Origin of the sequence: Clostridium sp. OM05-5BH (assembly GCF_003481505.1) — a bacterium.
Classification (GTDB): Bacteria; Bacillota; Clostridia; order Lachnospirales; family Lachnospiraceae; genus Otoolea; species Otoolea fessa.
This window is the reverse complement of sequence record NZ_QULJ01000007.1, coordinates 57,672-115,342: the sequence shown is the minus strand read 5'-3', so window position 1 is coordinate 115,342 and position 57,671 is coordinate 57,672. Positions and strand designations below refer to the sequence as shown.

General features: G+C 50.0%; 45 protein-coding genes (2 of these 45 cut by a window edge). 16 read left to right on the top strand and 29 right to left on the bottom strand.

Translation table 11 applies throughout. The features are described 5' to 3' along the window. Both DXB70_RS10235 and DXB70_RS10230 read right to left on the bottom strand, forming a co-directional pair. Positions 1-897: the 5' portion of a TRAP transporter substrate-binding protein gene (locus DXB70_RS10235; RefSeq protein ID WP_118673244.1), read on the bottom strand. The gene continues 183 nt to the left of window position 1, outside the view; only the first 897 of its 1,080 coding nucleotides appear in the window; the start codon lies at positions 895-897; the stop codon falls past the left edge of the window. A gap of 43 nt (positions 898-940) precedes the next feature. Continuing rightward, on the bottom strand, positions 941-1,804 hold the full coding sequence (locus DXB70_RS10230) for a DUF6282 family protein (protein ID WP_118652678.1): 864 nt from the start codon (positions 1,802-1,804) through the stop codon (positions 941-943). A 350-nt stretch (positions 1,805-2,154) separates the two neighbouring features. Between DXB70_RS10230 and asnS the strand changes: the two genes are divergently transcribed. From asnS to DXB70_RS10215, 3 genes are all read left to right on the top strand, one after another. Continuing rightward, a complete protein-coding gene (asnS, locus tag DXB70_RS10225; RefSeq protein ID WP_107001706.1) occupies positions 2,155-3,546 on the top strand; it encodes an asparagine--tRNA ligase in 1,392 nt (463 codons plus the stop codon). A 127-nt stretch (positions 3,547-3,673) separates the two neighbouring features. After that, a complete protein-coding gene (locus tag DXB70_RS10220; RefSeq protein WP_118466991.1) occupies positions 3,674-4,744 on the top strand; it encodes a DNA repair exonuclease in 1,071 nt (356 codons plus the stop codon). A 5-nt stretch (positions 4,745-4,749) separates the two neighbouring features. Beyond that, the gene (locus DXB70_RS10215; protein WP_118673243.1) at positions 4,750-6,609 is read left to right on the top strand and encodes an AAA family ATPase; all 1,860 of its coding nucleotides are present in this window, start codon (positions 4,750-4,752) and stop codon (positions 6,607-6,609) included. 122 nt (positions 6,610-6,731) lie between these two features. On the opposite strand, the gene DXB70_RS10210 is transcribed toward DXB70_RS10215, so the two are convergent. The 5 genes from DXB70_RS10210 to DXB70_RS10190 form a co-directional block, all read right to left on the bottom strand. Beyond that, on the bottom strand, positions 6,732-7,913 hold the full coding sequence (locus tag DXB70_RS10210) for a ribose-phosphate pyrophosphokinase (protein ID WP_022359580.1): 1,182 nt from the start codon (positions 7,911-7,913) through the stop codon (positions 6,732-6,734). Positions 7,914-8,022: 109 nt separating this feature from the next. Continuing rightward, entirely contained in the window at positions 8,023-9,015 is a 993-nt protein-coding gene (locus tag DXB70_RS10205) for an ATP-binding protein (protein ID WP_118482233.1), read from the bottom strand. Beyond that, entirely contained in the window at positions 9,002-10,066 is a 1,065-nt protein-coding gene (locus DXB70_RS10200) for a DnaD domain protein (protein ID WP_117796649.1), read from the bottom strand. The genes DXB70_RS10205 and DXB70_RS10200 overlap by 14 nt, the downstream gene beginning before the upstream one ends. A 539-nt stretch (positions 10,067-10,605) precedes the next feature. Beyond that, positions 10,606-11,997 (bottom strand): UDP-N-acetylmuramate--L-alanine ligase, encoded by a 1,392-nt coding sequence (murC, locus tag DXB70_RS10195; RefSeq protein WP_118466999.1) that lies wholly within the window; start codon positions 11,995-11,997, stop codon positions 10,606-10,608. A 225-nt stretch (positions 11,998-12,222) separates the two neighbouring features. Then, positions 12,223-12,732 carry a QueT transporter family protein gene (locus tag DXB70_RS10190; protein WP_022359584.1) on the bottom strand — a complete coding sequence of 170 codons (510 nt, stop codon included), beginning with the start codon at positions 12,730-12,732 and terminating at the stop codon, positions 12,223-12,225. Positions 12,733-13,150: 418 nt separating this feature from the next. Between DXB70_RS10190 and sstT the strand changes: the two genes are divergently transcribed. Then, positions 13,151-14,374 (top strand): serine/threonine transporter SstT, encoded by a 1,224-nt coding sequence (sstT, locus tag DXB70_RS10185; protein ID WP_118293763.1) that lies wholly within the window; start codon positions 13,151-13,153, stop codon positions 14,372-14,374. A 132-nt stretch (positions 14,375-14,506) separates the two neighbouring features. On the opposite strand, the gene DXB70_RS10180 is transcribed toward sstT, so the two are convergent. Both DXB70_RS10180 and DXB70_RS10175 read right to left on the bottom strand, forming a co-directional pair. Further along, complete coding sequence (locus tag DXB70_RS10180; protein ID WP_118673242.1) at positions 14,507-15,271, bottom strand: type III pantothenate kinase; 765 nt, start codon at positions 15,269-15,271, stop codon at positions 14,507-14,509. A 6-nt stretch (positions 15,272-15,277) separates the two neighbouring features. Next, positions 15,278-15,901: an ECF transporter S component gene (locus DXB70_RS10175; protein ID WP_022359587.1), complete on the bottom strand. Its 624-nt coding sequence runs from the start codon at positions 15,899-15,901 to the stop codon at positions 15,278-15,280. Between the two features lie 602 nt (positions 15,902-16,503). On the opposite strand from DXB70_RS10175, the gene coaBC reads away from it, so the two are divergent. Then, positions 16,504-17,697 (top strand): bifunctional phosphopantothenoylcysteine decarboxylase/phosphopantothenate--cysteine ligase CoaBC, encoded by a 1,194-nt coding sequence (coaBC, locus tag DXB70_RS10170; RefSeq protein ID WP_118673241.1) that lies wholly within the window; start codon positions 16,504-16,506, stop codon positions 17,695-17,697. A gap of 109 nt (positions 17,698-17,806) precedes the next feature. Here coaBC and DXB70_RS10165 read toward each other — a convergent pair whose 3' ends face one another. From DXB70_RS10165 to DXB70_RS10155, 3 genes are all read right to left on the bottom strand, one after another. After that, positions 17,807-18,082: a hypothetical protein gene (locus tag DXB70_RS10165; protein ID WP_107001717.1), complete on the bottom strand. Its 276-nt coding sequence runs from the start codon at positions 18,080-18,082 to the stop codon at positions 17,807-17,809. Between the two features lie 59 nt (positions 18,083-18,141). Further along, on the bottom strand, positions 18,142-18,411 hold the full coding sequence (locus DXB70_RS10160) for a hypothetical protein (protein WP_118492978.1): 270 nt from the start codon (positions 18,409-18,411) through the stop codon (positions 18,142-18,144). A 408-nt stretch (positions 18,412-18,819) separates the two neighbouring features. Beyond that, positions 18,820-19,971 carry a M20/M25/M40 family metallo-hydrolase gene (locus tag DXB70_RS10155; RefSeq protein ID WP_118673240.1) on the bottom strand — a complete coding sequence of 384 codons (1,152 nt, stop codon included), beginning with the start codon at positions 19,969-19,971 and terminating at the stop codon, positions 18,820-18,822. A 333-nt stretch (positions 19,972-20,304) separates the two neighbouring features. Here DXB70_RS10155 and bsh point away from each other — a divergent pair, with 333 nt between their 5' ends. The 8 genes from bsh to DXB70_RS10115 all read left to right on the top strand — a co-directional run bounded on the left by bsh (position 20,305) and on the right by DXB70_RS10115 (position 29,983). Beyond that, positions 20,305-21,279 carry a choloylglycine hydrolase gene (gene bsh, locus DXB70_RS10150; RefSeq protein ID WP_118673239.1) on the top strand — a complete coding sequence of 325 codons (975 nt, stop codon included), beginning with the start codon at positions 20,305-20,307 and terminating at the stop codon, positions 21,277-21,279. 194 nt (positions 21,280-21,473) lie between these two features. Beyond that, positions 21,474-21,914, top strand: coding sequence for a peptidylprolyl isomerase (locus DXB70_RS10145; protein ID WP_118673238.1), 441 nt, complete (start codon positions 21,474-21,476; stop codon positions 21,912-21,914). A gap of 153 nt (positions 21,915-22,067) precedes the next feature. Next, a complete protein-coding gene (locus DXB70_RS10140; RefSeq protein ID WP_118469461.1) occupies positions 22,068-22,520 on the top strand; it encodes a MarR family transcriptional regulator in 453 nt (150 codons plus the stop codon). After that, positions 22,510-23,868 carry an MATE family efflux transporter gene (locus DXB70_RS10135; RefSeq protein ID WP_118673237.1) on the top strand — a complete coding sequence of 453 codons (1,359 nt, stop codon included), beginning with the start codon at positions 22,510-22,512 and terminating at the stop codon, positions 23,866-23,868. Before DXB70_RS10140 ends, DXB70_RS10135 begins: the two co-directional genes overlap by 11 nt. Before the next feature lie 294 nt (positions 23,869-24,162). After that, entirely contained in the window at positions 24,163-24,681 is a 519-nt protein-coding gene (locus tag DXB70_RS10130; protein ID WP_022360671.1) for an Hsp20 family protein, read from the top strand. Between the two features lie 158 nt (positions 24,682-24,839). After that, the gene (locus DXB70_RS10125) at positions 24,840-26,027 is read left to right on the top strand and encodes a J domain-containing protein (protein ID WP_118673236.1); all 1,188 of its coding nucleotides are present in this window, start codon (positions 24,840-24,842) and stop codon (positions 26,025-26,027) included. A 366-nt stretch (positions 26,028-26,393) separates the two neighbouring features. Continuing rightward, complete coding sequence (locus tag DXB70_RS10120) at positions 26,394-28,235, top strand: NAD(P)-binding protein (protein ID WP_118673235.1); 1,842 nt, start codon at positions 26,394-26,396, stop codon at positions 28,233-28,235. Further along, entirely contained in the window at positions 28,229-29,983 is a 1,755-nt protein-coding gene (locus tag DXB70_RS10115; RefSeq protein ID WP_118673234.1) for a [FeFe] hydrogenase, group A, read from the top strand. The genes DXB70_RS10120 and DXB70_RS10115 overlap by 7 nt, the downstream gene beginning before the upstream one ends. Positions 29,984-30,099: 116 nt before the next feature. Here the strand turns inward: DXB70_RS10115 and DXB70_RS10110 are convergent, their stop codons facing one another. The 5 genes from DXB70_RS10110 to DXB70_RS10090 form a co-directional block, all read right to left on the bottom strand. Then, the gene (locus DXB70_RS10110) at positions 30,100-31,062 is read right to left on the bottom strand and encodes a carbohydrate kinase (RefSeq protein ID WP_181357259.1); all 963 of its coding nucleotides are present in this window, start codon (positions 31,060-31,062) and stop codon (positions 30,100-30,102) included. A gap of 97 nt (positions 31,063-31,159) precedes the next feature. Continuing rightward, the gene (locus DXB70_RS10105; RefSeq protein WP_118673233.1) at positions 31,160-32,635 is read right to left on the bottom strand and encodes a glycoside hydrolase family 32 protein; all 1,476 of its coding nucleotides are present in this window, start codon (positions 32,633-32,635) and stop codon (positions 31,160-31,162) included. 36 nt (positions 32,636-32,671) lie between these two features. Beyond that, positions 32,672-33,658 carry an ABC transporter permease gene (locus DXB70_RS10100; RefSeq protein WP_118673232.1) on the bottom strand — a complete coding sequence of 329 codons (987 nt, stop codon included), beginning with the start codon at positions 33,656-33,658 and terminating at the stop codon, positions 32,672-32,674. Continuing rightward, positions 33,658-35,166 carry a sugar ABC transporter ATP-binding protein gene (locus DXB70_RS10095; RefSeq protein WP_107001727.1) on the bottom strand — a complete coding sequence of 503 codons (1,509 nt, stop codon included), beginning with the start codon at positions 35,164-35,166 and terminating at the stop codon, positions 33,658-33,660. Before DXB70_RS10095 ends, DXB70_RS10100 begins: the two co-directional genes overlap by 1 nt. Positions 35,167-35,265: 99 nt before the next feature. Next, a complete protein-coding gene (locus DXB70_RS10090; protein ID WP_107001728.1) occupies positions 35,266-36,294 on the bottom strand; it encodes a sugar ABC transporter substrate-binding protein in 1,029 nt (342 codons plus the stop codon). 376 nt (positions 36,295-36,670) lie between these two features. Between DXB70_RS10090 and DXB70_RS10085 the strand changes: the two genes are divergently transcribed. Both DXB70_RS10085 and DXB70_RS10080 read left to right on the top strand, forming a co-directional pair. After that, positions 36,671-38,671, top strand: a complete 2,001-nt coding sequence (locus tag DXB70_RS10085) for a LacI family DNA-binding transcriptional regulator (protein ID WP_118673231.1) — start codon at positions 36,671-36,673, stop codon at positions 38,669-38,671. A 274-nt stretch (positions 38,672-38,945) separates the two neighbouring features. Then, complete coding sequence (locus tag DXB70_RS10080; protein ID WP_118673230.1) at positions 38,946-40,619, top strand: AAA family ATPase; 1,674 nt, start codon at positions 38,946-38,948, stop codon at positions 40,617-40,619. 229 nt (positions 40,620-40,848) lie between these two features. Here DXB70_RS10080 and DXB70_RS10075 read toward each other — a convergent pair whose 3' ends face one another. The 3 genes from DXB70_RS10075 to DXB70_RS10065 form a co-directional block, all read right to left on the bottom strand. Beyond that, positions 40,849-41,847 (bottom strand): isocitrate/isopropylmalate dehydrogenase family protein, encoded by a 999-nt coding sequence (locus tag DXB70_RS10075; RefSeq protein ID WP_118673229.1) that lies wholly within the window; start codon positions 41,845-41,847, stop codon positions 40,849-40,851. A gap of 145 nt (positions 41,848-41,992) precedes the next feature. Continuing rightward, on the bottom strand, positions 41,993-43,306 hold the full coding sequence (locus DXB70_RS10070; protein WP_117796622.1) for an SLC13 family permease: 1,314 nt from the start codon (positions 43,304-43,306) through the stop codon (positions 41,993-41,995). A gap of 13 nt (positions 43,307-43,319) precedes the next feature. Further along, positions 43,320-44,183: a DUF6282 family protein gene (locus tag DXB70_RS10065; RefSeq protein WP_117796621.1), complete on the bottom strand. Its 864-nt coding sequence runs from the start codon at positions 44,181-44,183 to the stop codon at positions 43,320-43,322. Between the two features lie 211 nt (positions 44,184-44,394). On the opposite strand from DXB70_RS10065, the gene DXB70_RS10060 reads away from it, so the two are divergent. Continuing rightward, positions 44,395-45,315 carry a LysR family transcriptional regulator gene (locus DXB70_RS10060; protein ID WP_117796620.1) on the top strand — a complete coding sequence of 307 codons (921 nt, stop codon included), beginning with the start codon at positions 44,395-44,397 and terminating at the stop codon, positions 45,313-45,315. Positions 45,316-45,404: 89 nt separating this feature from the next. Here the strand turns inward: DXB70_RS10060 and DXB70_RS10055 are convergent, their stop codons facing one another. The 9 genes from DXB70_RS10055 to DXB70_RS10015 all read right to left on the bottom strand — a co-directional run. Continuing rightward, on the bottom strand, positions 45,405-46,718 hold the full coding sequence (locus DXB70_RS10055) for a M18 family aminopeptidase (RefSeq protein WP_347559614.1): 1,314 nt from the start codon (positions 46,716-46,718) through the stop codon (positions 45,405-45,407). Further along, positions 46,715-48,142 carry an amino acid permease gene (locus DXB70_RS10050; RefSeq protein WP_107001735.1) on the bottom strand — a complete coding sequence of 476 codons (1,428 nt, stop codon included), beginning with the start codon at positions 48,140-48,142 and terminating at the stop codon, positions 46,715-46,717. Before DXB70_RS10050 ends, DXB70_RS10055 begins: the two co-directional genes overlap by 4 nt. A 316-nt stretch (positions 48,143-48,458) precedes the next feature. Continuing rightward, positions 48,459-49,667, bottom strand: coding sequence for a TolC family protein (locus tag DXB70_RS10045; RefSeq protein WP_118673228.1), 1,209 nt, complete (start codon positions 49,665-49,667; stop codon positions 48,459-48,461). A 121-nt stretch (positions 49,668-49,788) separates the two neighbouring features. Further along, positions 49,789-51,030: a TolC family protein gene (locus DXB70_RS10040; protein ID WP_182448447.1), complete on the bottom strand. Its 1,242-nt coding sequence runs from the start codon at positions 51,028-51,030 to the stop codon at positions 49,789-49,791. Positions 51,031-51,032: 2 nt separating this feature from the next. Next, positions 51,033-51,692: a TetR/AcrR family transcriptional regulator gene (locus DXB70_RS10035; RefSeq protein ID WP_118673226.1), complete on the bottom strand. Its 660-nt coding sequence runs from the start codon at positions 51,690-51,692 to the stop codon at positions 51,033-51,035. Between the two features lie 88 nt (positions 51,693-51,780). Next, a complete protein-coding gene (locus DXB70_RS10030) occupies positions 51,781-54,831 on the bottom strand; it encodes an efflux RND transporter permease subunit (RefSeq protein WP_117796616.1) in 3,051 nt (1,016 codons plus the stop codon). After that, positions 54,828-55,949 (bottom strand): efflux RND transporter periplasmic adaptor subunit, encoded by a 1,122-nt coding sequence (locus tag DXB70_RS10025; RefSeq protein ID WP_227589701.1) that lies wholly within the window; start codon positions 55,947-55,949, stop codon positions 54,828-54,830. Before DXB70_RS10025 ends, DXB70_RS10030 begins: the two co-directional genes overlap by 4 nt. Before the next feature lie 359 nt (positions 55,950-56,308). Next, a complete protein-coding gene (locus tag DXB70_RS10020) occupies positions 56,309-56,860 on the bottom strand; it encodes a TetR/AcrR family transcriptional regulator (RefSeq protein ID WP_182448446.1) in 552 nt (183 codons plus the stop codon). 155 nt (positions 56,861-57,015) lie between these two features. Then, a protein-coding gene (locus DXB70_RS10015; protein ID WP_118673224.1) for a potassium/proton antiporter crosses the window boundary here: on the bottom strand, positions 57,016-57,671 show its 3' portion. It continues 1,024 nt past the right edge of the window; the window shows 656 of its 1,680 coding nt (coding positions 1,025-1,680); its start codon lies beyond the right edge, outside the window; the stop codon is at positions 57,016-57,018.

The window sequence follows — 57,671 nt, the reverse complement described above, 5'->3', positions numbered from 1 at the left end:
GTTATTTTCACGTGTTTCTTTGGCTGCTTCCTGTGCTGCTTCTTTTAAAATCGCCTGATCTTCCTCAGATAAGGACTCATATACGCTGGTAGAAATACATACCGGAAGTGGAGAATAGAACAGGTTTACATTATCAATGTATTTGCAGATATCCGGAAAACCGTTGGTATATAATACACTTAACGGTGCGTCACAGCCATCTACGGTACCCTGCTGCAGAGCGGTTAAAAGCTCGCCCCATGCCATCGGGGTTGCATTTACACCCAGCGCCTTATAAGCAGACAGGTAAATCTTTGTCTCCATGCAGCGGATCTTCAGTCCATTCAAATCGGACGGTGCTTTGATTTCTTTGTCCTTTGTACACAACTGACGGAATCCGCCCTCAGAAAATGCAAGACATGTAACGCCTGTTCCGTCCATATTGTCGATCAGGGACTGACCGAAATCGCCGTCTACGATCTCACGTGCCTGTGCCAGATCGCTAAAAATGAACGGAAGATCCAGTGCGCCGTTTGCCGGTACATAAGAAGAAACATATGCATTCGTCATGACTGCCATGTCGCATGTTCCGGTCTGCATGCCTTCCCACATCTCCGGCTCGGAACCAAGCTGACTGCTCGCATACAGGTTGACTGCAATTCTACCCTCGGATTTCTCTTCCACGATCTCTTTGAACTTGGTTGCAGTAAAGTGATACGGATCATCCGCGTTTGCTGCGGTCGTATAACCGATGCTGAGTGTTGTCTCGGCATTCGGGTTAGCGGTGTTCTCGGCTGCCGCCTGTGTTCCTGCCGCCGCTGCCTGTGTGGTGCCACCTGCCTGTCCGCCGCCGCACGCTGTCATGCTGAACGCTGTCACTGCTGCTAATGCCCCTGCCAATACTCTGTCTTTCCTCATAATGTAAAATCCTCCTTCTAAAAAAATGTGCATTTATATAAATTTATCTGCATACCATTTCTTCCGGTACCTTCTGGACCATGTCCCGTATCTGTGCTTCCGCAATCCCACAGGTCAGCATCACGGCGATAAACCGTTTCAATTCCGAAACGGGTGTCGGTGCCCCTTTCTGCCCGCGGTCCGTTGCCAGATATACGTGTCCGCTTCCGACGGTCCGAATCGTCTCTGCCATCTCTTCCGGCATCACACTTTTCTGTGCCAGATTGAACCAGTTCTTCTCAATCACAACCCCCAGCTTCGCCAGTTCCGCCTGATCGTCTCTTCCTATTCTCGTCCTTGGAAACTCTGGATGTGTCAAAATCATATTGACCCCCCGTTTCCGTCCTTCCCTGCATAAAATCAGGGATTCCTCCGGGCTGATATGTCCTGTTGCCAGAAATGCGTCTTTTTCCTTGATAGCATCCATGATGTCGTAGACGCATTCTTTTAATGTTCCATCCTGTTCCAGAATGGTAATACCCCTGCGGTCGAAGAAATCTCCCTCCATGTTTCCGAATACTAGGCTGTTTTTCGCATCCCGGGTCGGCATCCATACAATTTTTGCCCCCGCCCGCAATGCATTTTTCACCGCGTATACATTCAAGCCGCCCGCCGGGCAGTTGAGGCAGAGCCCGCCATACGCTTTCGCCTTACAGCCGCTGTAGCGGTTGATCAGTTCTGCCCGCAAAGCCGTTGATTCATAATGACTTTTCAGCATCACTCCCGCCATTCCTGCCGCGTCTGCCTCCCGGATCAACTGGAATCCATCCAATTCTCTCGGAAAAACAGAGGGCGATGAATGTACATGTAAATCGTACGCACCTTTCAGAAGCTCTTCCGCTTTTTTATTTGCGTCAAGTTCAGTCATAATTCTTCTGTCTACACCCTTTCCGTTTGATAGACTCTTTGAAAGTATTCCGCGGTTTTCTTTCTTTATCCCCATTCTAACACCGGGCATTTGTCTCTGTAAAACAAGTATTCACAGAGTTGACACAATACCCAGCTTGTTTTCTGCCCTTTCCTTCTGTTTTTGCATTTGTTTCTGTTAATTTTTAAAGCTGTCACTTTTTATACGGGCAGGTTTCTTCCCCCGCAAATTTCCCTCCGTCCCTTGAATCTACAAGGAAAATACAGTATAATGAAAGCTAAACACGGTCTGCACACTGCAGGGCAGTCCGCATGAGAAAGTTTATTTTGCAAAATAAGGAGTTTACTGAGATGAATTTAACCACTGTAAGAGAAATTTACCGTTCCAGAGAGACGTATCTGGACAAAGAAGTTCAGATCGGCGGCTGGGTACGAAGCGTGCGCGGTTCCAAGAACTTTGGCTTCATCGTTGTGAGTGATGGCAGCTACTTTGAGACGCTTCAGGTTGTTTACCATGATACAATGCCGAACTTTGCAGAGATCTCCAAGTTAAACGTAGGCGCATCCATTATCGTAAAAGGTACCCTGGTTGCGACCCCGGAGGCAAAGCAGCCGTTCGAGATTCAGGCGACCGAGGTAGCCGTTGAGGGACCGTCCGCTTCGGATTATCCGCTTCAGAAGAAACGCCACAGCCTTGAGTATCTGCGTACCATCTCCCACCTGCGTCCGAGAACCAACACCTTCCAGGCTGTGTTCCGTGTACGTTCCCTGGCAGCTTACGCGATCCATCAGTATTTCCAGGAGCGCGATTTCGTGTATGTCCACACTCCACTGATTACCGCAAGTGACTGCGAGGGCGCCGGTGAGATGTTCCAGGTTACCACGATGGATCTGAACAATGTTCCGAAAAAGGACGACGGCACGGTTGACTACTCCCAGGATTTCTTCGGAAAACCAACTAACTTAACTGTCAGCGGTCAGTTAAACGGCGAGACCTACGCGATGGCATTCCGCAATATCTACACCTTCGGACCGACTTTCCGTGCAGAGAACTCCAACACGACCCGTCATGCAGCTGAGTTCTGGATGATTGAGCCGGAGATGGCATTTGCGGATCTGAACGACAACATGGAAGTTGCCGAGGATATGTTAAAATATGTCATCCGCTACGTCTTAGAGCACGCACCGGAAGAGATGAATTTCTTCAACCAGTTCATCGACAAGGGACTCCTTGACCGCTTAAACCACGTATTAAATTCCGAATTCGGTCATGTAACCTACACAGAGGCTGTCCGCATCCTCGAAGAGCACAACGACGAATTCGACTACAAGGTATTCTGGGGCTGTGACTTACAGACCGAGCATGAGCGCTACTTAACCGAGAAGATCTTCCAGAAACCGGTCTTCGTTACCGATTATCCGAAGGAGATCAAGGCATTCTACATGAAGATGAACGAGGACGGCAAGACCGTTGCAGCGATGGACTGTCTCGTACCGGGCATCGGCGAGATCATCGGCGGCAGCCAGCGTGAGGACAGCTTAGAGAAGTTAGAGGCGCGTATGGACGAGCTTGGACTTAAAAAGGAGGACTACGATTTCTATCTGGATCTGCGTAAATACGGTTCCGCAAGACACTCCGGATTTGGTCTTGGATTCGAGCGCTGCGTGATGTACTTAACCGGCGTTTCCAACATCCGCGATGTCATCCCGTTCCCGAGAACCGTAAACAACTGTGAACTGTAAACAATAAGCAACTATGGGGCTGTCGCAAATACTGGAATCTGCTTTCTGCTATTTGCAGCAGTCCCTTTTCTATTATTATTTCAATATGTACATACGGAGTGACAGACTCCTGAAAGGGGGAGAGAATGTGAAATTTATCCATACCGGCGATATCCACTGGGGCATGTCCCCGGACAGCGACAAGCCGTGGAGCCGGGAGCGCAGCCGCGATATCCGCGATACGTTTACCGCCATCATCGCCAAGGCAAAAGAACTGCGCGTGGACTGCCTGTTCATCGCGGGGGATCTGTTCCACCGCCAGCCGCTGCTGCGCGACCTGAAAGAGGTCAATTACCTGTTTTCCACGATCCCGCAAACACAGGTTGTCATCATCGCGGGCAATCACGACCGGATCCGCAAAAATTCAGCTGTTTTAAGCTTTTCCTGGGCTTCCAACGTGACGTTTCTGGAAAGTGAGGATGTCTCATCCGTCTATTTTGAGGATATCAACACCGAGGTGACCGGCTTTTCTTACTATACTGCGGAGATCCCGGAGCCGCGCCTTGATGCTCTTGAAGCGCCGGAGGATGGAAAAATCCACATTCTGCTGGGGCACGGTGGCGACGCGAACCACGTCCCGATCGACCGGGCGGCGCTGGCTTCCTCCGGATTTTCGTATATCGCACTGGGGCACATCCACAGGCCAGAGATCCTACTGGACAAAAAGATGGCATACTGCGGTTCCCCGGAGCCGCTTGATAAGACCGAGACCGGCAGGCACGGCATCCTTTACGGCGAGATCGACCCGGAAATCGGTCAGGTAACGACACTGGACTTTATTCCGATGGCGAAGCTCCGCTACATCCCACTCATCGTCCGCGTCACGCCGGATACGACCAACACGGAGCTGTACTTAAAAATCGCCCATGAGATCGAACAGCGCGGCAATGACAATATTTTCCGCTTCAAGGTGCAGGGCATGCGCGATCCCGATATTTCCTTCGATCTGGACGCCTTAAAGCTGCGTTTCCGCATCGCGGATATCATCGATGAGACGGAACCGCAATACGATTTTTCCGCCCTGTTTGCCGAGCATCCAAGCGATATGATCGGCTTTTACATCCAGGCACTGAAAAAACCGGACATGAGTCCGGTGGAGAAAAAGGCGCTGTTTTACGGCATCCACGCCCTGCTTCTCACCACCGATGAAAGGAGTTAGCTTCCATGCGTTTTCTTGATCTTTATATCAGTGGGTTTGGAAAATTTCATGACACAGCCGTCTCCTTTGAGGATGGGTTAAACGTCATTTACGGTAAAAATGAAGCCGGCAAATCCACGATCCACACCTTTATCCGCGGCATGCTCTTCGGCATCGAGCGTCAGAGGGGGCGCGCCGCCAGAAACGACATCTACAGCAAATATGAGCCGTGGGAAAACAGCGGTACCTACGAGGGGCAGCTCCGGCTTGAATCCGACGACGGCACCATTTACCGGATCGAGCGCTCGTTCCAGAAAAATAAGAAGGAATTTACCGTCATCAACGAGACGACCGGACGCGAGGAACCGGACGGCCGCGCCGTTTTGCAGGAAATTTTGGGCGGCATGAGTGAAACCATGTACAACAACACCATCAGCATCAGCCAGTTAAAGAGTGCGACCGATGAAGGCATGGTTTCAGAACTGAAAAACTATATTGCTAACATGAATACCTCTGGCAATATGGCGCTCAATATCACTAAGGCGACCGCCTATCTGAAAAATCAGCGCAAACAATTTGAATCTCAGTTAAGCCCGGAGGCTTCGGTCAACTATACCTCCCTTCTTAGCGAGATCCGCGCGCTGGAACGCGAGCTTTCTTCGCCAAAATATGAGAATCAGTTACAGGAATACTCAAGGCTGCGTGACTCGGTCCGAAATGAACTGGAACATCAGAAAATAGAAAAAGAAGATTTATCCGACCGGCTACAGAAGAGCCGTCAGGTACTGGATGAGTTTTCCTTTACGGACGAGGCGTCCATCGAGGCGTACCGCAATCAGGCTGAAACACTCTACCAGGACTATCAGCATGCACAGGTGTCTTCCTCCAGCAAGGGATCCCGGTTTTTCCAGGTGTTTTTCTTTGTCGCAGCGGCGATCTGCGCTATCTGCGCGGCATACTGCGGATATCTGGCGTTCTTCCCGCTTCCGTCTCCGTGGCTGGGAGCTGGTCCCACCGCCCTCATCTTTGGCGTCGCCGCTCTTGTGCTTCTCATGCTGGGAATCTGCGTCACACGGCACCGGAGCCGCCGCAGGCAGGAGGCGGAGAAAAGTGCCTCTGTTTTATCGGAGATTTTGCGCCGCCACTTGGGCGAATCCGAGATTTCGGATGAATCCATGAAGCTTTTGTCCCAGCGGCTGGACCGCTTCATCACGCTCTGCCACGCCGTTACAAACTCGGAGGATTCACTGGTAAAACGTTCCGAACAGATCTCGGCGCTGATGGCAAAGCAGAATGACTGCAGCCTTGTCATCGAGGAACAACAGCGCGTCCAGTGGGCGTTAGAGAAAAAGCTGGAGCACCTATCCGCCTGCAAAGACCGGGCAGCGGCGCTCAAACACATTTTAAATGAAAATGAGCGCATCCATCAGGAGATCGCCTCCGTGGATCTGGCGCTTGATACCTTAAAAGAGCTTTCCACGACCATCCGGGATTCTTTCGGCCTGTACTTAAATAAGACTGCGTCCGACCTGATCGCCGGAATTACCGGCGGAATTTATTCCAGCATCAGCATCGATGAGAACTTGAATGCGTTTTTAAATACCCGCCGGAAGCTGATCCCGCTTGAACAGGTCAGCAGCGGCACCGCCGACCAGATCTATCTGGCGCTGCGCCTCGCCGCCGCCCACTTTATCCAGGGCGATGCAGACCGGCTGCCGCTCATCTTTGACGACAGCTTCGTCCTCTACGACGACGAGCGCCTGAGAACCGTCCTCAAATGGCTGCCAACCGCCTATTCCGGGCAGATTCTTGTATTTACTTGTCATGAGAGGGAGATGCGGGTGCTGAAGGCGGAAGGAGCTGCGGTGCATGAAGTGCGGTTGTAGGACTCCTTTCATACATAACCGTGACATTGCCTGTTTCCTATGACATTAAAAAGAACGCCATTTTCTGACATGTATTGGTCCGGAAATGACGTTCTTTTTGTTTCTATTTTAAAGGTCTATTTTTAGTCCCGTATTCCCGCCCGATACTTCGCCAGCAGCTTATTGATACGTCCAGTCGGATTTAACAGCTCGCTTAAGGAGGCATCGTGGTTCAGGTTATCGATGATGAGCGCGATGTATTTGCTCATATCGACGCTGATATAGTACGGTCTGGAGAGAAGCTCCGGTGTCTGGTATACCAGGTTGGTGGTCAGGACGCGGTCGATCAGACCGTTCTCATAGTACTCGTCAAACTTCTGCAGTCCGTTGGTAAACAGACCGAAGGTCGCGCATACGAATACCTTTCTCGCCTTGCGGCTCTTTAATTCCTTCGCTACATCTAACATGCTCTCGCCAGAGGAGATCATATCATCGATGATCAGGACATCCTTGCCCTCTACGCTGGATCCCAAGAACTCATGGGCAACGATCGGGTTGCGTCCGTTGACGATCCTGGTGTAATCGCGGCGTTTGTAGAACATACCCATGTCGAGTCCCAGCACGTTGGAGAAGAAGACAGCGCGGGACATACCGCCCTCATCCGGGCTGATGACCATCATGTGATCGCTGTCGATCTCCAGCTCTTTCTCATTTTTCAGCAGATATTTGATAAACTGGTAAATCGGCTGAACGGTCTCAAAACCCTTGAGCGGAATCGCGTTCTGGACACGCGGATCGTGTGCGTCAAAGGTAATGATATTCTCAACGCCCATATCTACCAGCTCTTCCAGTGCCAGCGCGCAGTCTAAGGACTCACGGCCGGAGCGCTTATGCTGGCGGCTCTCATACAGGAACGGCATGATTACGTTGATACGGCGTGCCTTTCCGCCTGCTGCCGCAATGACACGTTTCAGATCCTGATAATGATCATCCGGGGACATATGGTTTACCATGCCGCACAGAGAATATGTCTGGCTGTAGTTGCAGACATCCACGATCAGATACAGATCATCGCCGCGCACCGACGCCTTGATCTCGCCCTTTGCCTCGCCGGAACCAAATCTCGGTGTGTTTGCCCCGATGATGTAGGAGTCTCTCTGATAACCTGAAAATGCGATCGACGTCTTGTGCTCGCTCTCGCGCTCATTTCTCCAGTCCACCAGATATTTGTCTACCTTGCCTACCAGTTCCTCACATCCCTTTAATGGAATCAGTCCCAGCGGACCTACCGGTATCGTCTCAATGATTTTCTCTTCGTACAGCATTTTCCATTTTCCTCCAGCCTGTTTACTCTCTGTTAATTCGCTTTTTTTGCATATGTTAGCGCATTCTAACGTCTCTTTTATATCATTATGTCCCTTATAAGTCAACCCATTACCGGTTTTCCAGCTTTTTTCGTATCCGGATATCCTCGCCGTAGAGCGGAATGATCTGATACTGGCTTATGATCCGTGACATGACGCGGTCGGTAAACTCGTCGCGCATCTCATTGACCGGCAGATTGGTGGAAATGATCGTGCCTTTCTTCCGGTTTAAGCGCTCGTTGACCACATAGAAGAGCTGGGAAGTCGTAAACGTATTCACCAGTTCCGTCCCCAGATCGTCGATGATCAGCAGATCGCACTCTAATAAATACTGGGAGCGGTCGCGATCCTCATCGGTCGCATCATTTGCGAAGCGGTCCCTTGAAAATATCTCATACATCTCCACCGCCGGGAGATACACGACGCTGAAACAGCGCTCAATCAGCTCCTTCGCGATGCAGTTGCTTAAAAACGTCTTTCCAAGCCCCGTTTTTCCGGTAAATAAGATATTTCCCTTTTCTTCTTTAAATCCGTCCACATAGCGGTGGCAGAACGCCGTCACCTGCTCCATATACGCGCGGGCAGTCTTGCCGCTACGCGGATCGATCTTCGTGTCATCAAAATAATCATAGGAAAAATGAGAAAAATTCTCCCGCTCCAGCACTTCCCGGATATTCGACTGGGCGTATAACAGATCGATCTCCCGCTGACGGAAACAGTGGCATTTTATGCCGTCTTTGTACCCGGTATCCTTACAGTCCGGACAATTATACTGCATCTCCAGATAGTCCGCCGGATAGCCGTAGGCGCTCATCAGCACCTGGCGCTGCTCTTTCAGGTCTGCGATTGTCCCTCGCAAACGTTTCACCGCGTCCGCATCGCCCGCCAGAAGCTCTTTCGCGCTCTTGACCGCCGCGGCGGCGATCGCGTCGTTCATCTCCCGGACCGCCGGTATTTTCTCATAGACCTCGTCAACCCGCGCGTCCAGCTCATGTTTCTTCTGAAGCTGTGTCCGGTTATAAACACGCATGATCGATTCATACTGCGAATTACTGAGTGCCATCGTCCCCTCCTGTCTTCTGCGCTCCGTTTATCATGCTCCATACCATCTCGTCGTAATCATATCCGTGTTCCTCTAGATTGTGGAACCGGTTGGAAGAACGGCTGCTGCCTGCAGACGCCTGCCGGCGCTTCGCCCCGCCTTCTTCCTTCCGTTTTTTATCTAGCTCTGACACATCCCGGAAGCTCTTGACGCCGGCATTTTTCCAATCCCGCAGGATCTTGTCTGCATAGTCAAACGACGGTTTATGTATCTGCCGGATCGTGCGGCTGCACGCCTCGACGATCAGCTCGCGCGTGAAACCGTACTCCCAGAACCATTTTTCGATAAATTCACTCTCGACCTCCGCCGGACTCCGGTCCGAAAGCCCCATCGCCCGCATAACCGCGAATGAACCCTTCGTGTAGCCCCTGCCGCTCGCTTTCGCCTGTTCCACATCCTTGATGCCGCGCTTATGCCAGCCGAGCGCCACCTTTTCCATATAGCGCAGGCTGGTGTGGTGGTTCTGCACGCAGTACTCAATCAGGTATTCCAGCAATTCCCCGGAAAATCCCAGATTCGAATAGAGATTTCCAAGAATCTGGCAGTCTGTCGGTGTGAGCAGCTTGTTTAAATACTGCTGGGCAATATAAATGAGCTGCTTAAACGACTCATCCGAGGTCAGACGTGACATATCGCAGGCTGCGGCTTCCCGGGCGGCAGTTTTGGCAGATGGCGCAAAAGAACCAGCACTTGCCTGGGATTCCGTTGAAGCAAAAACCGGTGAAATTTGCTGTCCCGGCGTCTCCTGAAACGATCGCTGTGCCTCTTCACCGACTTCCGTTCCCAGCACCCCGGCTCTCTGCCAGTATGCCAGCGCGCGCTGCACGTCCGCCTCCGTGTGGTTGAGCGCGTCCGCGATCTGTCCGATCGAGACTTCCTCCTGCTGGTGGCGGAGCAGGTACAGATATACCTTCACATATTCTCCACTGGCTCCCGCCATATATGTATCAATAAATACGTCCGGAACCGGCGTCGCGCCCACCGCCAGCCGGTTTTTGAATCCTATTCCCATCGTCTAATTTCCCTCTTAGCCATTCTGTGTCCTCACATTTCCTGTTACCATTTATCTATCAGCAGCCTGCGGCTGTGTAAACCATTCAAACTGCTGTATTTTACTTTTATTTTGAAATATTCTCTATTTGTTCCATCCAAATCTTCCTGTTTTCTTACTTTTCCACCGTTTTGATTTTGTTTCCGGACTTTTCCACAATTTTGCTCCGGACAAGACAGTTTTCATCCATTTATCACAGGTTCACTGCGTCTGTTCCTATCATAACATACCTTTTTTTAAAAAGAAATACTCCTAATTATGGTTCGCGGCCGACACTTTTAGACCAATTTTTCCACTATTTTGATTGTGGATAATGTGGAAAAAGCCTTCAAAAATCCTCAAAAAATAACCCTTCCTCCGACAAAATCCTTATTTTATCAACATTTTCGGCATTTCCCCATTTCCGCATTTAGGCGCAAAAAATCCACATAGTTCCTTTACATAATATGTTGAAAACTATGTGGATAATGTGGATAACTATATGTACACTCGGAGTGCATCTATTTCGCAAGGAGGTTTTCCCCTACATTTACAACGTCTCCGGCGCCCATGGTTATCAACAGGTCGCCCTGTGTACAATGTTCCATGACAAATTTTTCTATTTCATCGAACGTCGGCAGATACCATGCTTCTTTTCCTTTTTCTTTTAGAAGTTTCACGATATCCTCTGAGCTGATGCCGAGCGTGTCCGTCTCGCGCGCCGCGTAGATATCCGCCAGAATGACTTTATCTGCCAGTGAGAGCGCCTCGGCAAACTGCGGCAGAAATGCCTTCGTCCGCGTGTAGGTGTGCGGCTGGAAAATGCACCAGAGTGTCTTGTGTGGATAGTTCTGCGCCGTCTTTAAGGTAGCCTCGATCTCATGCGGATGATGCGCATAGTCGTCGATGATGGTAAATCCATTTACCTCACCCTTCTTTTCGAACCGGCGGTTGGTTCCGGTAAAATGTGCCAGTCCCACGCGGATGGCGTCCATGGAGATGCCATTTTCCAAGGAAACAGCGATGGCTGCCAGCGCATTGTATACATTGTGCTCACCTGCCACACCGAGCGTCAGGCGCTCTTTCTTCTCACCGCCGATATAAAGATCGAAGGACGGATGCGCGTAATCGTCATACTGGATATCACCGGCACTGTAATCGTTGCCGCGGCTGTGACCAAAAGTAATAACCTTGCCTTTTGCCGCTTCTATGATCTCCTGATAGTTCTCGATATCGCCGTTGATGACAATCGCGCCCTGAGCCGGTACGCGCTCGGCAAACAGCTTGAAGGAATGACGGATATCCGCCAGATCCTTGAAGAAATCGAGATGGTCTTCTTCTATATTAAGAATGACCGCCATCGTCGGGTAGAAGGATAGGAAGCTGTTGGTATACTCACACGCCTCCGTCACGAAAAATTCCGGTCCGCCGACGCGGATGTTGCCGCCGATCGCCGGAAGGATGCCGCCGACCGAGATCGTCGGGTCATTTTTCGCCTGCAAGAAAATCTCCGTCACCATCGAAGTGGTTGTCGTTTTGCCGTGTGTTCCGGCAATCGCGATCGCATTTTTATAGTTCCGCATCATCTCGCCCAAGAGTTCCGCACGGGTCAGCATCGGGATGCCGCGCCGTTTTACTTCCTGAAATTCCGGGTTATCCGGGTGAATCGCCGCCGTGTAGACTACCACATCGATGCCATCCTGGATATTCTCCGCTTTCTGTCCGATATATACCTTCGCGCCGCGCGCCTCCAGGTTATCGGTCAGCTCCGAACGGTGTGCGTCCGAGCCGGACACAGTGAATCCCTCGTCCATCAAAATCTCTGCCAGTCCGCTCATGCTGATACCGCCGATTCCGATGAAATGGACGGATTCTGGTTTATTAAAATCAATCTGATATACATTCTCACTCATATTTGTGCATTCCTTCCCCGCCGCAGGCGGTTTTTGTTTTCGCAGACGCCATAGAAAAACGATATGGAACCGCGAGGCATTGTGTTTTCACGTCCTTTTAATTTAACTTCTTTTACATGAAATTGTCAATATAAGGCAAAAAAAAATAAAAGATACACGCCAGCCATCGCACTGCGATCCGTCTGTAACATGCATCTTTTATATCATTTAAGTTATGTCTTTTTCTTAGCGTCCCGTTGCCAGACACTTGCCGAACAGCATGGTTTTATAACGGTTTAACGCCGCCAGAAGAATGCTTCCCAGCACACCGATTGCCAGCACCTCGCCGATCCCGACGGTCAGCATCATGAACGGAATCAGATCCTCAGAGCCGTATGCAAAGCGGAGCACCCACGGTACAATGATCGTGTTGGCCAGAATCGGCGGTACACATACTAAAACCTTACTCTTGCGGAGCGCATAGGAGCCGACTGCCCCGATCAGGGTTGCCAGGCTTCCGAATACGATATCCAGTCCGGCTGCCCCGCAGAACAGATTGGATAAAAAGCATCCGACAAAGAGTCCCGGAATCGCTGCCGGGGTAAAGAACGGCAGGATACAGAGTGCTTCCGAAATACGGAACTGCACCGGTCCGAAGCTGATCGGCTGGAATGCCATCGTCAGCGCTACGTAGATGGCCGCGATCGCCGCGCCATACGCCAGAAAATACGTGTTTTTCAGGTTGTTTTCTTTCATATTCAATTCTCCTTTAGTTTTGTTTTACGAGTGGAAGGTCACGAACACTCGATTCATTTTACGCCGGAAATCGGCGGCAGCCCTGTAAGACCTTGTTTTTGCGGGCTTTGCAACGGGTATGAGTATAACATAGAGCAGATAGAAATACAAGTTTTCTTTTCGCTTATCGCCACTGTTACTGTTCACACATGCGTGAACAGTAACGGACAAAAATCATTTTTTCTATCTCTCTACCACTTTGCCATAAAAAAGCACTTTCCCTTTCTTTCTATCTCCTGTATAATAGAATCTACGTGATTTTGTGCCGGATGCTGCACAGACAGTTGAATCATTCGGGAGATATTGCATTTGCACATTTGAATCAGCTCCCCGACACTCGTCAACCCCATTTCATCATCACAAAGGAAGTATGTATTTTATGAAAGCACTCTATGAACGCTGGACAGCCATCAGCCTGCCTAAACGAATTCTGGGCGGCATGATCATCGGTGCCGTTTTAGGAATGGTGATTCCGCAGGCAGTCGGAATCTCAATCCTTGGAAATCTATTTGTCAACGCATTAAAGGGCATCGCGCCCCTGCTCGTATTTTTCCTTGTTATCAGTTCCCTCTGCCAGGCAAAGCAGAGCCACGGCGGCATCATCCGCACCGTTATCTGCCTTTACCTGTTCAACACACTGCTCGGCGCTGTGATCGCGGTCGTCGCAAGTAAACTGTTCCCGATCACCCTGACACTTGCACAGGCTGCAGAAGAAACCTCTGCCCCGCAGGGAATCGCAGAAGTCCTGCAGACACTTTTATTAAATGTCGTAAAGAACCCGATCACCTCCATCGCAGAGGCAAACTACATCGGTATCCTGGCGTGGGCGGTTCTCTTCGGCGTGGCGATGCGCGGCGCCAGCGAACGGACGAAAGAAATTATTGACAATTTTGCGGCGGCACTGTCCAAGGTTGTTACCTGGATCATCAACTTTGCCCCGTTCGGTATTCTCGGACTTGTGTTTGACACTGTATCCACCAACGGTTTACAGGTATTTACCGAATACGGACGGCTTCTCGCCGTGCTGGTTGGCTCGATGCTGTTTATCTACTTCGTAACCAACCCGATTCTCGTATACTGGTGCATCCGCCAAAACCCGTTCCCGCTGATTTTCAAGTGTCTGAAACGAAGCGCGGTCACCGCCTTCTTTACCCGGAGCTCGGCGGCAAATATCCCGATCAACATGGAAGTCTGCGAGGAAATGGGACTGGACAAAAATACCTACTCCGTTACCATCCCGCTCGGTGCGACCATCAATATGAACGGTGCGGCTGTTACCATCACCGTCATGACGCTGGCGGCAGCCAATACGCTGGGAATTCCGGTGGATATTCCGACCGCCATCATTTTAAGCGTCCTGTCGGCACTTTCCGCCTGCGGCGCATCCGGTGTTGCCGGTGGTTCCCTGCTCTTAATTCCGCTTGCCTGCTCCTTGTTTGGCATCTCCAGCGATGTCGCCATGCAGGTCATCGGTGTCGGATTTATCATCGGCGTGGTGCAGGATTCCGTCGAAACCGCCCTCAACTCCTCCTGCGATCTGCTGCTCTCAGCGGCAGCCCAGTTCCGTGAGTGGAGAAAAGAAGGCCGGGAGATTACCTATTAATTTAAATACTTAAACGCAAAAATCCCTGGTGCTGTATACACCGGGGATTTTCTTTTGCGATTCGATTATCCTATACAGTAAAAAGCGGTTAGACTCTCTCCAACCGCTTTTTTCATATCAGAATCACAGACCTTATTTATTCTTCTCGTAAATAATCCAAAGCCCCCGTAGCAGCAGCTCATCATCCAGCTCGATGTGGTGACGGCACAGCGGAATAATCCGCTTCGCCAGCCCGCCCGTCGCTACGATAGTTGCCTCCTGTCCAAGCTCTTCCTGGATCCGGTCTACCATACCGTCGATGCAGGACGCATTGCCATAGAGAGCGCCGCTCTGCATACATTCAACCGTATTCTTGCCGATCAGGCGCTTTGGCGGGTCAAGGCTGATGCGCGGAAGCTGGGCGGTCCGGCTGGTCAGGGAATTCATCGATACGCCTATTCCCGGCAGAATCATGCCGCCGATGTACTGCTTGTTCTCATTCACCACGCAGATGGTGGTTGCCGTTCCCATATCGATCAGAATGAGCGGCACCGGATACCGGTTAATTCCCGCGACGGCGCCGACGATCAGATCGGTACCGACGGAGGATGGATTGTCCATCAGCACTTCCAGACCGATATTCATATCCACATTGACAACCAGAGCTTCCTGCCCCGTCACCTTGCGGATCGCCTCCCGCATCAAGGATGTAACCGGCGGTACTACCGAACCGATGATCGCGCCGGTGATCTCACTTACCTTGATTTCCCGCAGCTCCAGCACCATTTTCAGGGAAATCGCATAGTCAAGCTCTGTTTTCCCGCTGTCTGTCGCCATCCGCTCGGTAAAGAGGATTTCCCCATCCTCAATACAACCGAGAACCACATTCGTATTTCCGATATCCAATGCCAAAATCATACTGTCTTACCCCCTGCTTTTTTCCAGAGCCGGTACAAATTTTGCCCGGTAAAGCGCTGCACCGACTGCACCGGTGAGGATTGTGGACGATACCATCTCGCATACTGCATTGATTCCTACGAAACCGCATACGAACAGGATGATATTTTTTCCGCCGATCAGCCCCTGCATATATTCGGTATTGCCAAACAGAACGACTAAAGCCGTCATAAAGAAAACTGTATTTAAAAACGCGGAACAGAATCCGGTTACCAGACTTGCCATGTACGCATCGGTTCTGCGGCGTACAAACTGGAAAATGTAGCCTAACAGAAGACCATCCAGCATACGCGGAACGAATCTCTGTACAAATGCCAAAAACGGATTAATGCTGAAAAGCATCGCGCCCATCGCACTGCTGCCGCCGATGCCGATGCACTGTAAAAAGCTGGTCATGCCGAAGACTGCACCGATCGCTGCGCCGCCTGCCGGTCCCAGTGTGATCGCCGCGATCGCAACCGGAATCACATTAAATGTAATCGCCAGCGGCCCAATATTCAGATATCCGAGGGGAGTGTACGCCATCAGCAGAAGAATGCCGGTCATAAGACCTAAGATGACAAGTTTAGATGTGTTGTTTGTTGTGTTCATGAAATTTTCCTCCTTGTTATTATTCCCGTTCGAAAAACCTGCTGCACCTTTTGTTCACCAGACTGCCGCTTACCTGCGCCAATATCATGTGCATAAAATCCTTACAAATTCCGTTCTTTCCGGCGATACCATCCAGAAAAGCCGCGAGCCAGGGCATTTTAATCCCCCGTCTCTTCCGGTATGATTCTCCATCTCAGATACAGATCCGTATGCAGATATGCACATTCCGGCAGAAGTTTCTTTCTTCTGCCGCTTTCCGCAGATTTGCTGCCAGCACGTTCGGTGCCTGTTTTCTATGGGATACAATACAACTGCTGCCGCCTGTCCCTGTTCACATCCAGTGAAAACCAGGTCAGCCAGCAGACACCTCCACACTATATCACATCACTTTTCAACATACAACCAACAATTCTACCAGAATATGTGCTGTTTTTTATTGTCTTTTCACAAAATACATGTTTCTTTCCTCTCCTGTTATGTGCGCTTACCAAAGAACCCAGCAGGGCACGGAAGCCAAAAAGGGTTTACAATTTTTCCTCCAGATGCTATGCTGTTCGAAAATGATCCAGAAAACCAGAGTGCAAACCGAAAGGATATGTATTATGTTAACCGGAAAAACAATTATTTTGGGAGTAACCGGCGGAATCGCCGCATACAAGGCAGCAAACCTTGCCAGCCTTTTAAAGAAACAGCACGCCGATGTGCATGTCATCATGACAAAAAATGCGATGGAGTTTATCACACCGCTGACGTTTGAAACCCTGACGGTCAATAAGTGCCTGACGGACACCTTTGACCGGAATTTTAAATTTGAAGTAGAGCACGTGGAACTGGCAAAGAAAGCCGACCTCGCGATCATCGCCCCGGCGACTGCCAATGTCTGCGCCAAGCTGGCACACGGACTTGCCGACGATATGCTGACGACCACGCTCTTAGCCTGCCAGTGCCCGCGCATCATTGCTCCGGCGATGAACACACGGATGTATGAGAATCCTATTACCCAAGATAATCTCCGCCTGTTAGAACATTACGGCTTTACCATCATCGAACCAGCAAGCGGTCTGCTCGCCTGCGGCGATTCCGGAAAGGGCAAATTCCCGGATGAGGGGCTGATCCTGGAATATATTCTCCGCGGGATCGCCTACCCGAAGGATCTCGCTGGAAAGAAGATCCTTGTGACCGCCGGTCCGACCCAGGAAGCGGTCGATCCGGTGCGCTACCTCACGAACCATTCGACTGGAAAAATGGGCTATGCGCTGGCACGGATGGCGATGCTGCGCGGTGCTGACGTGACACTCGTCACCGGCCAAACCTCGCTGACTCCACCTCCGTTTGTCAATACTGTCCACATTAAGAGCGCGCACGACCTCTTCGAGGCAGTTACCTCCCGGAGCGAGGAACAGGACATCATCATCAAGGCGGCAGCCGTCGCTGACTACCGTCCGGCAGTCGTTTCTGATGAAAAGGTCAAGAAATCCGACGGCGATTTGAGTCTGGCGCTGGAGCGCACCGAGGACACTTTAAGCTACCTCGGCGCACACAAACGTCCGGGACAGCTGCTCTGCGGCTTCGCGATGGAGACCTCCCAGCTCGAGGAACGCGCACGCGGCAAGCTGGAACGCAAAAATCTGGATCTGATCGCTGCCAACAACTTAAAGGTAGCCGGCGCAGGCTTCGGAACTGATACCAATGTCATCACACTCATCGATAAGCAGCAGACCCGCCATCTGGAGCAGATGAGTAAGGAAGCGGCGGCGATGGAGATATTGACGGTTTTACGCGATATGATGAAATAGATTTTGATTGAAATAGATAGAGAAAGAGGAAGCAACCGAGGTTGATGGACGGATGCCTCCTCTTTCATTGAATATGGAATATATCATAAGCGTTATTTTTAGAATGTGGCTATTTAAAACGAATCCGCCATACTCCTATGATCAAGATAATTTCAGAAAGCAATCGCAATACTTTCGTGATTCGATAAGCTGTATCCTCTTTTATCTCTGGACTCTCCTGCAAGTATTTGCATTCAATAAAAGCCCTTGCCGCAATTTCTCCAAAAACTGCCAGCGCTAAAAATAAAGAAAAGCCTGCCATGCCTTTTGCATAACTGTACAATGACAGTAAGAATAAAATAGAGACGCCTATATTGTATAATGTCAGCCAGAATTTTTTCTTCATATTGATCACCTCTCGATTCAATCCAAGTGTAACAGAGTCTTTTATTAAGCAAAAATGTTCTAATGACGAGGCCATACTCCTACCACCAAAATAAGACCACAAAGATATCCGAGTGTTTTTGCGATCCGATAGGTTTTATCCTTTTTGATTTCCGGATTCTCTCGTAAAAATTTCCATTCAAATTTTGCCTCTATAATACTTGCTGCCAATACCGGTATCGCTAAACATAAGGTCACCGTTGTCAAGCCTTGAAGAGACGTGTACAGTAACAATAAAAGTACCACCGAACCGCCTAAATGGTATAATATCAGCCAGAATTTTTTCTTCATATCGATCACCTCTCGATTCACTATCCTGACAGGGCTGAAATCTCACAAAACAGCAACCTCTCTTTATTTTTGCAAAACCAGACATGTCTCTTATTTATTCTAATAATATCAGATTTATGTTCCAAAATATATAGACATTTTCTTGCTTTTCTTACAAAATAGTTACAAAAATAACTCTACCAAAATGGAAAGGTACTTTTATAAATGAGAATATCCGCCCTCTTTTAATATCTGCTCTCGAATATCCCTTGCCTTTGGATATCCTTCTTCCATAAGCTGGATGGACATTTCATTCAGCGCTTGTCGATGTTATTTTCATTCCAAATCACCCTATTTTTGGTTCGAACGGCTATATAATTGTTTTGGTGAAATAATAAAGCCGTTCGGCTATGTCAACATTTTTCAGTTTTACTCTATACTCGCTTCTTGCCCCTGCGTAATCAGTTCCGCGATCAATCTCGCCCCATTCACAATATCCCCCACCTTCGCATACTCCCGCACGGAATGAACATCGTACATACCGCAGGAAAGCACCGCGCATGGGATTCCGTGCTGCATCATCGTGTTTCCGTCGCTGCCGCCGAAGGTGCTGCCGAATTTCGGCTCGATTCTCAGGGTGCGGCAGGCCTCGGCAAAATGAACTGCCACCGGCGAGTCCGGTTCCAGATGGAAGGCTTTGACATGGAGGCGGTGTGTGAAGGAAAGCTCTGCCCCCGCCTCTTTGACGGCGGTTTCAAAGACATGGCGGACATCTTCCAGGGTCTCTATCGCCTTTTCATGGCTGTAGCTGCGGATCTCGCCCCGGCAGGTGCAGAGTTCCGGCACTGCATTCACGACCGAGCCGCCCGAAATCAGCCCCACATTCAGGGTTGTCTCCTCATCCACATGTCCCAGCCGTAACGCGGCGATCGCGCGGGCCGCAGTCTGGATCGCATGAATGCCTTTCTCCGGCTCAAATCCAGCGTGCGCTGCGCGCCCCTTGACTGCCGCCTCAAAGGAAAGGATCGTCGGTGCCTGCAGGATCGCTGTCCCGACTGGTCCAGTTACATCCAAAACGTAAGATTCCTTCGCTTTCATCTGGCTGAAATCGAACTCCGAGCTTCCTCTTGTAAACGGCTCTTCCGCCGCCGCAAAGAGGATCTCGATATCCCGGTGCGGGATTTCTGCCTCCTGCACGGCACGGATGCCTTCTAAGATGGCGATTACCCCGGTCAGATCGTCCGCGCCAAGCACGGTGGTTCCATCCGAAGTGATGGTTCCGTCCTCATGAAAAACCGGCTTCTTTCCGATTCCCGGCGCGACCGTGTCCATATGCCCGGACAGCAGGATCGGCGTGCCAGACATCCCGCCCTTTAACGTTCCAAACAGATTTCCCGCATTGCCTCCTATTTTCTCGGCTGTGTCATCTTCCTTTGCCTGGATTCCCAGCTCTGCGAGCTTTTCCTTCAAGCGATCCGCCATCTCGCGTTCCCCGAAACTTTCTGAGTCGATCCGCGCCAGCTCATCAAATTCAGCGCGGATGCGGGCTTCGTTTATCTGGATTCTATCTGGATCAGCCATGGGTGAGTCCTCCTGTAAAAAAAATTATTTGCCTATCATTTCTATTTGTTTATGCCCCTTATTATATACCCAGACAATACATTTGTGAAGCAGATTGATTTTACCTTTCACTTTAAGTCCTAAAATGATCTGACCAATCTCTTTCTATTTCCATATCCGCTTTTCCTCTATATTTTTCTCAAAAATTTGATATACTAAATATACTAAAAACAGCAAGATTCATTTCCACTTTTACAATGATGCAGTTGAGTATAAAGCATACAACAAATAAATAGAACATTGATAAACACCATCTGACCCACACACTTTGAAACAGAAAAAGGAGAAATGACCATGTGTACAGCAGCAACTTACAAAACCACCGATTTCTATTTCGGCAGAACTTTAGATTATGAATTTTCTTACGGGGACGAAGTAACCGTCACACCTCGCAACTATCCACTTACTTTCCGCCACGCAAGCGCGGTTTCGACCCACTATGCCATCATCGGCATGGCACATGTGGCGGGGGATTATCCGCTTTATTATGATGCTTTTAATGAGAAGGGGCTTTGCATGGCGGGACTGAATTTCGTCGGCAATGCCTCCTACCAGAAGCCGCAGGAGGATCATGACAACATCGCACAGTTTGAGTTCATCCCCTGGATTCTCAGCCAGTGCGCGTCCGTGAAAGAGGCCCGCATCCGCCTCGCCCAGATGGTACTGACCGACACTCCATTCAACGAGCAGTTTGCCCCGGCGCAGCTTCACTGGATTCTTGCCGATAAAAATGAATGCATCGTCATCGAGCCGATGGCGGACGGACTGCATATCTACGACAATCCGGTGGGTGTCCTGACAAACAATCCGCCGTTCCCGCAGCAGCTGTTCTCCCTCAACAATTACATGAACCTGTCCCCGAAGCAGCCGCAGAATACATTTTCTGCCGATCTGCCGCTTACAACCTACAGCCGCGGCATGGGTGCCCTCGGACTTCCGGGAGACCTCTCCTCCGCCTCCCGGTTTGCACGGGTCGCTTTTACAAAATCAAATGCCCGCTCCGGCGCATCCGAACTAGAAAGTGTCAGCCAGTTTTTCCATATCCTAGGTTCGGTTGACCAGCAGCGCGGATGCTGCGAGGTCTCCGATGGAAAATATGAAATCACACTCTACACCTCCTGCTGCAATGCGGATAAGGGGATTTACTACTACACGATGTATGAAAACCATCAGATCACGGCAGTGGATATGAATCGGGAGAACCTGGACGGGGAGACGCTTTCGCGGTTTCCGCTGGTGCAGGGGGAGCAGATTCGATGGGAGAACTGATCTTCTCTGCTTCCAACTTGCCCCATCCTCGTTGCAAAAAAACGACAATATCGGTACCGGAGAGACAACTTTTCTCTTTCCATTCGCCTTGTTTTCTAGTATACTGATAAATATGCATCTGAAATCACTGGAAATTGTCCGTTTGAGGAAGATTGTCCATTACCGCATATCAATATCATTTGGAGGATTTTAAAATGTCTGAAATCACAGGACGCAACGTCGGCAAAACCTGCCGCACACATTACAGAGGTACTTTTAACGATGGCACACAGTTCGATTCTTCCTACGATCGTGGCGAACCCCTTGAGTTTGTCTGCGGTGCCGGTCAGATGATCAAAGGCTTCGATGCCGCTGTCGCTGATATGGAAGTAGGCGAGATGAAAGAGATTCACCTGATGCCGGAGGAAGCTTACGGCATGCCGGATCCGAACGCCATTCTGGAACTGGAGATCGCTAAACTGCCAGGTTCCGAGGAACTGGAAGTTGGACAGCAGGTATACTTAACCAACCAGATGGGACAGCCGTTCCCGGTCAAGGTTATCGCAAAGAATGAGGTAAATATCACGTTTGATGCCAATCATGAGATGGCTGGTAAGGAGCTTAACTTTAAGATTGAGCTGGTTGAAGTAAAATAACCGTAACACAACTGCCCTTACATTATAACAACACGCGCCGTCAGCGCCCATCCCGGGAGCTGGCGGTATTTTTTTCTTGACAACTTCTCATTTCCCCATATAATTATCTATGATAATTATCACAAGCAACTATTTGATAAGGAGACTTTCTATATGACCATCGAAACAATCAAGCGGATGTTGGACGCCTGTTATCAGGGCAAGCGGATCCGGGATATGCTTCCGCCGCTGCCGAAGGGAGTCACTTCCTCCTATATTCAATATCTGGATGTCATCCAGTCGCTGGAACGAAACGGCATCCACGTGAAAATATCGGACATCAGCGATGCGCTGAACCTGCCGCGCCCCGGCGTGACCCGGACCGTCAAGGAGATGGAGACGGGTGGTTATCTGCAAAAGAAAACCTCGCCGGACGACAGACGCATCACCTACATTTCCATCACCGAAGCGGGCAGGGCACTCTCACAGACGTATGACGCCGAATACTTCAGCGCGCTCGCCCCATCTTTAGATACCATCTCTGAGGAAGATGCCCGCCAGATGGTTCAGACGATGGAGACATTTTATCAGATTATGTGCAAACGGAGGGATTCCCATGAACAATGATAAAGCTGATTTTACACAAGGCAGTATTCTGAAAAAACTGATTGCCTTCATGATTCCGGTACTCGGCGCACTGATTCTGCAGGCGGCATACGGCGCGGTCGATCTGCTGGTGGTTGGACGGTTCGGTTCGACCTCCGGTCTTTCCGCCGTTTCGACGGGCAGCCAGGTCTTAAACCTCGTCACCTTCGTCGTAATTCAGTTCGCTATGGGTATCACCGTTTTGATCGCCCGCTATCTCGGTGAAAAGAAACCGCAGCAGATCGGCGCAGTTGTCGGCGGAGCTTCGATTGTATTTACGATCATTTCCGCCGTTTTATTCGTCGTCATGGTCTTTTTTGCCCGCCCGATCGCCATTCTCATGCAGGCGCCCGAGGAGGCGGTGGATCTGACCGCCAGCTACATCCGCATCTGCGGAGGCGGCATTTTCTTCATCGTCGCCTACAACCTGCTGTCCGCCATCTTCCGCGGGCTCGGTGACAGCCAGTCGCCGCTTCTCTTTGTCCTGGTTGCCTGCATCGTCAATGTGATCGGCGACCTCGCACTGGTAGCTGGTCTTCATATGGACGCCGCCGGCGCCGCCATCGCGACCGTCTCCGCGCAGGCGCTCAGCGTCGTATTTGCTATTCTTCTTTTAATTAAGAAAAAACTGCCATTTACGATCACCCGGCATGATTTCCGGTTCAACACCCAGTGCCCGAAATTTCTTTCCATCGGGCTGCCGCTCGCGCTCCAGGAATTTTTAACCCAGCTTTCCTTCTTAGCCCTGTGCGCGTTCGTCAACCGCCTGGGACTGGAGGCATCCTCCGGTTACGGTGTAGCCTGCAAGATCGTCAATTTCGCCATGCTCGTCCCGAGCGCCCTGATGCAGTCGATGGCTTCCTTCGTCTCCCAAAACGTAGGGGCAGGGAAAGTCAAGCGTGCCAAGCACACCCTTTTTACGGGAATCGGCGTCGGTCTGTGCGTCGGCTGTATCGTCTTTACCCTGGTTCTCCTAAAGGGCGATATCCTGTCCGGCTTCTTCTCGACGGATGCGGCGGTCATCCAGAACAGCTATGATTACCTGAAAGGATTCGCGCTTGAGTCCATCGTGACCGCGGTTCTGTTCAGCATGATCGGATATTTCAACGGAAATAACCAGACACTCTGGGTTATGACACAGGGACTCATCCAGACACTTCTGGTGCGTCTCCCGCTAGCGTATTTCATGAGTATCCAGCCGGACGCCAGCCTGACCAAGATCGGTCTCGCAGCCCCCGTTTCTACGATCGTCGGCATCGTACTAAATATCGGATATTATATCTACTGGACCCGGAAACAGCAGCACCCGCCAGTGGAAGAAATCATATAAAAACATAGGAACTGCTCCGTAACAGGCAGGCACTTTCAGAGCGAAGGTGTCTGCCTGTTATCATTACGGTACTTTCGGTTCCAAAAGTGCCTACCCGTGAATAATTGCGTTGTTCACAAAAACTTCACAGATAATTAGCACTCAACTCTTGACAGTGCTAATTATGTGTGTTATATTACAGCTAGAACAAAGGAAAGGACAAGGAAATGAATGAGTTCCCCTTTTCCTCCCAATGTTTTTACATAGATGATAACTACAAAGACATTTACAGATAACTAAAAGGAGAGATGACTTATGTATATGCCGAGTATTTTTAATAATAGTGTATTTGATAACTTTGATAACTGGATGGATTTTTCCTTCCCGAGCTTTAACCAGAGACTGTATGGCGCTTCCTCTTCCCAGCTGATGAAGACGGATGTCAAGGAAACCGATAAGGATTATGAAGTTTCCATCGACCTGCCGGGATTTAAGAAAGACGAACTTCAGATTGAGCTGAAAGATGGCTATCTGACCGTCAGCGGTTCGAAAGAAGTTACATCGAAAGATATGCCGGAGGAGAATCAGAAAGATGCAACGACCGCAGAAGCAGATGCTTCCAAGAAGGACGCTAAAGCCGAGCAGAAAACCGTTAAATATATCCGCCAGGAACGCTACAGCGGCAATGTAAGCAGAAGCTTCTACGTCGGCGAGAACTTGGAGGAAAAGGATATCCATGCCAAATTTGAAAATGGCACTCTGACCCTGACCTTCCCGAAAGAGCTGGAAAAGAAAGCGGTTGAAGAGAAGCATTTCGTTTCCATCGAAGGTTAATAATCAGATAGGCAGCTGCGGCTCACACATTGTGTTGCCAGCAGCCAGATAGCTTCAGGAGCTGTCGCAGGGATGCGGCAGCTTCTATCATACCCAATCTTTTATCATAACCTAAATAATTGAAACTTAAATCATTGCATCTACGGAGGTGATAATCGATGGCAGAGAAAAGAGACTATTATGACATACTGGGGATAAAGCGGGACGCCAGTGCGGAGACGATCAAAAAGGCATTCCGGAAACTTGCCAAAAAGTATCACCCGGATTCCAATGCCGGTAATCCCCAGGCAGAGCAGATGTTTAAGGATGTCAACGAAGCCTATTCGATCTTAAGTGATCCAGAAAAAAAGAAACTCTACGATCGCTTCGGTCACGCCGCATTTGACCCGAACAGCGCCGCATACGGCGGAGCTGGCGGTGCCGGCGCTTCTGGAAATGGTCCATTTGGCTCCGGCTTTGGCGGTACCGGTCAGGGCGGTTCCTGGCACTATCAGAGCGGTCCGGGCGGTTATGCAGAATACCATTTTACCGGGGATGACATGGACGATATGGGTGACATTTTTGGAGATATGTTTGGCGGCATGTTCCACGGCAAGAGTTCGGGCGGCAGTTCCCGCAGCCGACATTTCACGGGCGGTTCCGGGTTTGGCGGCTCTGGGACTCATTTTACCGGTGGTTCCAGTTTTGGCGGTTCTAGCGCTCATTTTGGCGGCGGGTCTGGCTTTGGCGGCTTCGGCGGCAGTCAGGGCTTTCACAGCGCCGATTTCCGTGAGAAAGGTTCTGACCTCACGTCCGATGTAACCATAAGCTTTGATGAAGCCGTATCCGGCTGCGAGAAGCTCATCACTCTGCAGAACCCACAGACCGGCAAGCGCCAGTCTTTACAGGTTCACATCCCAGCGGGCATCGATACCGGTAAATCTATCCGTCTGAAAGGAAAAGGCATGCCGGGAACGGGCGGCGGCGAGGCGGGCGATCTTCTTTTAAATATCACCGTCACCGCGAAACCGGGATGGGAGCGCAAGGAGATGGATGTTTACTCGACCGTCCGCATTCCGTTTACCACCGCAGTCTTCGGCGGTGAGGCGCTGGTTTCCACCCTGTACGGCAATGTCCTGTGCAAGATCGCAGCCGGGACGCAGTCGGGAACCAAGATTAAATTAAAGGGAAAAGGCATTGTTTCCATGAAGAATCCGTCCATCCATGGCAATCAGTACGTGACGGTTCAGATCGATGTCCCGAACCATCTGACCCCCGAGGCAGAACAGAAACTTCGCGAATTTGAACACGCCTGCGGACTGAACAAAAACAGACAGGGCGGACCCAACGGCAGGAGCGCAGCTTGACGGCTCCTGCCGTTTTTTACTGAACGTCTGTAAAGCCAAAAATATCATAGAATTTTCGCCCTATTATTTTCATATATATGGTTGTGATTTTCATGAATATGATATTTTAATTGTAGGCAATCCACAATTTCATCACTTTTTAATTGTCATGAAATTACCGCAGCTATATATTCAACATTTTTTCACACTTTATACCTATCTTTCTTATCTATTTTATCTGTTTTTACCTCACTTTCATTTCTTTTTTTAGATATTTTGCAATAAATATCTTGTATTTTTCGCTCGTTTTATGTTATAGTAAACACATAATTGCATCGAAAAATATAACGCATTTTATTTCACATTTATGAAAGGAGTTTATACCTTATGAGCAGACTCGTTATACCTACTAACAGCGAGGCTCAGAATGTCGTAGAAGGGCTTTACAAAGATCTGGAACGGCGCATCATCGCCAGCCCGCCAGGTCTTTGTCCTGTCGACCTGACCGCTGCATTTTTAAAAATGTGCCATGCACAGACCTGCGGCAAATGCGTTCCCTGCCGAATCGGTCTCGCGCAGCTCTCCAATCTTCTGGAAGACATCCTGAACGGAAAAGGAACCATGAAGCATTTAACCATGCTGGAGGAAACAGCCCGTGTCATCGAAAGCACGGCTGACTGTGCCATCGGCTATACCGCTGCCCAGATGGTTTTAAAAGGACTGGACGGCTTCAAAGAGGATTTTATGGAACATATCTTACACAACCGCTGCCGCAGTAATCTTGATCAGCCGGTTCCCTGCGTAGCTCTGTGCCCGGCCGGAGTTGATATTCCGGGTTACATCGCCCTGACCGGCGAAGGACGCTATGCCGATGCAGTCCGCCTGATCCGCAAGGACAACCCATTCCCAACCGCCTGTGCGCTGGTATGCGAGCACCCATGCGAGTCCCGCTGCCGCCGCAACATGCTGGATAATTCTATCAATATCCGCGGTATCAAACGTGTAGCTGTGGATATGGCAGGATATGTACCGGCACCGGCCTGTCCAACCTCCACCGGCAAGCGCATCGCGATCATCGGCGGCGGCCCCAGCGGCCTGAGCGCTGCTTATTATCTGCAGCTGATGGGACATCAGACCACTGTATTTGAAAAACGCAAGAAACTCGGCGGCATGCTGCTGTACGGAATTCCAAGCTACCGCCTGCCACGAGAGCGCCTGCAGGATGATATCAATGTTATTCTGGAAACCGGTGTGGAAGTCCGTCTCGAAACTTCGGTCGGAAACGATCCAGGACAGCTGTCTCTGGATGAACTCCGCAAAGAATATGATGCTATCTACATCGCCATCGGTGCTCATAGTGATAAAAAGATTGGTATCGAAGGAGAAGATGCCGACGGTGTTATCTCAGCCGTTGAATTCTTACGTGCCATCGGTGACGGAAAATATCCGGATCTTACCGGCAAGAAGGTCTGCGTCATCGGCGGCGGCAACGTAGCCATGGACGTAGCCCGTTCTTCTGTCCGCCTGGGTGCAGACAAGGTGGCAGTTGCCTACAGACGCCGCAAAGCAGATATGACAGCTCTTCCGGAAGAGGTTGAAAGTGCCATGGCTGAAGGCGTAGAGATCATGGAACTTTACGCACCGGAGCGGATTGAAGCAGACGAGGACGACCAGGTAAAAGCTCTCTGGGTAAGCCAGCAGATGCCGGGAGAAATCCGCGGCGGACGTCCTTCACCGAAGGCTATCGGCACCGACTCTATCCCGGTTGAATGTGATATCGTCATCGCAGCTGTGGGTCAGGGCATCGAAAGCCGTTACTTCGTAGAACAGGGTATCGACGCAAAATGGGGCATCATCCAGGCAACCGGATGGACCTCCATTCAGAATATGCCGGGTATCTTCGCCGGAGGCGACTGTGCAACCGGACCGGCAACCGTGATCCGTGCAATCGCTGCCGGCAAGGTAGCCGCAGCCAACATCGACCAGTATCTCGGCTACAACCACGAGATTACCTGCGATGTGAAGATTCCGGAACCGGATCTCTCCGACCGTACTCCTTGCGGACGTGTCAACCTGACAGAGCGTCCTGCCGGAGAACGCAAATGTGACTTTACACTTACCGAATGCGGCATGAGCCTCAAGGAGGCTGGCCAGGAAGCCAGACGCTGCCTGCGCTGTGATCACTTCGGTTATGGAAACTTCAAAGGAGGGCGGACCACATCATGGTAAATACGAATCTTGTATCCATCAAAATTAATAATATACCACTGCAGGTTCCAGAAGGAACCCGGATTCTGGACGCCTGTCGCGACAACGGTTTTCACGTTCCTTATCTTTGCTATCTGAAAGATATCAATGAGATCGGTGCCTGCCGTGTCTGCGTTGTAGAAGTGAAGGGAATCCACCATCTCGTTACCTCCTGCAACAACCAGGTTCAGGAAGGCATGGAGATTCTCACAAACTCTCCCAGAGTCCGTGAAGCCCGCAAGATCAACGTGGAACTGCTTCTTTCCCAGCATCACACCAACTGTCCCACCTGTGTGCGCAGTTCCAACTGTGAATTAAAACAGGTGGCAAGTGATCTGAACCTGACCGTTGACCGTTATAAAAACGAATATCCGGAAATGATCTGGACTTCTACTTTCCCACTGATCCGTGATGCAGGAAAATGTATCAAATGCATGCGCTGCGTCCAGATCTGCGACAAGATCCAGACCTTAAATATCTGGGATGTGTCCGGAACCGGTTCCCATACAACCGTCGATGTTTCCCACAATCTGGAAATCAAAGAATCCGACTGTTCTCTCTGCGGACAGTGCGTTACCCACTGCCCGACTGCCGCTCTCCAGGAGCGGGATGATGTGGAAGCCATCAATGGTATCCACGGTGAACTGGCAAATGATGACAAGGTAACCGTAGCGGTTGTCGCTCCGGCTGTCCGGGCCGCATGGGGTGAAGAATTTGGTCTTTCCCCGGAATTTGCTACTGACAGACGTTTCGTATCCACCTTAAAATCCGTTGGATTTGACTATGTATTCGATGTTGACTTTGCAGCCGATCTGACCATCATGGAGGAAAGCAACGAGCTTTTAGCCCGTTTACAGCAGCCGGATAAATACAGCTGGCCAATGTTCACCTCCTGCTGCCCTGGCTGGGTCAGCTTTGCAAAGAGCCAGTATCCGGAGCTTCTGCCGCAGCTTTCCACTGCCAAGTCCCCGCAGCAGATGTTCGGTGCTGTCATCAAAACTTATTTTGCACAGAAAAAAGGCATTGCACCGGAAAATATCACCTGTGTTTCCATCATGCCGTGTATGTCCAAGAAGCGCGAACTGACTCTTCCGGGCATGGACAGCGCCGGAACCGGACAGGATATTGATTATGTTCTGACCACCCGTGAGATATGCCGTCTCATCAAGGCCGATCATATCGATGTATCCAGACTTCCGGAGTGCGATTTTGACGATCCTCTCGGTGAAGCAACCGGAGCCGGTGTGATCTTCGGTGCCAGCGGCGGCGTACTGGAAGCAGCGCTTCGTACCGCTTACCACACCGTAACCGGCGAAAATCCGGAGATCGGCGAACAGAGTCCGCTGAAGGTTCTGCGCCAGATCGGTTCCTTTAAGGAACTGGAGATCGATATCAAGGGTGTGAAGCTGCACTGTGCAGCTCTCAGCAGCCTAGGAGAGGCCAGACGCCTCATTCAGGCGATGAAACGCGGCGAATGCCACTATGATTTCGTTGAAGTCATGGCATGTCCAGGCGGATGCATCAACGGCGGCGGCCAGCCGATCCGCCCATCCTTCCAGAATAAGCCGAAGGACTGCGCAGACCGCGACCAGTGCCTGCGCGGCTACGACGCCCGCAGCGCCATCCGGTTCAGCCATGAAAACAAGGCGGTTCAGGCACTGTATGACGAGTATCTTGAAGCTCCGTTATCCGATCGTGCACATCATCTGCTGCATGTGGAGGAATATTAATATATCCAAACGGTCACACAACAAAACCCCAGAGAGTTGCCGCTCTCTGGGGTTTTGTGTCATTCACAGATGACCAATCTAAGGCTAGTTACCAACTACTTACTCTATCTTTTCTTCTAGCCTCTCAGCCTCTCTTCAATCTCCTCCATCTCCGGAATTGCCGAGATTCCGCCGCGGCGTTCGACGCACAGGCTTGCCACTGCGTTGCCGACCCTGCCAAACTGAATCATCTGCGCCCGGGTCAGGTGTTCCGGCGAGGTTTCTTCCTGCAGATAGGAGGCGAGAAAACCTCCCCAGAAGGAATCACCAGCGCCGGTTGTATCGACCGCATGGGAGGAAAAGCCCTCCGCTTTTACGATTCCATTTTCATTGCCGATCAGGGCGCCATCTCTTCCGAGCGTCACTGCCACCAGGTGCACGCCCTGACGGAGCAGATACTGAATCGCTTCCTCCGGGTCCTGATACGGGGTCAGAAGCGAGGTTTCTTCATCCGAAATCTTCATCATATCTACATAGGGAATCAGCGACTGCATCCGAAGCTGTGCGGTCTCCGGATCACTCCAGAGCGCCGCCCGGTAGTTCGGATCGTAGGAAATCACCGCACCGCTGTTTCTAGCAATATTGATCGCCTCATAGGTTGCCGTCCGGGATGGATCATCGGTCAGCGACAGGGAACCGACATGAAATACTCTCGTATTTTCCAGGATCTCCGGATCGATCTCTTTCATGCACAGATTCGTATCTGCCCCCGGCTTTCTCGCAAAGGCAAATTCGCGCTCCCCGTTTTCTTTCAGGCTTACAAATGCAAGCGTGGTAAAATACTTCTCATCCTGAATCAGGTTGTCCGTATTGATACCTGCCCGGATCAGGGTTTCCTTCAGGAAATCACCGTGCATATCCTTACCCACCTTGCCAATAAATGCTGTCTTCCTTCCAAATTTCGCAGCCGCCGCCAGCAGATTGGCCGGCGCACCTCCCGGATTCTGCTCAAACAGACGCATTCCCTGCTGTGAAACGCCTGCTGGAGTAAAATCAATCAGAAGCTCTCCCAGCGCTGTGATGTCTGTTTTTATTCTCATACGAATCATCCTCCGTATTACAAGTTATATCAATGGTGCCGCCATCCAGCCCTCTCACAGGCGGACAGCCACATACGTTCGTCTCTCACAAGGAATTTTACTTCCGAATCGCGATATTTGCAAATTCTACTTTCGCGTCCTGCGCCAGCAGACCGAGCTCGTACTCCGGTTTCCGGAAAATACGATAGGTAAACGCCACCTGCTCGCCCACGAACACCTCAACCATATCATGATCGACCGAAATCTTTACATCAATTGCCTGTCCATCTTTAATCTCAAAGGTCTTCTCAGCCACCCGAACGCCATCCGGTCCCGGTTCGGTTGCCTTCGGAACTGCCTGACAGGACTGCTCCCAGAACGGGTCAACTCCCATCGGCAGGGACAGAAGGGATACTCGCTGCATCGCCACATCAAACTCTAAGAACAGGCAGCCGCTTGCCTCCCAGTCGGATTTCAACAGGATTCCGAAGGAATCATTCGCTTCTTTCGGGATCACCGTGCCGGTAAACAGGAACTTTTCTTCCGGCTGCTCCAGGAAACCATACGCGGTTGTCCCGCATCCATCCAGCTCAACCGTTGTATCTCCATACAGCTTGTATTCTCCCATGACCGGAAGGTATTTCCAGTCAACTTTCTCTTTAAAGCAGTTTACATATTCTTCCGGAAGCTTCACGTCCAGCTGTCCATCTGCCGTTGCAACGACCTCATGCGGAATACAGAACGTGCCGCCCCAGTACCACTCGCCGCGGTCGCTGTTTTCTGCACGGTCATGCGCCCAGGCAAAGTAGAAACGGCGCCCGTTGTCATCCTGCATGGATTTAGCTGCATAGAAGCGGCGTCCGCCGATGCCGTCTTTCTTCGGCTTTTTCCACGGTCCAAACGGAGATTTGGAAGTGCGGTAAATCGTGTTGACAAACTCGGAAAAGCGGGAATAGGAAAGATACCAGGTATCGCCTATCTTGTACATCTCGCTGCATTCCGGACAATTCGTATTGCCTGCCGAATACAACGGACCATAATACTCCCAGTTCACCAGATCCTTCGAGCGGTACAGGACAATACAGCCGCGTCTTGTCACCGGCATATCAAGCCGTCTCGCCGAGATCAGAATCCAGTAGCATTTATCTTCCTCATTATAAAATACATACGGATCACGCCAGTCCAGCTTTTCATATAACTCTATCATCGGCGTGATAACCGGGTTTGCCGCATCCTTCGTCCAGATAATACCATCCTCGCTCGTCGCATGGCAGATCGTCTGCTGATATTCTGCCGTCAGGCAGTAACCCGTATAGAATGCGTGATATTTTCCTTCGCCGTAGATAACCGATCCCGTCCACACGCCGGACGCATCCGGCTCATCGCCCTCGCCCGGATACAGTGCTGTCGGCAGCTCCTCCCAGTGCACCAGATCCTCCGAAACAGAGTGGCTCCAGGTAGTACGCAGTCTCGCCGGATATACCGTGGTTCCTGGCGGGGATGTCAGTGAAAAAATATGATATTTACCTTCATGATAAAACGGAATCGCGTCACCGGTCGAATCCGCAAATGACATTTTTCTGAAAAAGTCCATTCTTCTCTCCTTGCCTTTCTAAATGTGCTCTTGGAATCATTTCTTTTTTCTGAGGAGTGCCAGATTGCCCTTCTGGGAATCCAGTACAACCGCGCAGGCAATGATCAGACCTTTTACAATCAGCTGCCAGTAGGAGCTGACACCGATCAGATTCAGACCATTGGAAATAATACCGATTACCATCGCGCCGAATACTGTACCGCTGATACGTCCGCGTCCGCCTGCCATCGAGGTTCCGCCGAGGACGCAGGCTGCGATCGCATCCATCTCATAGCCACTTCCGACGGACGGCTGTCCGGAATACATTCTCGATGCCAGAACCAGACCCGCAAACGCCGCCAGGGCGCCCGACAATGTAAACACGATGATCTCGACTTTCTTGATCGGAACACCTGAGAGACGCGCCGCCTCACGGTTTCCGCCGATTGCATACACATAGGTACCAAATTTTGTTTTAGAAAGCAGAAAACTAAATACGATAATTAAAATAACCATATAGACAACCGGCAGCGGAATAATGTTAAACAGATAACCCGTTCCGATTGCAATGAAAAACTTATCCGTAATACGGGTGGACTGTCCGCCCGAATATACATACGCGATACCGTTGCAGACATTCATCATTGCCATCGTAATGATAAATGCCGGAACACGGAATTTCGATACAACCATACCATCAATCAGACCAGCCACAACACCAATGATGATGCCAGCCGCAATCGCCACGCCAATCGGAAGTCCCTGATTAACTACAAATCCTACCGTCAGAGTTCCACTCATCGCTACGATCGCGCCAACTGCCAGATCGATGTGTCCGAGAATAATAATCAACGTCATTCCCAGTGCAATGTATGTATTAATGGAAATCTGTCTGAGCACTGAAATGATATTGCTCGGTGTCAAAAATTTATCGGTTGCCAGTGCGACTACCACACATAAGATAACCAGCACTCCAATAATTCCTGTATTTCCGGTAAATACCGAGAGTACCGAATTGCCTGCTGCACTTTTCTTTCCGTTCATCACTCTTCGCCTCCTGCTGCATACTGCATGATTCTCTCCTGATCCAGTTCTTCTCTTCCAAGCATTCCCGTCATTTTTCCCGCCTTGATGACACATACGTTATCGCACATATTGATGATCTCCGGCAGCTCGCTGGATACCATGATAACGGCGATACCCGCCTTCGCCAGCTCATTAATAACGGAATAAATCTCAAACTTCGCATTGACATCGACGCCTCTCGTCGGCTCGTCCAGAATCAGGACATCCGGCTTGATTGCCAGCCATTTTCCAAGGACAATCTTCTGCTGGTTTCCGCCGGAAAGACTTCCCGCTTCCACCAGTTCCACCCGGTCTGCCACTGCTTTGATATGAAGCTTTTCTTTATAATAATCAATCACTTCCTGACATTTCCGGTCGCTGATGGCAATTCCGTTAATATAAGAGTCAATCGATGCCAGCGTGAGGTTAAAACCGACCGTATTGCCAAGGACAAGTCCCTGTTTTTTCCGATCCTCCGGCACCAGTCCGATGCCCGCCTTGATTGCCTGGATCGGTGTCGTGAAGCGGACTTCCTTTCCATTTAAAAGAATGGTTCCGCTCTGGTATTTTCTGGCTCCAAAGATACATTCCATGATCTCGCTTCGTCCGGCTCCGACCAGACCCGCAAATCCCAGGATCTCTCCCTTTCTTACCCGGAAGCTGATATCTGAGAACACACCCTCACAGGTTAAATTCTTCACTTCCAACGCCGTTTCTGCATGTCCCAGATCGTTGTAATCTCTGGCATAGAAGCTCTCTAACTCCCGTCCTACCATCATGGCTACCAGCTCGTTCGCATTCGTCTCCGATGTTTTTTTCGTTCCCACATAGGCGCCATCGCGGATGATGGTAACCCGATCCGAGATCCGGAACAGTTCTTCCATACGGTGGGAAATATATATAATGCTTACCTGTTTTGCTTTTAATCTCTCAATGATTCCAAATAACTGTTCTACCTCGTCATTGGAAAGGGAGGACGTCGGCTCGTCCATGACGATGATCCGTCCGTCGAAGGATACCGCCTTTACAATCTCAACCATCTGCTGCTGGGCGATCGTCAAAGATTCTACCAGCGTATCCGGGTGGATATTGACCCCGAGGTTTGCCAGCATCTCGCCTGCCCGGCGGTTCGTCTCCCGCATATCCACGGTGCCGAATTTCGTCTTGATTTCCCGTCCCAGGAACAGGTTCTGCGCGACCGTCAGATACGGAACCAGGACGATCTCCTGATGTATGATTCCGATTCCTTTCTCCTGGGCGTCCGAAACACCATTTATCTCAACTTCCTGACCATTAATCTTGATTGTTCCGCTGTCCGGTTTATAAATTCCTCCAAGGACCTTGATAAGCGTTGATTTACCCGCTCCATTTTCTCCCAGAAGCGCATGAACCTCGCCCATTTCCAGGGAAAAATTGATCCCTGACAATGCATAGATCCCGGAAAAACTTTTCTTGATATCTATCATTTCCAGAATTGTTTTTCCCATAGAACCCTCCGTTTTTTAGAAATGCGGCAATGAACCCCATCGCCGCATTTTCCATGTTTTATTTTATTTCACGTAACTGTTAAGCTTCCTCGCAGTCCATTACTGCCAGTCGTTCAGAGTCTTCTCTGCCTCTTCTTTCTCTACCAGATGGGAATCCAGATATACTTTCTTCTCATCGATTGCGGTATCGCCGCCTACATATTTCTCAGCTGCGTCAAATGCATATTCTGCAATCTGAAGCGGAACCTGGCATGCAACTGCGGTGAACTCGCCGTCTAAGAGTGCCTGTTTTCCATCCGGGGATGCATCGATACTATATACACCGATCTCGCCGGTCTTGTTTGCTGCCTTGATAGCTGCTGCTGCACCCAGGGCAGACGGGTCATTGATACAGAAGAATGCTTCCAGATCCGGGTTTGCTGTGATGATATCCTCAGCCAGTCCCATCGACTGATCCAGCGCTGCACCGCCATCCTGCTGTGCTACAATCTCAAATTTATCTTTCTGATCGCCAAGGCCCTCAAGGAAACCATTGACACGATCCACGCAGCTTTCATTGGACGGGAAATCCAGAACTGCAATCTTTGCGCCATCCGGATAATCTTTCGTCATCTGCTCGCCCACTAACTGGCCTGCCATATATGCGTTGGTTCCAACGAACTGTGTCACGAACTGTTCGATATCATCATCAATGACCGCGGTATCTACGTTGAAAATCGGAATACCTGCATCTGCAATCTCAGCCAGTCCGGAGGTAATACCTGCGGAGTCAACCGGGATAACAAATACTGCATCGTAACCGCTGTTTGCACAGTCAGATAACTGGCTGAGCTGCTTGTTTAAATCATAATCCGGATCCAGGCAGGTGTAGGAAATGCCATTTTCCTTGCACAGCTCGCTGAGCTTTGCATCAATGGAACTCTGGAAAGTATTGTTTAAAGTATTCGTACAGAATGCAAACGATAAATCGCTGGTCTTTGCCTCAGCCCCCTGCGTATCTGCCGCTGCCTCAGAAGCATCGGCTGCCGCTGTTGTATCGGTACTGCTAGAAGAGCCGCATCCTGCCAGCATTGCTGCCATCATGCAAACTGAAAGACCTGCTGCTGTAAATCTAAGACTTTTTTTCATAAATCTGATCCTCCTCTTACTTCATCATTGTTTAGTGCATTTCAAACGGATTGTTATAGTTTTCTTTTTTACGTAAAAATTTTTCTCTCTGGAAGGAGTCTCCCTGTCTGATATCTAGATATTACTCTATTCCATGCCCTTTCGTCAATACTCTTTTGGCATATTGCACTAATTTCAGCGATATATTCATCCTGTTTTATTGATATTTATGCATTTCTACCGTTCCTTTTAATTTTTTACGTAAATTTCGTTTATCTTATCGTTTTGCCTCTATTTTTGTGCTATAATCAAAAACAGAAATATAAAATTGCGGCAAATCCAAATCCAGCCGCGCAGGAACCGCCGGACTAAATCCGTACCAGCAAGGGGGAGTTTTATGACCATCAAAGAAATCGCCGCAAAGGCAGGCGTCTCCATCGCCACCGTTTCCCATGTTATCAACCATACGCGCTATGTCAGCCCGGAACTGGTGGATAAAATCGAAGCTATTATTGAGGAAAGTGGATATTCTGAAAAAATCAAAAAAAAGGTGCGTAAAATCCGCAGCGGACGCAGTTCACAGATTGTCGCTGTCTTTCCAAATATCAAGAGCGCGCTCTACTGCGATCTGTGCAATCAGCTGCAGTCCTACGCGACCAGCCAGGGCTATCAGTTTTACACCGCCGTCACCAACGACAACCTGGAAGAGGAGAAAAGCATCCTGCAAAACTTAATCTCCAGTGCCAAGACCATCGGCATCTTTCTCTCCCCGGCAAGCAGCAATCCGGCTGCCTATTCATTTCTCTATGAATCCGGTATCCCGTTTGTCTGTGTCGAACGATTCATCGATGACGATGTCACTCCACGGATCCTTTTTGATTACACCAAAGCATTTCACTCCGCTACTTCCTATTTTTTTGAGAGCGGACACGAAAATGTGCTGTTTCTGGTAGAAAAAACAGACAGCCTCGCCAAACAGGACAAGATTGCCGGATATGAGCGGGCGCTTCTCTCCGCCAACCATACCCTGAGCAGTTCCTGCATCGCGGAGATCAATCTGTATCAGTCCAGTGATACCATCAGCCTGAATATTCAGAAAAGCATCACCCGGTATCTCCCCACCGCTATCATCGCCGGTGGAAACCGGCTGACTATGTTTCTTCTCAAGGCGCTGCGGGAGCTGGGAAAAGACTGTCCGCGCGATATTTCCATCATCGGATTTGACGATATGCTCTGGTGCGAGCTGACCGCCCCACCGCTATCCTGCATCCACCGGGACATCGACCAGATGGCAGAACTCGCCTCGCAGGCACTCTTTGACGAGATCAACCACCTCTCCGGCGCGCCTTTGACCCGCTATGCAGATGTAGAGCTGATTTTGCGTGATTCCACCCGGATCATCGACAACGGTCCGCTCGGTGAACACGCCGTCTCCCCGGACAGCATCCGCCTCTCCAAGGAGGAAAAACAGCTTTTGCGAACTGGAAATTACCGCGTCGCCATCTCCTTCCACTACACTGGAACCGCCTGGGCTGCCCTGCATCAGAAAGGCATCCGGGATGAACTGGAACAGTACGGAATCGATATTATTTCCACCATGGACGCCCATTTTGATCCTGCTCTCCAGAATATGCAGCTCGAAAGCATCAAAATGCAGCACCCGGACGCCGTCATCGCCATCCCCACCGACGATGTCCAGACGGGTCCGGCATTTCAGGAATTGTCCAAAATGACGCGGCTGGTCTTTTTAAGCAATGTCCCGCAGAATTTCAGCCGGAACAATTACGTCTCCTGTATCTCCGTCAATGAGCGGGAAAATGGCACCAATACAGGGCGCATGATCGGTGAATATCTGAAAGAAAAACCGCATGCCAAAGTCGGCTTCATCATCCACGGTGCCATGTTTTACGGCACTACTGAGCGTGATAACTGTGCCGAAAAAATATTAAGGGAATCCTATCCCAATATCGAGATCACTGCCAGAAAAGGCTTCATCCAAATCGAAAATGCTTACAAGGTATGCTTTGAAATGATAAGCGAGCACCCGGATATCCAGGCGCTCTATGTGAGCTGGGACCGCCCCGCCCTGCTCGCCATCAAGGCCCTGAAAGCTTTGAACCGGACAGATATTGCTGTCTTTACCACAGATCTGGATTTTGAGATTGCAGAAGAAATGAATCAAGGATTTGTAAAAGGACTCAGCACCCAGAGACCATATGACCAGGGAAAAGCGGCCGCTCTTGCAGTCGCCAAATCCCTGGTCAGTGATAACGTTCCTAAATATATTGGAGTGCAGCCCTATGTAGTTCATGAAAAACAGCTGAAACGTGCCTGGAAGGATATTTTCTTTGAGGCACTGCCGGAGGAGCTGGGGGAGAAGGTAACAGTTCACAGGTAGGAATTTTCTGAACTGAAAATTCCGTACGATACAGTTCCGACAGCAGATTTTGCCGATTTGGAATGCGCAGCATCGGCAAAATCCCGTTGCTGGGCACACGTGTGTGAACAGTAACGGGAGAAGCAGATGGGTCAGTAGCTATTTTCCAAACCCATACACCTCTTCCGGATATGGGCGCATCCCGCTTTCTTTTAAAATCTTGCCAACCACCTCCCCCCATGATATGATAAAGTTATTCGTAACAATTCCGTATCTTCAGAAAGGAGCATCATCGATGGCACCCCTAAAAATCCCTGTTGGTATTTCTGATTTTAAAAAGCTGCGCGAAGACGGCTATTATTATATTGACAAAAGCGGGCTGATCGCTGATCTTCTGACGAATAACTCGGAAGTCACCCTGATTACCCGCCCGCGTCGTTTTGGAAAAACACTGGCGATGAGTATGCTTGCCAATTTTTTTGATATTCGAAAAAAAAGCCAGAATCTTTTTACCGGACTTCAAATCGAATCTCGTCCAGATCTATGCCAGGCATGGATGAATCAATTTCCAACGCTCTTTCTGACCTTTAAGGATGTAGACGGACTGGATTATGCTTCTGCCAGGGATATGCTCCGCTCCCAGATTGCCCGTCTCTGCAATGAACACAGCTATCTGGCAGACAGCCCTTCGGTTAATGAAAATGATCGGAAAGAGTTTATACAGCTTGCCGATATTGTCGATGGAAAACCGACGGATACTATGTTAAAAACCAGCATTCTGCTCTTGATGCGTATGATGCAGGCACATTTCCAGAAGCCCGTCATTCTGCTTCTGGATGAATATGATGTACCGCTTGCCAAAGCCAGCGCAAATGGTTATTATCCCCAGATGCTGGAACTGATGAAATCTCTCATGAGTACAGCACTGAAAGATAACAGTACCCTGCGTTTTGCCACCATTACCGGCTGTCTGAAAATCGCAAAGGAAAGTATCTTTACAGGAACCAACAACTTTGTTTCTGATACAATCTCATCTTCGTCACTGGATGAATATTTTGGATTTACCCAGGTCGATATGAAGAAACTTCTTTCAGATGCCGGCATGATTGAACGAGCATCTCAAATCAAAGACTGGTACGACGGTTATCACTTCGGTGCTTCGGATGTCTATTGTCCATGGGATGTGATGAATTACCTCCTCGACTGCCAGAAAAAGCCACAGGCTAAACCCATCGGCTACTGGAAGAATACCAGTGATAATGCAATCATCCGTTCTTTCATCGACTATGCCGGAAGCAATATCACAATGAAACTGGAGACTCTTTTGTCTGGCGGTTATATTCTCCAGCATGTGGAGGAAAATCTGACATATGATTACCTCCATTCCTCCGAAGATAATCTGTGGAGTATCCTGTATCTCACCGGCTACCTGACACAGGCTCGCATCGATAATCTTCCTGATGGTTTAACTGCCCTGATGATTCCGAATGCCGAAATCCGGGAAATCTTCGAAAGTACCATTCTAAAATGGTTTAACGACAGCGCCCAAACCTGGAATCGGGAACAATTATTTTGTGCTGTATGGCACGGCAACACCGACCTGCTCACACAGGAGATGAATGCCCTGCTGCGTATGACAATCAGCTACCATGATTATAAAGAAGATTTTTATCACGCCTTTTTAGCCGGAATTTTTGCCGGAGCCGGATATGTCGTAGAATCAAACCGTGAACACGGCGAAGGACGAAGCGATGTGATTGTATATGATCTGCACGGTGGACGAATGGCGATTTTTGAGGCGAAATATTCGAAAACATTGAAAAAACTCAGCGATGACTGTGACAATGCCCTGCGCCAGATCGATGAACGCATGTATGCAAAAGAATTTGAGGGAAATTATGATAAAATTTTCTGTTATGGAATTTCTTTCTTCAAGAAACGGTGTATGGTAAAGGGGATAGGTAAATAATGCTGTCATCTGTTTTTATACACAAATAGGGGGGCTGTCGCATTTACAAATACGCTGGTCGATCACCCTATTTTATAGCCAAAAGGAGGTAAACGTGGAATCCTTCTATCGGATGGAAGAAGTGATCATTGCGATCCTTCAGGAGATTGCAGAAGCTTAGTATTTAGCATAACATAGAAAGCCCCGGAATTACAAAACTCCGGGGCTTTTGCTATGAATGTATGAAGTTTTACAGTCTTGAAATGACTGCTTCTACATATTCTTCTGTCGTTGCGGTTCCATGCAGATCTCTTGTCAGGTGCTTGCCCTCTGCCAGCACTTCATCCACAGCCTTGCGGATGCGTCCGGCTGTTTCATTTTCACCTAAGTACTCTAACATCATGCAGGCAGACCACAGGAATGCAGTCGGATTTGCCAGGTGCTTGCCTGCAATATCCGGTGCGCTGCCGTGTACGGCCTCAAACATAGCATAGTCAGAACCGATGTTGCTGGATGGAACCAGGCCCAGCCCGCCGATCAGGCCGCTGCACAGGTCTGAAAGAATATCTCCGTACAGGTTCTGCATTACCATAACATCAAACTGGTTCGGGTTCATAACAAGCTGCATGCAGGTATTGTCGATGATTTTATCATCGCCTTCAATCTCCGGATATTCCTTTGCGATCTCCTTAAAGATGGAAAGGAACATGCCATCGGACATTTTCAAGATATTTGCCTTATGAATACAGGTTACTTTCTTCCGTCCGTTCTTTTTCGCATACTCAAATGCATCGCGGATAATGCGCTCGCTGGCCTGTCTTGTGACAATCTTAATTGCATGAACCGTATCCGGATTTACCTGCTCCTCTACACCAACATAAAGACCTTCTGTATTTTCGCGGAAAATCACGATATCCACATTCTCAAATGGAGTTTTTACTGCCGCGTTGGACTTAACCGGGCGGATATTGGCATACAGGTCATACTGTCCGCGGAGTGTTACATTCAAGGAGCGGAAGCCCTTTCCAACCGGAGTTGTAATCGGGGATTTTAAGAGTACTTTGGTGCGCTCAAAGGAAGCATATGCTTCCTCCGGAATCAGGGCACCATTGCGTTTCCACTCATCCTCACCAACATTGAAAATTTCATATTCCAGCGGAGCATCTGCCGCTTTTAAGATTTTTAATACATTATCAACCAGCTCCGGTCCGATACCATCGCCGCGAAATACTGTAATTTTATGACTCATTTCTTTATCCTCCTTCTTGATTTTCCCAATCGTAACTGTTCAGTACCTTCACAGTCACGCGCAAAAATCCATTAAAAATTTCATCGAAAGCTGCCAGAACAGGCTGACAGCTTTTCGAACAAACAACTTTTCAATTAAATTTCCCTTACAGAACAACTGCTACAATCAGGTTATATACCGCACAGCAGATAACGCTGATAGGTACTGCTACAAAGAGAAGACGGTTGAATAAGTGATTTCGGTCCTCCTCGTTTCCGCAGGAACCAAGAATCAGGCTGCCGCCGGATGAGAACGGGCTGATAGCACTGCTCTGGGCACCAAGAATTGTGCAGGCAAAAAGTGCTGCCGGATTTAATCCGGTGGCTGCTGCAAGTCCCGGAATCAGCGGGAACAGGGCCGGTGCTACAACACCTGTTGTAGAGCTGAAGAAACTCATAAATGCACCTACAAAGCTGAATGCCAGCGGAATCAGGGCTGTCGGAACATTAGAGCCAATCCATGCGGATAATGCATCAATGGTACCGGCCTGAACTGCAACGGCGATAAGCATGCCGGCTCCGGCAATCATGAGGATGGTGTTCCACGGAACACGTGCAATCACTTCCTTCTGCGGTGCCAGGTCAAAGAGCAGTGCAATGATGGTAAAGCAGAATGCCACCAGTCCTACATCAACCTTTCCAGCAATTTTTCCAATCAGTTCATTACCAGGAACTGCCATCTTTAAGAGTGGGAATACCAGGACAATTACCATCATCAGAATCATTAAATGCAGGGTTGTTTTCTGCTTTTTATCAAACGGTTCCGGACGGTTAAAGGTTACGCCCTTTCCGATACCGCGGTTACTCTTGAAGCCAAAGCGGAAAATCGCAATCAGAATCAGGGAAAATACAATTGCAAAGGCGAAAATTTTCATTTCATCTACAAAGGAATTCGTTGCTTCAATGGCCGGTTCAGCTTCATAAGCGGTATCAATCAGACCGCGGAATACGACGCCCAGCGAAGCCGTGGGGAAGTTTCCGCCTGCCAGTGCACCGCAGTTGATCGCCACCGCACCGGTCAGCTTGTCCATCTTTGCTTCCTCACAGATAAGGATGGTAATCGGTGCCAGGAATGCCAGAACGGTAAAGTATGCAGCGCCCATAACAGAAAGCACAACTGCTACAAAAAATAACGCAAAGGGAAGCATACCCGGAAATTTACGACACATATAGAGAAGACTGGCCGACATTTTTTCAAGTGTTCCATTCACAGCTGCAAAGTTATAAAACAGTGATACTGACAGGATGACAAACATGGTGCTGACCGGCCAGAAGCCAATCAGCTCTTTTGTTTTTAATCCCATGCCAAAACAACCAATCAAGTATGCAAAGGCAATACAGAAAAATCCCGTATTGATTTTCGTTTTATATCCCAATATAACGGCAACCGCAATGGATGCCACCAAAACTGCACTTAACATATGATGCGTCCCCCTATTCTTCGATGCCCAACAGTTTTGCCGGAATAGTGTGTGTCATATGGTACACCTGCTCCTCCGAAATTCCATGATCTACCAGATACTGCATATATTCCGCCAGTGCCAGCTCCCAATGCGGGTTTTCTGTCTGGCCACCATCGGTATCAACCATGACATTTTTATAGCCAACTTCTTTGATAAGCTCCAGGTTATCTGCCAGATTGCTCTTGTACTTTCCGCCACCCATGTTCTGTGCATAGCAGCGCTCTAAGATAACGTCATAATCCTTTACCAGACGAAGCTGATCCTCATGGCTCATGCCTACAATCCACCATTCCGGATGCGTTACAACGATGTTTTTTACTCCCATATCCCGGGCAGCTTCCACAACAGTGAAAATCTCCTCCGGTGCAATATGTGCGGTTCCCAGTACAGCGTTGTGGTCACGAATCAGCTCCAACACTGAACGCAGCTCCGGTACAATTTTACCATCTTTCACTACTTCCACACACTGGCTCAGATCCTGATTCATCTTCTGCATATGGTTTTTTGCCGACTGGGTCGGAAGCCATACTACCTTAGCACCCAGACGAAGCGCCACATCGACTGCCTTCGGATTGATGCCGCCGACTACCTTGTTTAAGGTAATGCTGCCAAACATCGTAAAATTGTTCGTTTTCCCGTGTACAATCTCGTTGTGGCGGTTGCACAGATAGGCCCGATCCATCGTGGTTCCCTGATGCGTCTTGATGACGATAGCGCGTGCCCCAACCCGGATAGCTGCCTCCATCAGTTCGAAATCATCATACGCCCGCAGACGCAGATCGGGATTCGTGTGAACGTGCATATCTATAATGCCCTTCATTAAATCCTGCTTCATCTTGCTTATTCCTCCTATTTGTAATCGTCCACAGAGGCTTTTTCAAAGCTGCGTTCCCTCGCCGGATTCCTATTCGATTTTCCAGCCGCTGCTTCAGTCTCTGCCATTGATTTTTGCTTGTTTTTATCTTATACTATTTTTGTTATAGGAGAAAGGCAAGATTTATTATACCAGATATCGAAAATTCCGATATCTCGTGAGGGGGATTCTCATGGATTTAAAAGAACTAGACTATATCGTAACCGTCGCTAACGAGGGGAGCATCTCCCGCGCGGCCGAAAAATTGTTTATGGCGCAGTCAAGCTTAAGTCAGGCAGTCCGCCTATTTGAACAGGATCTGGGAACGCCGATTTTCGTCCGCACAGCCCGCGGAGTCCGTCCAACCTCTGCCGGGGAGGCGTTTATTTTCCATGCCAGACAGATTTTACAGCAGTACCAGGAGGCGCGCAGTGAGGCTTCGGATATTGAAAATTTAAAGGGCGGCACCGTCATCTTCGGCATCAGCACCTACCGGGGGACGTACCTGCTGCCGCCGGTTCTGAAAAAATTCCATGCCCTGTATCCACGGGTTCATGTGGAGATCTGTGAGATGGACAGCATTGATCTGGAAAATAAGATTTTAGAGGGACTTTTAGATCTGGCGCTGATCGCCGCGCCGCCGGTTCGAATCAAACACGGTGTGGATTCCCTGATGCGGGATGAGATCATGATCGCCACTACCGCCGATCACCCGGTCATGAGGTTTGCGAAGCCATGCGAATCGGATCCGGAACAGATGTGGATCGACCTAAAGGACACCGCACCATTTGAATATATTCTGGGCCCGCCCAGCACCGTCCTCGGACGGACTGCCCGCCGATCCTTGCGCGAGGCGGGTGTGGAACCTCTGGGACTCGACACCTACCTCTCCGCCTCTTTTGCTGCGGCGATGGCGCGGGAGGGGGTCGGACTCGCGTTTACCTACCGTTCCTGCCGCATCATGCGGGATGAGTTCCGCTATCTGCGGATCGGGAAAGATGGTATTTTCCTCGATCTGGCGCTCGCCTGGCCCGCCGGAAAATACCGCTCGCGGGCGGCGATGGCGCTCGCGAAGCTGTTTCAGGAGATGGCGCCGGAGCTGCTGCGGAGGTAATTTTCTTAAAAAGCTTTTTTCAATCTATCAAAACAGCCGCCCCGCGATTCATTTCATCGTTCGCGGAGCGGCTGCTCTTTTAACTATATTTACTCAAAGCAAACCCGTTCTGCCCCTTCAATCTGAAGAGCGGTCTGGTAGAATTTCGTCAGTGCGCGGATTGCGTACTCAACGTCCTTCACACCTGCCGTTTCGTAGCAGGAATGCATCGCAAGCTGCGGCAGACCGATATCGACGGCATGGACGCTGACCTGCGTGTTGGAAAGGTTTCCAAGGGTGGAACCGCCTAAAATATCACTGCGGTTTGCAAACACCTGAACCGGAACACCTGCCTCATTGCAGACATTCGTAAATACCGCACGGCTGAATGCGTCCGTGGTGTATTTCTGGTTCGCACTCTCCTTGATGACGATACCCTTGTTCATCCAGGAGCAGTTGACCGCATCCGTCTTCTCCCCGTGGTTCGGGTGAACGGCGTGTGCGTTGTCACAGCTTACGAGGAAAGAACCGGCAACTGCCTGATAGTAGTCCTCCGGCGTCTTGCCAAGCGCACCGTTGATGCGGTGCAGGACATCCTGTAAGAAGGTGGACATCGCACCCTGCTTCGTATTGGAACCAACCTCCTCATTGTCGAAGCAGCAGTATACGCTGACATCATGCTCATTCTTCGCCGCCAGAAATGCTTTCAGGGAAACGTAAGCGCACTGTAAGTCGTCCAGTTTCGGACTGGAAATGAACTCGTCCGCATACCCCCAGATCGTACCCGGCTGACGGTTTACAAGGAAGAGATCCTTTCCTAAAATATCCTCCGCTGCCACACCAAGCTCTTTCGCAATCATCGCGTCAAACGCGCCTTTTTTCAGCTCACCAGCGGAGAACAGCGGGCATAAATCAACCTGACGGTTGTATTTGTATCCATTGTTCACCTCACGGTTGAAATGAATCGCTACATTCGGAATGATGAGCAGATCTTTATCGATGTACAGAAGTCTCGCGCTCACGCCCTGACCGTCTTTTACCAGTACACGGCCTGCCACCGTCAGAGGGCGGTCAAACCAGGTGCTGTCGATCATGCCGCCGTATGCTTCTACATCGAGACGCAGATACTCGCCCGGACCATTTAACTCCGGTACATTCTTGATCTTGTAAGTCGGTGAATCACTGTGGGAGGCGCACATCTGGAAATGGTAATCGCCCAGTTCCTTTCCGACGCGGAACGCAATGATACTGGAATGGTTGCGGATCGTGTAATACGTTCCGCCCTGCTTCACGTCCCAGCAAGTTCTCTCCGGCAGATAGGTAAAACCTGCCTCATCCAGCATTCCCTTGATCGTCTCAATCGAATGAAACATACTCGGGCTGTTCTCAATAAAAGTCAATAATTCCTTCGCAGCATTCATCATGCAGACTTCCCTTCTCTCTTCTTAATCGCCGGTAAAATCAGTCCCAGTGCTACCAGAACGACTGGTGTGATGACATTCAGCATGGTTGTGTACAGATCACCCTGTTTGTACATACCTAATAAGCAGCAGGCTGCGGTCAGGATAAAGCACCATGCGCCAAAGCCCAGTGCCACTCCGTTGTTCTTCACAAAACGATACTCGCGCTCAAACTTATCTGAATGTTTGCGAAGCATGAAGTACGCAAAGAATACCCACAGATAACGCATCGGCATGGTAACCGAATTAAGCTGTGTCAGCTGGCGCAGAACCGTATCCGCATTCGGAACCAGAACCTGAGCCAGAATGATGGAACCGGACAGGATGACTACCATCCAGATACCATTGACGTAAGCGCCAAATTTGTTTTTCTTTAAGAGCTTGGTCGGGATGAACTGACGCGCATCCTCGTTGTCAAGCAGCATACGAAGCGGTGCATCGATGCTGACTACCAGCGTCGAGAACTGACCGATCGCGTTGCAGGCTGCATAAATGATCATAATCAGGTTTCCAACGCCGTAATACTCACCCAGTTTCTGGAATGCCCAGTACTGTCCATTCGCATTGTAAGAGTCAAAATTAGCCTCAACCAAGGATACATCGAACATCATACCCATCGCGATTGTACCGAAGATCGCGCAGACGATTACCATGATCGCTGCAAAAATCATACTCTTCGGGAATCCCTTGGACGGATCCTCTACCTTGTTTACATATGGGGAGATCTTCTCACAGCCGCCGACTGCAAATACAAGGATGGACAAGCTGCTGAAATACTTCCAATCAAAATGCGGAATCAGGTTTTTCAAGCTGAAATCCACCGACAGGTAACCACCGTTCGGATTGATGACCGGTGCAGCAAACATCAGCAGAATGTACAGGATACTCATGACAAACATACTGGTTCCCGCCAGGGTAGCCAGTTTCTTTAACGGGTTTAAGCCGCGGCTTGCAACCCAGCAGAAGAACAGCAGTACCGCAAAGGTAACTAACTGAACCGCTTTCGTGTTAAAGGACGCATACTTCTCTGCGTTCTGGAAAATCATCCAACTCAGCGCTTTCAGACCGCCGGATCCCTTCGATGCGATGTAGGTGACATGGCAAGCCCAGTAGGTCCAACCTGCGTAGTATGCAGCCTTCGCGCCGGTTGTCTCATGAATCCAGGAGCTGACACCGCCGCCCGAATTCTTAAATGCGGAACCAAGCTCTCCGACCATCAGTGCGTACGGTACAAAGTACAGTGCGAACATCAGAATCCAGGAGAAGATAACCTGTGTTCCATTGAAGTATACGAAACCATTTAAAACGTTTCCAAATCCCCAGAGGGTGGAGAAACACATAAAGGAAAGCATATACCACTTGATTTTGTTTTGTTGTGATTTGTTCATATCTTATTTTCTCTCCTTACTGAAAGTATCTTTTTTATTCTCTCATATGCTGCGTTAATTGTCAAAAGTATTTTTTTATTAACCCAGTATTTTCCAGTCCGAATCGGTAGTATTCTGTAGTTTGTGGCTATTTTTTGTTAAATCCATACAATATGCACCTATTTTTTCCCAAAAAAAAGCGGCGATTCGAAAGAAAACGCCGCTTTTTGCCTCTTGTTTTATAAATATTTTATTATATCATTTTCGATATACACAGCTCCTCCAGCGCCACGTTAACCCCCGCGCAGAGGAAGTGCCAGAGACTTAACTTCTGTCCCTACTTCATGTAACCTTTCAGCGCCCACTCATACGTCTCGATCGCCTGCTGCAGGTTCATGTTAGCTGTCTCTTTGTCGATCTGTTTCTCCAGGAAGGAAACTTCCTCGCTCTTGTACTCCAGCTGGGTCGCCATGCCAAGCTCCAGCTTCTTCTGCATCGCATTCATCGTCTGCGTCTCTGCTGCCAGGGACGCATCGGCAAGCTGCAGGGCTGTCTGCTTCTGCATGATGTCGTTGTAGAGTGTCTGCATACCGGAGCGGATCGTCTGTTCCTGGTTCTTGATGGTGCGGTCCATGTTTTTCTTATCGGCTGAACCTTCTGCCATATTGGCATAACCGCGCTTGTTGGACTGTAAGGACAGGTTCTGCTCGAGTGCCGTCTGCGTGTCCGCCGCCAGGTTCATCGCCGCGATCCGGGTGAGATCCGCCTGCGGCAGATCCTGGATATCCGGTTCCGCGTCATAGGACCATCCGGTCTGGACGCAGAGCTGCTGATGCTGGGCCTGAAGTCCCGCTTTTGTCTGGGTCAGCGTGGACTGGAGCGACTGCAGCGACTTCTGTGCATTTAACACATCAATCTGGGTCGCCTGACCTAGCTGCTGGCGCTTCTGGGTCAGCTGCATGGAAAGTTCCTGCAATTCCACTGATTTCTCCATCAACGGAATTGTCTTTTTGACCTGATTATAAGCAGCAAACGCCGACTGCACCTGCGCGACAACCGCATCCTGGCTGTTGATATAGTCCAGACGGTCCATCTCGCTGTCGCGGTAAGAAGCATCGGCAGACTGCTGGGTTTTTAACGCATTCTGCTCCACCATGACGGACGCTGACATCAGGCTTGCGTAAGCACTCGCCATGCCCGGCACCGCCAGAAAATCCTCAATCTGATCCGCCTGATCCCGCAGGTTATCCGCGCTGTCGTACAGATCATTCGCCTGATTGTACTGCTTATCCTGCACTTCCTTCGCATTCTTCGTATCGCGCCCTGCCTGATAGATCGTCTGGTTGTTTAGATACGTCGGGTTGTACTCCTGTACCAGATACGGCAGTTCGCTGTATTCCATCACATTGTCCTGAAGCTTCGCCCATGTATCTGCGTCATAAGCGAACTGCGGGCTGGCTGCCAGCGCCGCAAATGGTCCCTGCAATGCCAGAACAGCTGCTGCCGCTGCGGTCAGAAGCGCCGTTTTCCTTCTTCTATGTTTCATTTCCGGTTCCTACTTCCTTTCTGTTACCACCATGTTATCCTACGGCACTTTCTGTTCCAAAAGTGCCTACCCGTGAATAGCAACCTGTTCACACCTTAAGTAAACTGCCATTCCTGACGGATTAATTCGTCACAATCAGACCTTTCACAGCCCACTCATAATTTTCCACCGCTTTGGTATATTCCAGCTCGGCGGTCTTATACGATGCCACGCTGCTGAGCCAGGAACACTCAAGCCCCAAATAATTGGCTCTTGAGAGCATTCCCAGTGCGTTCTGGCGCTTTGCCGCCTCGTAGCTCTGCGCTGCCGCCTGATATCCAGCCGTCGCACTGTCATACGCCTGTTTCTTTGATACCACCGCCGCATAGAGGTTCTGAACCGTGATCGTCACCGAATCCTCGGTATAGGCGACGTTTCGCTTCTTGACTGTGCGGTTGGAAGACCCTTCCGCTTTCGCTGCACGCACAGACATCAAATCATAATTTGCGCTGACTGCCGCCTGTGTATCGGCTGCCAGATCCATCGCCGCAAGGCGGGACGCATCCGGAACCGGCACATCCGCAAAGGTTACCGGCGCATCCGCGTCAAATCCAAGTAGCATTAAAATATTCTGTTTGAGCTGCAATGCCCCGTTTTCTGCCTGTTGGGCGCTGGAATTGGCCTGCTGCAGCGCCTTCTGCGCCGTCAGAACCTCCTGCGCGGAAGCACGGCCGAGCGCCTGCATCTTCTGTGCGGCATCCGCATTTACCTGGCACATCTCCACATTCTTTTTCGCTGTCTCCACCTGCGGGAGCAGTTCCTCATACTGGATGAGCAGGTTCTGCACCGCCTTGACTAACTTATTCTTCGTCTGGCGCAGGGTCCGGGCGTAGGTGCCGGAAAGCTCCTTGTTCGTAAGCTTTGCCCCCTGTTTGCGCAACTCTCTCGCTGCCGCCTTGTAGCCCTCAAACAGCTCTCTCGTCTCCGCATCCATATCGTCGGACTTCAGGTCCATCGCATCTTCCATGAGGGCGCTTGCCTCAGCCGCCAGGGCAGTTCCCGCCGACTGGCTGGTCGCCTGGCTGTAGAGCTGGGAACGCAGGTTTAAATACGTGCTGTTGTAGCCCTCGATCCGCCATGCGATCTCACCGTACTCCAGCGTCCCGTCCTCAAGCTGCTCTTTGGTGTACGGGGAAGTCTCCTCCTCCATCTCGGTATTGCCGCCCGTCAGCACCGGACCGGTCGCATCGTCACCGATCCGCGCATCTGAGCCGATCCCCGGTGTTTTAGCCGCATATGCCGGCATCGTCATAGCTGTGCTGACTAACGCCGCCTGTAAAAGAATGGCAAACAGTTTCTTCCTGTTTTTCTTCATCTTACTCATCTTCATTTCCTTTCGGCGCTCTGCGCGCCCGCTCCCGATTCTATCCCAGCGCCCCGTTTCAGGATACCGAGTGTCAGGACAAACCGTTCCCGGATACGGTTTTCCGGGACTCCGTCGTGAAAGCTCTTGATCTCCATCGCGATCGACATCATCGCCATGCGGAAAAAGCTCATATATTCCTCCCAGCCCATCTTCCGCAGGGATTTTCCCACGCACGACTCATAGGCGGCGCGTTCCAGCTTCTGTCCACGCACGGCGCGTGGACTGTCCAGATCGGAGCTGAATATATCAAAGAGCAGCGCCTCACGGCTGCTGCACTCCATGATGTTGCGGATGAAATCGGTGCGTCTCTCATCGCGGCACAGGGCAAGCGAACCGTTTAAAAACTGCCCTAACATCTCCCAGATGTCCCCCTGCGCCTCTTCAAGGCAGCGCACGCCGCACTCATAAAATTCATTGATAAAACTCTCACACAGATATCCTAAAACATCCCATTTACTGTCAAAATACGTATAAAAACTGCCCCGGGAGATCCCGGCATCTTCTATCATACGGTTGAGCGATGCTTTTTCTATCGTTGTCCGCGTATATTCAGCCATACACGCGTCCCGGATTTTCTTCTGTTTTTCCTCCGGCAACCGCTTAAATCGTTCCGACGGCATCTTCTTCTCCCCCTTTTTCTATCAGTACAGGCAGCTTCCCCGCCCCGGGTCCGCCGCCTGACAGATTCACTGCTTAACCTGCTTTTCCTTAGTCGCAGTCCAGTTTCTCATACTCTTCTTCTTTGCCTTTTCCCATGTTATAAACCACCCGGTAGAAGGATGGAAGCAGTACCAGCGTCAGGATCGTCGCCGCAACCAGACCGCCGACGTTTACAAGCGCTAAGCCCTGCATCATCTTGCCCGCCTTACCAAATGCCAGACAGTTCGGGATCATCGCAATGATGGTCGTCAGTGTCGTCATGCAGATTGGGCGTACACGGATCGCACCTGCCTCTACCAGCGCCTCGTCTAACGGCATCTCCATCCGTAGCTGGTTGACCGTATCCACATACAAAATACCGTTGTTTACAACCGTACCGACCAGCATCAGGAAACCAAGCATGGAGTTCATACTGATCGGGCAGTCCGCCAGAAACAGGAATCCAAAGGAACCGATCAAACTGAACGGGATCGTTGCCATAACCATCAGGGAGAATTTCGGGGACTCAAACTGGATCGCCATGACAATGAAAATCAGAAAGATCGCTGTGACAAGCGCCATTCCCAACGCGGAAAGCTCCTCGCCCATCGACTCATCCAGGCTATTGGTCGCCATCTCAACGCCGTACGGGAATTCCCAGTTCTGCACGAAGCTCTTGACATCTTTTTCAGCCGTCTTCTTATAATCTGCCTGTGCCTGCATCGTGATCGATACCTGGTACTGTTTCTCTTTTCGTGAAATCTCCTGTGGGCTATCCTGGTAGTAGATCTCTGCCAGATCCTCCAGCGGAAGCGTATTACCCGTCGCCGTCGTGATCATCATGCCCTGCAGTTTCGCGATGGAATCGTAGCGATCCGGCGCAAATTCTACCTTCACGTCCTGATCATTGCCGTTGACGGAGATCGTCGCCGCTTTCACACCGCTTAAATTACTGTATACCATCGAACCGATGCTGGCCGGGGTCAGTCCCTCTGCCTCTGCCTTAACCGGATCCACATTTACCTTGATAACCGGCGCCGCATTCTCAACAGAAGAATGTACCTGCATAACATCCTCGCGCTTGCGAAGCTCAGTTACCAGATCATCCGCTGCCTTCTTTAGGGTGTCGTAATCGGTACTCTGCAGATCCACCTCAATTGAATCACCGCTGCTCATGCTGCTGCTCATACTGCTGCTGCCCTGTTCCAAGGTAATGGTCGCATCAACGTAGTTCTGTGTCGCATATCTCCACTTCTCGATAACCTCGTCCGTGGAAAGTTTTCTCTTATCTTTTAAGTAGGCATTCAGCGTCACATCACTTCCGGAAGTCATGCTGACACCACTGTTTCCATATGTCATCAGGTAATGATCCACATCCTCGTCTGTCTCTACCATATTTTCCAGATCGAGCACAGTGTCACGGATCGCCGATACCGAATAACCCGGTTTCGTCTTGATCGTCATCGTGACGATACCTTCATCGATCGAAGACATCAGCTCCAGGTTCAGTCTGGACGCCATGAGGATGGACAGGACAACCAGCACTGCAGTCGTTCCGAATACAAGCGCATAGCGCTTGATGACATGCGGCATATGCTTGCGATACCAGCCCTGGATGCCTTTGATTATACGTCCTGCCGGCGCATGATCCTTCTCAACCGGATGCCAGAACATATAGCAGAGCGGCACGATGATGACTGCTGAGAATAAGGAAGCCGTCATACAGAAAATGATCGTGTACCCGAGCTGTGTAAAGAGCTGTCCAGACATACCATTTAACATCAGAAGCGGAATAAATACAACACAGGTTGTCAGCGTACCGCCGGTGATCGAGCCGATCATCGTGCGCGTACCTTCCAGCGCCGCATCATAGAAATCCAGTTTTTCCTTTGCCCGGAAACATCCGTCGAGGACGTTGATCGAGTTATCAACCATCATACCTACACCGAGAACGAGCGACGTCAGGGAAATAATATTCATTGAGAATCCCATCGCCGCCATACAAATGATCGCCAATACAACGGAGATCGGAATGGACGTACCTACGATGACCGACGCACGCAAATCGCCATAGAATAAGAACAGAATGATCATGGACAGGATGATCGCCAGGATCAGGGTCTGGATTACGCTGCTTAAAGACTGTTTCAGCGTGTCACTGGCATCATCTACCACGGTGATTTTAAGACCCGGATACTGCTTTTCAATTTCCTGCACCTTCTTGGTTACCTGGTTGGAAACCTCGATCGCGGTGGAACTCTGCTGTTTTTTGATTCCCAGGGAGATAACATCTTCGCCATTGTAACGTCCGATCGAGCTTGCATCCTCCAGCGCCTCATAGACATTTGCGATATCAGAAAGATGGATCGTCTCACCGTTTGCCAGCGGAAGTACGACATTTTTCAGACTTTCCGTGCTCTTAAATTCGTTGCCGACACTGACGTCGAGATCCTGTTTTCCAACCCGGACATCGCCCGCCGGGATCGTGAAATCGGCGGCACCGACTAACTGTGCAACCGTATTCATATTCAGGTGGTACTGTGCCAGTTTTTCCGGAATCAGTTCCACGCGGGTGTAGCTATCCTGACCGCCGGCAATCGAAACCTCGCCGACCGAGCTTAATTTCTCAAACTCAGGAACAATTTTGTCATCTACATATGTATAAAGGTTCTGATCAGCGTCGCCGCTGACTGCCAGCGTAACCGTCGCCATCGAGTTGATATCCAGCTCCATGATATTCGGATCGTTGGCATCGTCCGGCAGATCGCTCTGAATGCCATCTATCGCCTTTTTCAGGTTAATGTATGCGGTATCCATGTTGGTACCGTACTCATACTGGACAATGACGATCGATACATTTTCACGGGAAATGGACTGTACCTTATCGACCGAGTCCAATGATGTGATCGCATCTTCTTCTTTCTTGGTAACCAGATCGGTTACGTCCTCCGGGCTGGCTCCCGGATACACCGTAGCGATGATTAACATCGGCATCTCCATCTCTGGCGTCAGTTCCAGCTTCATGCCCATGACGGACTGAAGGCCGAAGTACGCGATGGTAATCAGACAGAGAATGATGGTAACCGGACGCCGCAGTGCGAGTTTTGTCAGTCGAATCATTCTTTGTCACCTGCCTCTGTCGTCTCCGCTGCTGTCTCATTGTTTCCGTCTGTCTGCGCGCCATCGGTATCCTGTGCTAACAGGACTTCTCCCTGATCCACCAGCTCGTTGCTCCAGCTCACGATGACCTGGCTGTCACTCGTCAGACCCGATTTTACTTCCATATTTTCATCGTCATAGATACCTGCTTCGATCTCGGTCTTCTCCGCTTTTCCATCCTCATAGAGGTATACAAACGGGGCACCGTTGTCATAGCTGACTGCATCGACCGGAACGGTCAGCACCTGGCTGACATGATCCATGATAACCGTCATTTTTACGCGAGAACCATTCGTAAGACCTGCTGCATCCGGCACCATCGCACGCGCGTCATAAAGGCCGCTGCTCTCGTTGACCATAGATCCGATTTCGGTTACAGTACCGGTGTAATCCGCACCATTTTTCTCCAGCGTCACGCTGTCGCCCAACTCCATCGTCTGGTGGATCTTCTCGGTGATGCCGAATTTAACCTGTAACTGGCTGGCACCGGAGATCGTGCAGATCTCGCCTGCCGGAGATACATGATCATGCGGCTCGACGCTCCGGGACTCGATCACACCGTCGATCGGCGCCGTCACGGTCGTGTATTTCACCTGCAGATCGTACTGGTTCTTCGCAGATTCATAGGAAATCTTCGCATTCTGTGCGCTGTTTTGTGCCTGCTCCATCGCCTCCTGGGAGACAAAACCATCAGCAAAGAGCGCCTGGGTACGGCTTAAATTGCTGTCCGCATTCTTTAAGGCAACGGAAGCCGCATCCACCTGTAGCTTTAACGCTGTCAACGCGTCGGAATCGATCTTGCACAGCGCCTGCCCTGCCTGGACCGTATCGCCCGCCTGGAAGTAAACCTCCAGCACCTCGCCGCTCATCTTCGGCATGACGCTCGCGCGGGACTGCGGCTCTACCAGTCCGGTCAGATCCGTGTACAAGCTGATGTCCTGACGAACCGGATTTTCTACTCTTACGGTTGGACGGGATTCATATTCCACCGCCGTATTCTTATGACCGCATCGGGACAAAACGACAGCGCCAACAACTACAATCGCAGCCAGCGCCAGAATCTTTCCTCTTTTTTTCATAATTTCCTCCATCTATGCTTGTTCTTGGTATAAATTTTTCTCAGTCTATATTTTACTCATCTCGTATATACTTTGCCACTCCCAAGTTTGGACAGGTGTGTACACAAATTTGTCAAAATGTATCCATCTATGTTCATCTTTTTTTCATGGCACCCAAATTTTCCTGCCGCTGACCGTTTTTTGGGGTACATGACAGCAAAAACGCAGGAAAAACCAACCAAATACCGCTGATTCCTCCTGCGTTTCCTTGTTCCATTTTCTAATTGACAATAATTCGTAACTGTTCAGTACCTTCACAGTCACGCGCAGACCTACTGAACAGTTACAATAATTCTCAAAACTGCCGGAAACCTGCTTTCCTAACGGACCTGCATAGGGTCGCACCCGGTGCATTTGCGGATCACGCTCATGAACGTGGCGACGCGCTCCTTCACATCCGCCTCATCCTTAAACGGCGCGTCAAACGCAACTCCCATAACCGAGAAAATGATGATCTGCACCGCCATCGCCGCCTCCGGCATCGTCAGGTTCTTAAACATACCAATCCGCTCCAGATGGTTATAAAAATACTGGTACACCTTTTCTCCCATCTGACGGCGCAGGGCCATGAACTGTACCGACTCGGACAATGCCCGGATATGCTTCTGATTTTCCATGATATACATATACAGCTGTGTCAGCGCCTTCTCCGGATCTGTCTGGCTCATCGTCTCTTCCATGACGCGCTTCATCTCACGTTCCATCCGGTATTCCATCAAATCATATATATCTTTAAAATAATAATAAAATGTTTTTCTTGTGATCCGGCTCCGCTCAACCAGCGCCGTGACCGTGATCTTCTCGAGCGGTCTCTCCGACTCCAGCTCGATATAAGCCTCTACAATCCGTTCCTTCGTATTTCCCTGCTGCATACTCTTTTCCTCCGGCAAACCGTTGTTGTTTAAGTATAGTTTATAATTCAACAAACTGCAAGTATTGCCTGAAATTTCCATCTTCCTCCTATGAATCCGCGTTACTGTTCACGGATAGGCACTTTTGGAACCGAAAGTGCCGTAAGAAAACGTGCTTACTTGTCAACAACAGCCGATACGACCGGCCCGTTTTCGTGTTTCACACGCCCTTCCACCTGCGGCAGTTTCTGCGAGTATACAACCACCCGGTCGCCTTCCAGTATCTGCGTACCGCCGTCTGGAATGATGATCTGGCTGCCCCGCTTTATCATCACAATGATCGTATTCTTATAGAAGCGCGCCTCCGCGATCTTCTTACCGCACCAGCGGTGATCTGGTGTCATCAGAATCTCTTTTAAAAGGATTCCCTGGCTGTCCGTAAAGCCCTCTGCACCCAAGACGACGGTATCCCCTTCCTGAATTACAGTCTGCCCTTTGGGCACAATCGTCTGCGCGCCGCGCCGGATCACTGTGATTAACATACCCGGAAGCATCTCAATCTCACAGATTTTACGGTTTTTCCACGGATGATTGTCCCCGATCGGAAGCTGCACGAACTGAATCTGCATATCGCCCGTATAGTCCGAGAACGTCCGCATGACATCGGTCGAGTTGTCGATCATGTCACATTTTTCTGCCACCTTCGGAAGCAGCGAACCCTGAAAAATGATGGAAAATAAAACAACGCAGAACACAATGTGGAATATATCATATTTCATATATCCCTCACTGAGCGTCGCCATGATCGCAAATACGATTGACGCCGCACCGC

What these genes read in the sequence shown, in the direction of transcription:
- DXB70_RS10230 (WP_118652678.1), bottom strand. Translation starts at nt 1,804, where the DNA reads ATGACTGAACTTGACGCAAATAAAAAAGCGGAAGAGCTTCTGAAAGGT.
- asnS (WP_107001706.1), top strand. Translation starts at nt 2,155, where the DNA reads ATGAATTTAACCACTGTAAGAGAAATTTACCGTTCCAGAGAGACGTAT.
- DXB70_RS10215 (WP_118673243.1), top strand. Translation starts at nt 4,750, where the DNA reads ATGCGTTTTCTTGATCTTTATATCAGTGGGTTTGGAAAATTTCATGAC.
- DXB70_RS10210 (WP_022359580.1), bottom strand. Translation starts at nt 7,913, where the DNA reads ATGCTGTACGAAGAGAAAATCATTGAGACGATACCGGTAGGTCCGCTG.
- DXB70_RS10205 (WP_118482233.1), bottom strand. Translation starts at nt 9,015, where the DNA reads ATGGCACTCAGTAATTCGCAGTATGAATCGATCATGCGTGTTTATAAC.
- DXB70_RS10200 (WP_117796649.1), bottom strand. Translation starts at nt 10,066, where the DNA reads ATGGGAATAGGATTCAAAAACCGGCTGGCGGTGGGCGCGACGCCGGTT.
- murC (WP_118466999.1), bottom strand. Translation starts at nt 11,997, where the DNA reads ATGAGTGAGAATGTATATCAGATTGATTTTAATAAACCAGAATCCGTC.
- DXB70_RS10190 (WP_022359584.1), bottom strand. Translation starts at nt 12,732, where the DNA reads ATGAAAGAAAACAACCTGAAAAACACGTATTTTCTGGCGTATGGCGCG.
- sstT (WP_118293763.1), top strand. Translation starts at nt 13,151, where the DNA reads ATGAAAGCACTCTATGAACGCTGGACAGCCATCAGCCTGCCTAAACGA.
- DXB70_RS10180 (WP_118673242.1), bottom strand. Translation starts at nt 15,271, where the DNA reads ATGATTTTGGCATTGGATATCGGAAATACGAATGTGGTTCTCGGTTGT.
- DXB70_RS10175 (WP_022359587.1), bottom strand. Translation starts at nt 15,901, where the DNA reads ATGAACACAACAAACAACACATCTAAACTTGTCATCTTAGGTCTTATG.
- coaBC (WP_118673241.1), top strand. Translation starts at nt 16,504, where the DNA reads ATGTTAACCGGAAAAACAATTATTTTGGGAGTAACCGGCGGAATCGCC.
- DXB70_RS10165 (WP_107001717.1), bottom strand. Translation starts at nt 18,082, where the DNA reads ATGAAGAAAAAATTCTGGCTGACATTATACAATATAGGCGTCTCTATT.
- DXB70_RS10160 (WP_118492978.1), bottom strand. Translation starts at nt 18,411, where the DNA reads ATGAAGAAAAAATTCTGGCTGATATTATACCATTTAGGCGGTTCGGTG.
- DXB70_RS10155 (WP_118673240.1), bottom strand. Translation starts at nt 19,971, where the DNA reads ATGGCTGATCCAGATAGAATCCAGATAAACGAAGCCCGCATCCGCGCT.
- bsh (WP_118673239.1), top strand. Translation starts at nt 20,305, where the DNA reads ATGTGTACAGCAGCAACTTACAAAACCACCGATTTCTATTTCGGCAGA.
- DXB70_RS10145 (WP_118673238.1), top strand. Translation starts at nt 21,474, where the DNA reads ATGTCTGAAATCACAGGACGCAACGTCGGCAAAACCTGCCGCACACAT.
- DXB70_RS10140 (WP_118469461.1), top strand. Translation starts at nt 22,068, where the DNA reads ATGACCATCGAAACAATCAAGCGGATGTTGGACGCCTGTTATCAGGGC.
- DXB70_RS10135 (WP_118673237.1), top strand. Translation starts at nt 22,510, where the DNA reads ATGAACAATGATAAAGCTGATTTTACACAAGGCAGTATTCTGAAAAAA.
- DXB70_RS10130 (WP_022360671.1), top strand. Translation starts at nt 24,163, where the DNA reads ATGTATATGCCGAGTATTTTTAATAATAGTGTATTTGATAACTTTGAT.
- DXB70_RS10125 (WP_118673236.1), top strand. Translation starts at nt 24,840, where the DNA reads ATGGCAGAGAAAAGAGACTATTATGACATACTGGGGATAAAGCGGGAC.
- DXB70_RS10120 (WP_118673235.1), top strand. Translation starts at nt 26,394, where the DNA reads ATGAGCAGACTCGTTATACCTACTAACAGCGAGGCTCAGAATGTCGTA.
- DXB70_RS10115 (WP_118673234.1), top strand. Translation starts at nt 28,229, where the DNA reads ATGGTAAATACGAATCTTGTATCCATCAAAATTAATAATATACCACTG.
- DXB70_RS10110 (WP_181357259.1), bottom strand. Translation starts at nt 31,062, where the DNA reads ATGAGAATAAAAACAGACATCACAGCGCTGGGAGAGCTTCTGATTGAT.
- DXB70_RS10105 (WP_118673233.1), bottom strand. Translation starts at nt 32,635, where the DNA reads ATGGACTTTTTCAGAAAAATGTCATTTGCGGATTCGACCGGTGACGCG.
- DXB70_RS10100 (WP_118673232.1), bottom strand. Translation starts at nt 33,658, where the DNA reads ATGAACGGAAAGAAAAGTGCAGCAGGCAATTCGGTACTCTCGGTATTT.
- DXB70_RS10095 (WP_107001727.1), bottom strand. Translation starts at nt 35,166, where the DNA reads ATGGGAAAAACAATTCTGGAAATGATAGATATCAAGAAAAGTTTTTCC.
- DXB70_RS10090 (WP_107001728.1), bottom strand. Translation starts at nt 36,294, where the DNA reads ATGAAAAAAAGTCTTAGATTTACAGCAGCAGGTCTTTCAGTTTGCATG.
- DXB70_RS10085 (WP_118673231.1), top strand. Translation starts at nt 36,671, where the DNA reads ATGACCATCAAAGAAATCGCCGCAAAGGCAGGCGTCTCCATCGCCACC.
- DXB70_RS10080 (WP_118673230.1), top strand. Translation starts at nt 38,946, where the DNA reads ATGGCACCCCTAAAAATCCCTGTTGGTATTTCTGATTTTAAAAAGCTG.
- DXB70_RS10075 (WP_118673229.1), bottom strand. Translation starts at nt 41,847, where the DNA reads ATGAGTCATAAAATTACAGTATTTCGCGGCGATGGTATCGGACCGGAG.
- DXB70_RS10070 (WP_117796622.1), bottom strand. Translation starts at nt 43,306, where the DNA reads ATGTTAAGTGCAGTTTTGGTGGCATCCATTGCGGTTGCCGTTATATTG.
- DXB70_RS10065 (WP_117796621.1), bottom strand. Translation starts at nt 44,183, where the DNA reads ATGAAGCAGGATTTAATGAAGGGCATTATAGATATGCACGTTCACACG.
- DXB70_RS10060 (WP_117796620.1), top strand. Translation starts at nt 44,395, where the DNA reads ATGGATTTAAAAGAACTAGACTATATCGTAACCGTCGCTAACGAGGGG.
- DXB70_RS10055 (WP_347559614.1), bottom strand. Translation starts at nt 46,718, where the DNA reads ATGATGAATGCTGCGAAGGAATTATTGACTTTTATTGAGAACAGCCCG.
- DXB70_RS10050 (WP_107001735.1), bottom strand. Translation starts at nt 48,142, where the DNA reads ATGAACAAATCACAACAAAACAAAATCAAGTGGTATATGCTTTCCTTT.
- DXB70_RS10045 (WP_118673228.1), bottom strand. Translation starts at nt 49,667, where the DNA reads ATGAAACATAGAAGAAGGAAAACGGCGCTTCTGACCGCAGCGGCAGCA.
- DXB70_RS10040 (WP_182448447.1), bottom strand. Translation starts at nt 51,030, where the DNA reads ATGAGTAAGATGAAGAAAAACAGGAAGAAACTGTTTGCCATTCTTTTA.
- DXB70_RS10035 (WP_118673226.1), bottom strand. Translation starts at nt 51,692, where the DNA reads ATGCCGTCGGAACGATTTAAGCGGTTGCCGGAGGAAAAACAGAAGAAA.
- DXB70_RS10030 (WP_117796616.1), bottom strand. Translation starts at nt 54,831, where the DNA reads ATGATTCGACTGACAAAACTCGCACTGCGGCGTCCGGTTACCATCATT.
- DXB70_RS10025 (WP_227589701.1), bottom strand. Translation starts at nt 55,949, where the DNA reads ATGAAAAAAAGAGGAAAGATTCTGGCGCTGGCTGCGATTGTAGTTGTT.
- DXB70_RS10020 (WP_182448446.1), bottom strand. Translation starts at nt 56,860, where the DNA reads ATGCAGCAGGGAAATACGAAGGAACGGATTGTAGAGGCTTATATCGAG.